Source organism: Paraburkholderia sp. RL17-373-BIF-A, from assembly GCF_046030175.1.
GTDB lineage: Bacteria > Pseudomonadota > Gammaproteobacteria > Burkholderiales > Burkholderiaceae > Paraburkholderia.
The window spans coordinates 1-56,215 of record NZ_JARESO010000005.1; the positions used below are offsets into that span (position 1 = coordinate 1).

The 56,215-nt window shown below is 59.8% G+C and carries 56 protein-coding genes and 1 pseudogene (1 of these 57 cut by a window edge); 16 read left to right on the forward strand and 41 right to left on the reverse strand.

Going from position 1 to position 56,215, the window contains the following annotated elements:
- Positions 1 to 516: NAD(P)H-dependent flavin oxidoreductase (locus P0D80_RS07435; RefSeq protein ID WP_408282515.1), on the forward strand; the 516-nt coding region annotated here is incomplete at its 5' end.
- Between the two features lie 193 nt (positions 517 to 709).
- Here the strand turns inward: P0D80_RS07435 and P0D80_RS07440 are convergent.
- Positions 710 to 1,669 (reverse strand): LysR family transcriptional regulator, encoded by a 960-nt coding sequence (locus tag P0D80_RS07440; protein ID WP_408282518.1) that lies wholly within the window; start codon positions 1,667 to 1,669, stop codon positions 710 to 712.
- A 69-nt stretch (positions 1,670 to 1,738) separates the two neighbouring features.
- Positions 1,739 to 2,716, reverse strand: a complete 978-nt coding sequence (locus P0D80_RS07445) for a LysR family transcriptional regulator (protein ID WP_408176019.1) — start codon at positions 2,714 to 2,716, stop codon at positions 1,739 to 1,741.
- Positions 2,717 to 3,239: 523 nt separating this feature from the next.
- On the opposite strand from P0D80_RS07445, the gene P0D80_RS07450 reads away from it, so the two are divergent.
- The 3 genes from P0D80_RS07450 to P0D80_RS07460 all read left to right on the forward strand — a co-directional run bounded on the left by P0D80_RS07450 (position 3,240) and on the right by P0D80_RS07460 (position 5,937).
- Positions 3,240 to 4,367 (forward strand): HPP family protein, encoded by a 1,128-nt coding sequence (locus tag P0D80_RS07450; RefSeq protein WP_408282522.1) that lies wholly within the window; start codon positions 3,240 to 3,242, stop codon positions 4,365 to 4,367.
- 27 nt (positions 4,368 to 4,394) lie between these two features.
- Positions 4,395 to 4,778, forward strand: a complete 384-nt coding sequence (locus P0D80_RS07455; protein WP_408282525.1) for a nuclear transport factor 2 family protein — start codon at positions 4,395 to 4,397, stop codon at positions 4,776 to 4,778.
- Between the two features lie 397 nt (positions 4,779 to 5,175).
- A complete protein-coding gene (locus tag P0D80_RS07460) occupies positions 5,176 to 5,937 on the forward strand; it encodes a carboxymuconolactone decarboxylase family protein (protein ID WP_408176015.1) in 762 nt (253 codons plus the stop codon).
- 149 nt (positions 5,938 to 6,086) lie between these two features.
- On the opposite strand, the gene P0D80_RS07465 is transcribed toward P0D80_RS07460, so the two are convergent.
- From P0D80_RS07465 to P0D80_RS07495, 7 genes are all read right to left on the reverse strand, one after another.
- Positions 6,087 to 6,989 (reverse strand): enoyl-CoA hydratase-related protein, encoded by a 903-nt coding sequence (locus P0D80_RS07465; RefSeq protein ID WP_408176014.1) that lies wholly within the window; start codon positions 6,987 to 6,989, stop codon positions 6,087 to 6,089.
- A 30-nt stretch (positions 6,990 to 7,019) separates the two neighbouring features.
- On the reverse strand, positions 7,020 to 8,276 hold the full coding sequence (locus P0D80_RS07470; protein WP_408176013.1) for a CaiB/BaiF CoA transferase family protein: 1,257 nt from the start codon (positions 8,274 to 8,276) through the stop codon (positions 7,020 to 7,022).
- Positions 8,277 to 8,299: 23 nt separating this feature from the next.
- Complete coding sequence (locus tag P0D80_RS07475) at positions 8,300 to 9,964, reverse strand: GMC family oxidoreductase (protein WP_408282529.1); 1,665 nt, start codon at positions 9,962 to 9,964, stop codon at positions 8,300 to 8,302.
- Between the two features lie 86 nt (positions 9,965 to 10,050).
- Positions 10,051 to 10,680, reverse strand: coding sequence for an acrylate utilization transcriptional regulator AcuR (gene acuR, locus P0D80_RS07480; protein WP_408282532.1), 630 nt, complete (start codon positions 10,678 to 10,680; stop codon positions 10,051 to 10,053).
- A 202-nt stretch (positions 10,681 to 10,882) separates the two neighbouring features.
- The gene (locus P0D80_RS07485) at positions 10,883 to 11,308 is read right to left on the reverse strand and encodes an organic hydroperoxide resistance protein (protein ID WP_408282535.1); all 426 of its coding nucleotides are present in this window, start codon (positions 11,306 to 11,308) and stop codon (positions 10,883 to 10,885) included.
- A 59-nt stretch (positions 11,309 to 11,367) separates the two neighbouring features.
- The gene (locus P0D80_RS07490) at positions 11,368 to 12,078 is read right to left on the reverse strand and encodes an SDR family NAD(P)-dependent oxidoreductase (RefSeq protein WP_408282539.1); all 711 of its coding nucleotides are present in this window, start codon (positions 12,076 to 12,078) and stop codon (positions 11,368 to 11,370) included.
- A gap of 223 nt (positions 12,079 to 12,301) precedes the next feature.
- Entirely contained in the window at positions 12,302 to 13,153 is an 852-nt protein-coding gene (locus tag P0D80_RS07495) for a LysR substrate-binding domain-containing protein (RefSeq protein ID WP_408282542.1), read from the reverse strand.
- Between the two features lie 114 nt (positions 13,154 to 13,267).
- On the opposite strand from P0D80_RS07495, the gene P0D80_RS07500 reads away from it, so the two are divergent.
- Both P0D80_RS07500 and P0D80_RS07505 read left to right on the forward strand, forming a co-directional pair.
- Entirely contained in the window at positions 13,268 to 13,918 is a 651-nt protein-coding gene (locus P0D80_RS07500) for an FMN-dependent NADH-azoreductase (RefSeq protein ID WP_408282545.1), read from the forward strand.
- Between the two features lie 100 nt (positions 13,919 to 14,018).
- Complete coding sequence (locus P0D80_RS07505) at positions 14,019 to 14,798, forward strand: alpha/beta fold hydrolase (RefSeq protein WP_408282548.1); 780 nt, start codon at positions 14,019 to 14,021, stop codon at positions 14,796 to 14,798.
- Between the two features lie 210 nt (positions 14,799 to 15,008).
- Here the strand turns inward: P0D80_RS07505 and P0D80_RS07510 are convergent.
- Positions 15,009 to 15,478: pseudogene (locus P0D80_RS07510) on the reverse strand (LysR substrate-binding domain-containing protein); the annotation flags it as partial.
- Between the two features lie 110 nt (positions 15,479 to 15,588).
- Between P0D80_RS07510 and P0D80_RS07515 the strand changes: the two are divergent.
- Positions 15,589 to 16,044: a hypothetical protein gene (locus tag P0D80_RS07515; RefSeq protein WP_408282552.1), complete on the forward strand. Its 456-nt coding sequence runs from the start codon at positions 15,589 to 15,591 to the stop codon at positions 16,042 to 16,044.
- Between the two features lie 74 nt (positions 16,045 to 16,118).
- Here P0D80_RS07515 and gtdA read toward each other — a convergent pair whose 3' ends face one another.
- From gtdA to P0D80_RS07530, 3 genes are all read right to left on the reverse strand, one after another.
- Complete coding sequence (gene gtdA / locus P0D80_RS07520; protein WP_408282557.1) at positions 16,119 to 17,183, reverse strand: gentisate 1,2-dioxygenase; 1,065 nt, start codon at positions 17,181 to 17,183, stop codon at positions 16,119 to 16,121.
- A complete protein-coding gene (locus P0D80_RS07525) occupies positions 17,164 to 18,372 on the reverse strand; it encodes an MFS transporter (protein WP_408282560.1) in 1,209 nt (402 codons plus the stop codon). Before P0D80_RS07525 ends, gtdA begins: the two co-directional genes overlap by 20 nt.
- A 98-nt stretch (positions 18,373 to 18,470) precedes the next feature.
- Positions 18,471 to 18,728 carry a hypothetical protein gene (locus P0D80_RS07530; RefSeq protein WP_408282563.1) on the reverse strand — a complete coding sequence of 86 codons (258 nt, stop codon included), beginning with the start codon at positions 18,726 to 18,728 and terminating at the stop codon, positions 18,471 to 18,473.
- Between the two features lie 341 nt (positions 18,729 to 19,069).
- On the opposite strand from P0D80_RS07530, the gene P0D80_RS07535 reads away from it, so the two are divergent.
- Positions 19,070 to 19,372, forward strand: coding sequence for a DUF4148 domain-containing protein (locus P0D80_RS07535; RefSeq protein WP_408282566.1), 303 nt, complete (start codon positions 19,070 to 19,072; stop codon positions 19,370 to 19,372).
- 59 nt (positions 19,373 to 19,431) lie between these two features.
- Here P0D80_RS07535 and P0D80_RS07540 read toward each other — a convergent pair whose 3' ends face one another.
- From P0D80_RS07540 to P0D80_RS07590, 11 genes are all read right to left on the reverse strand, one after another.
- The gene (locus P0D80_RS07540; RefSeq protein WP_408282568.1) at positions 19,432 to 19,848 is read right to left on the reverse strand and encodes a BON domain-containing protein; all 417 of its coding nucleotides are present in this window, start codon (positions 19,846 to 19,848) and stop codon (positions 19,432 to 19,434) included.
- A gap of 110 nt (positions 19,849 to 19,958) precedes the next feature.
- Positions 19,959 to 21,041, reverse strand: a complete 1,083-nt coding sequence (locus tag P0D80_RS07545; protein WP_408282571.1) for a porin — start codon at positions 21,039 to 21,041, stop codon at positions 19,959 to 19,961.
- Between the two features lie 474 nt (positions 21,042 to 21,515).
- On the reverse strand, positions 21,516 to 22,424 hold the full coding sequence (locus P0D80_RS07550) for a LysR family transcriptional regulator (RefSeq protein ID WP_408282574.1): 909 nt from the start codon (positions 22,422 to 22,424) through the stop codon (positions 21,516 to 21,518).
- Between the two features lie 146 nt (positions 22,425 to 22,570).
- Positions 22,571 to 23,455 carry an NADP-dependent oxidoreductase gene (locus tag P0D80_RS07555; protein WP_408282576.1) on the reverse strand — a complete coding sequence of 295 codons (885 nt, stop codon included), beginning with the start codon at positions 23,453 to 23,455 and terminating at the stop codon, positions 22,571 to 22,573.
- A gap of 90 nt (positions 23,456 to 23,545) precedes the next feature.
- Positions 23,546 to 24,316 carry an SDR family oxidoreductase gene (locus P0D80_RS07560; RefSeq protein ID WP_408175988.1) on the reverse strand — a complete coding sequence of 257 codons (771 nt, stop codon included), beginning with the start codon at positions 24,314 to 24,316 and terminating at the stop codon, positions 23,546 to 23,548.
- A 105-nt stretch (positions 24,317 to 24,421) separates the two neighbouring features.
- On the reverse strand, positions 24,422 to 24,865 hold the full coding sequence (locus P0D80_RS07565; RefSeq protein WP_408175986.1) for an ester cyclase: 444 nt from the start codon (positions 24,863 to 24,865) through the stop codon (positions 24,422 to 24,424).
- A gap of 276 nt (positions 24,866 to 25,141) precedes the next feature.
- The gene (gene wrbA, locus P0D80_RS07570) at positions 25,142 to 25,741 is read right to left on the reverse strand and encodes an NAD(P)H:quinone oxidoreductase (protein WP_408282580.1); all 600 of its coding nucleotides are present in this window, start codon (positions 25,739 to 25,741) and stop codon (positions 25,142 to 25,144) included.
- 95 nt (positions 25,742 to 25,836) lie between these two features.
- Positions 25,837 to 26,262 carry a DoxX family protein gene (locus P0D80_RS07575; RefSeq protein WP_408176185.1) on the reverse strand — a complete coding sequence of 142 codons (426 nt, stop codon included), beginning with the start codon at positions 26,260 to 26,262 and terminating at the stop codon, positions 25,837 to 25,839.
- A gap of 57 nt (positions 26,263 to 26,319) precedes the next feature.
- A complete protein-coding gene (locus P0D80_RS07580; protein WP_408282582.1) occupies positions 26,320 to 27,192 on the reverse strand; it encodes a pirin family protein in 873 nt (290 codons plus the stop codon).
- A 324-nt stretch (positions 27,193 to 27,516) separates the two neighbouring features.
- Positions 27,517 to 28,419, reverse strand: coding sequence for a LysR family transcriptional regulator (locus tag P0D80_RS07585; protein WP_132374071.1), 903 nt, complete (start codon positions 28,417 to 28,419; stop codon positions 27,517 to 27,519).
- A gap of 168 nt (positions 28,420 to 28,587) precedes the next feature.
- A complete protein-coding gene (locus P0D80_RS07590; RefSeq protein WP_408175980.1) occupies positions 28,588 to 29,037 on the reverse strand; it encodes a nuclear transport factor 2 family protein in 450 nt (149 codons plus the stop codon).
- A 482-nt stretch (positions 29,038 to 29,519) separates the two neighbouring features.
- On the opposite strand from P0D80_RS07590, the gene P0D80_RS07595 reads away from it, so the two are divergent.
- A complete protein-coding gene (locus P0D80_RS07595) occupies positions 29,520 to 30,179 on the forward strand; it encodes a hypothetical protein (protein ID WP_132374069.1) in 660 nt (219 codons plus the stop codon).
- A gap of 255 nt (positions 30,180 to 30,434) precedes the next feature.
- Here the strand turns inward: P0D80_RS07595 and kce are convergent, their stop codons facing one another.
- From kce to P0D80_RS07615, 4 genes are read right to left on the reverse strand one after another with little or no spacing between them, the layout of a single operon-like run.
- On the reverse strand, positions 30,435 to 31,361 hold the full coding sequence (kce, locus tag P0D80_RS07600) for a 3,5-dioxohexanoate:acetyl-CoA acetone transferase (RefSeq protein ID WP_408175977.1): 927 nt from the start codon (positions 31,359 to 31,361) through the stop codon (positions 30,435 to 30,437).
- Positions 31,358 to 32,308, reverse strand: coding sequence for a VOC family protein (locus P0D80_RS07605; protein ID WP_408282993.1), 951 nt, complete (start codon positions 32,306 to 32,308; stop codon positions 31,358 to 31,360). Before P0D80_RS07605 ends, kce begins: the two co-directional genes overlap by 4 nt.
- 1 nt (position 32,309) lies before the next feature.
- On the reverse strand, positions 32,310 to 34,118 hold the full coding sequence (locus P0D80_RS07610; protein ID WP_408282586.1) for an FAD-dependent oxidoreductase: 1,809 nt from the start codon (positions 34,116 to 34,118) through the stop codon (positions 32,310 to 32,312).
- A gap of 28 nt (positions 34,119 to 34,146) precedes the next feature.
- Positions 34,147 to 34,998 (reverse strand): fumarylacetoacetate hydrolase family protein, encoded by an 852-nt coding sequence (locus P0D80_RS07615; protein ID WP_408282589.1) that lies wholly within the window; start codon positions 34,996 to 34,998, stop codon positions 34,147 to 34,149.
- A 158-nt stretch (positions 34,999 to 35,156) separates the two neighbouring features.
- On the opposite strand from P0D80_RS07615, the gene P0D80_RS07620 reads away from it, so the two are divergent.
- From P0D80_RS07620 to P0D80_RS07635, 4 genes are all read left to right on the forward strand, one after another.
- Positions 35,157 to 35,894: a GntR family transcriptional regulator gene (locus P0D80_RS07620; protein ID WP_408282996.1), complete on the forward strand. Its 738-nt coding sequence runs from the start codon at positions 35,157 to 35,159 to the stop codon at positions 35,892 to 35,894.
- A 595-nt stretch (positions 35,895 to 36,489) separates the two neighbouring features.
- Positions 36,490 to 38,202 carry an FAD-dependent oxidoreductase gene (locus P0D80_RS07625; RefSeq protein WP_408282592.1) on the forward strand — a complete coding sequence of 571 codons (1,713 nt, stop codon included), beginning with the start codon at positions 36,490 to 36,492 and terminating at the stop codon, positions 38,200 to 38,202.
- A gap of 109 nt (positions 38,203 to 38,311) precedes the next feature.
- Entirely contained in the window at positions 38,312 to 38,761 is a 450-nt protein-coding gene (locus P0D80_RS07630) for a nuclear transport factor 2 family protein (RefSeq protein WP_132374064.1), read from the forward strand.
- Positions 38,762 to 38,812: 51 nt separating this feature from the next.
- Complete coding sequence (locus P0D80_RS07635) at positions 38,813 to 39,547, forward strand: SDR family NAD(P)-dependent oxidoreductase (protein ID WP_408282596.1); 735 nt, start codon at positions 38,813 to 38,815, stop codon at positions 39,545 to 39,547.
- Between the two features lie 76 nt (positions 39,548 to 39,623).
- Here P0D80_RS07635 and guaA read toward each other — a convergent pair whose 3' ends face one another.
- From guaA to guaB, 3 genes are all read right to left on the reverse strand, one after another.
- Entirely contained in the window at positions 39,624 to 41,207 is a 1,584-nt protein-coding gene (gene guaA / locus P0D80_RS07640; RefSeq protein WP_408282598.1) for a glutamine-hydrolyzing GMP synthase, read from the reverse strand.
- A gap of 203 nt (positions 41,208 to 41,410) precedes the next feature.
- Positions 41,411 to 42,148, reverse strand: coding sequence for a hypothetical protein (locus tag P0D80_RS07645; RefSeq protein WP_132373944.1), 738 nt, complete (start codon positions 42,146 to 42,148; stop codon positions 41,411 to 41,413).
- Positions 42,149 to 42,154: 6 nt separating this feature from the next.
- Positions 42,155 to 43,615, reverse strand: coding sequence for an IMP dehydrogenase (guaB, locus tag P0D80_RS07650; RefSeq protein WP_012433424.1), 1,461 nt, complete (start codon positions 43,613 to 43,615; stop codon positions 42,155 to 42,157).
- A 370-nt stretch (positions 43,616 to 43,985) separates the two neighbouring features.
- On the opposite strand from guaB, the gene P0D80_RS07655 reads away from it, so the two are divergent.
- A complete protein-coding gene (locus P0D80_RS07655; protein ID WP_132373942.1) occupies positions 43,986 to 44,963 on the forward strand; it encodes a DMT family transporter in 978 nt (325 codons plus the stop codon).
- Positions 44,964 to 45,138: 175 nt separating this feature from the next.
- Here the strand turns inward: P0D80_RS07655 and P0D80_RS07660 are convergent, their stop codons facing one another.
- Positions 45,139 to 45,471 carry an RnfH family protein gene (locus tag P0D80_RS07660; protein ID WP_132373941.1) on the reverse strand — a complete coding sequence of 111 codons (333 nt, stop codon included), beginning with the start codon at positions 45,469 to 45,471 and terminating at the stop codon, positions 45,139 to 45,141.
- Positions 45,468 to 45,905: a type II toxin-antitoxin system RatA family toxin gene (locus P0D80_RS07665; protein ID WP_012433427.1), complete on the reverse strand. Its 438-nt coding sequence runs from the start codon at positions 45,903 to 45,905 to the stop codon at positions 45,468 to 45,470. Before P0D80_RS07665 ends, P0D80_RS07660 begins: the two co-directional genes overlap by 4 nt.
- 100 nt (positions 45,906 to 46,005) lie before the next feature.
- On the opposite strand from P0D80_RS07665, the gene smpB reads away from it, so the two are divergent.
- Complete coding sequence (gene smpB / locus P0D80_RS07670) at positions 46,006 to 46,452, forward strand: SsrA-binding protein SmpB (RefSeq protein WP_042323149.1); 447 nt, start codon at positions 46,006 to 46,008, stop codon at positions 46,450 to 46,452.
- A 191-nt stretch (positions 46,453 to 46,643) separates the two neighbouring features.
- On the opposite strand, the gene P0D80_RS07675 is transcribed toward smpB, so the two are convergent.
- The 3 genes from P0D80_RS07675 to ppsA form a co-directional block, all read right to left on the reverse strand.
- Entirely contained in the window at positions 46,644 to 47,576 is a 933-nt protein-coding gene (locus tag P0D80_RS07675; RefSeq protein WP_168794362.1) for an SPFH domain-containing protein, read from the reverse strand.
- Between the two features lie 59 nt (positions 47,577 to 47,635).
- Positions 47,636 to 48,091 (reverse strand): NfeD family protein, encoded by a 456-nt coding sequence (locus tag P0D80_RS07680; protein ID WP_408175960.1) that lies wholly within the window; start codon positions 48,089 to 48,091, stop codon positions 47,636 to 47,638.
- A 167-nt stretch (positions 48,092 to 48,258) separates the two neighbouring features.
- A complete protein-coding gene (gene ppsA / locus P0D80_RS07685; protein WP_408282603.1) occupies positions 48,259 to 50,664 on the reverse strand; it encodes a phosphoenolpyruvate synthase in 2,406 nt (801 codons plus the stop codon).
- A gap of 532 nt (positions 50,665 to 51,196) precedes the next feature.
- On the opposite strand from ppsA, the gene ppsR reads away from it, so the two are divergent.
- Positions 51,197 to 52,012 (forward strand): posphoenolpyruvate synthetase regulatory kinase/phosphorylase PpsR, encoded by an 816-nt coding sequence (gene ppsR, locus P0D80_RS07690; RefSeq protein ID WP_041725110.1) that lies wholly within the window; start codon positions 51,197 to 51,199, stop codon positions 52,010 to 52,012.
- Between the two features lie 75 nt (positions 52,013 to 52,087).
- Here the strand turns inward: ppsR and P0D80_RS07695 are convergent, their stop codons facing one another.
- The 5 genes from P0D80_RS07695 to fabZ all read right to left on the reverse strand — a co-directional run.
- Positions 52,088 to 52,873, reverse strand: a complete 786-nt coding sequence (locus P0D80_RS07695; RefSeq protein ID WP_408282605.1) for a TrmH family RNA methyltransferase — start codon at positions 52,871 to 52,873, stop codon at positions 52,088 to 52,090.
- 71 nt (positions 52,874 to 52,944) lie between these two features.
- Entirely contained in the window at positions 52,945 to 53,694 is a 750-nt protein-coding gene (gene rnhB, locus P0D80_RS07700; protein ID WP_408175957.1) for a ribonuclease HII, read from the reverse strand.
- Positions 53,691 to 54,860 carry a lipid-A-disaccharide synthase gene (lpxB, locus tag P0D80_RS07705; protein WP_408282608.1) on the reverse strand — a complete coding sequence of 390 codons (1,170 nt, stop codon included), beginning with the start codon at positions 54,858 to 54,860 and terminating at the stop codon, positions 53,691 to 53,693. Before lpxB ends, rnhB begins: the two co-directional genes overlap by 4 nt.
- A 3-nt stretch (positions 54,861 to 54,863) precedes the next feature.
- On the reverse strand, positions 54,864 to 55,652 hold the full coding sequence (lpxA, locus tag P0D80_RS07710) for an acyl-ACP--UDP-N-acetylglucosamine O-acyltransferase (RefSeq protein WP_132373934.1): 789 nt from the start codon (positions 55,650 to 55,652) through the stop codon (positions 54,864 to 54,866).
- Positions 55,653 to 55,761: 109 nt separating this feature from the next.
- Positions 55,762 to 56,215, reverse strand: partial view of a 3-hydroxyacyl-ACP dehydratase FabZ gene (fabZ, locus tag P0D80_RS07715; RefSeq protein WP_020065638.1) — the 3' portion only. The gene runs 11 nt beyond the window's last position; 454 of the gene's 465 nt are visible here — the last part of the coding sequence; the start codon falls outside the window, past its right edge; the stop codon is at positions 55,762 to 55,764.

Consider the following 56,215-nt stretch of genomic DNA (forward strand, 5'->3'; position numbering starts at 1 on the left):
CCGGCGATTTGCAAAATCGCGCAAGGACGGCCGATCCTGGCGGCAGGAGGCATCACCAATCGCGACGACGTCAAGGCCGCAATGGGGCTCGGCGCCGCGGGTGTCCTCGTAGGTACGGCGTTCGTGGCAAGCCATGAGTCGAACGCACATCCGCTCTACAAGCAAAAGATCGTCGAATCCACCGTGGACGATACTGAGTATCGGACGGGCTACTCATTCGGCTGGAAGTACGGCACCCCGCACCGGGTGATTCCAAATAGCGATAAATGGAACTTGCTGCGCTTCATCGGGGGCGGAGCACGCGTGATTGACAAGCCGCGGATGGCACAGAAACTGTCGCTTTACGCTGGACAGGGTGTTGGAAAGATCGACAATGTCGTCTCTGCAGCCGAACGGGTAGCTGAACTCATCGAAGGGCTACCTGTGTTATCCGCAGCCCCGGAAATGCGGGGCGATGATGCAAGCGACCACCACGCATTGGCGCCACTTTGTCATGATGCAGGCAATGCGATCTAACCGCGGCGGCCTTTCAGTCAGCATACTCGCCGCACACGGAATCGCATCAGCAACCACTTCTGAGCGTACCGTCTGTCGGTGAGTATGCGTCTGTATAGCCGACCCCGGACATGCAGAGGCACGCCGTGCTGCCCCCTCGTTATCGCGGCGCTCACCCCTCACACGCCGGGCTGCCGGCGCAATCGCGCGATCCCTAGTGAACGTTGAGATTCGGCGCGTTGGTAGCGGCATGCTTCGCTGGCGCGACTCTTTCCACGACGATTTTCGTATCTTCGTTTACCCGGATGAACTGATCTCGCGCCAGACTAATGAAAGCGGTCAATGCTGGGGTGATCAAGGTGTCACTCCTACGAATGAAAACGGTCTTGACATTTGCGATCTCGGGCGGCAGCCGATGGTAGCGGATCGTCTGCCGGGATACATAGCTTTCGACGACAGTCTTCGGCAACAACGTAACGCCTAGGCCCGCAGCGACACATGACAGGATGCCATCAAGCGTTCCCAGTTCCATCACGTGATTGGGAACCAGCCCGCCCTGATGAAACCAATGCTCGAGTGTAGAGCGGTAAAAGCATCCCGTCCGGAAAACAAGCACCGTTTGTTGAGGCATGACGCGGATAAGCGCTGCCAGCGAGTCAAACTCACAACTGCTCACCAGGACCAGTTCTTCTTCGAACGCCTCCTCCTGGGACAGACCTGTGTTCTCGTGAAACCCGCCCACGAACGCGCCATCGAGACGATAACTTTCGATGGCCTTGATCAATTCGACGGTGGTGCCCGTCAACAGAGATAACTTGACCTGGGGATGCTTTGCCCGGTATTTCGTCAGCACCTGGGGCAGTCGTATCGCAGCCGTCGTTTCCATCGATCCGAGTCGAAGGTGCCCGGCGGGCGTTGCAGTATCCATCAGCGCATTGCGACTCTCCTCCGTGAGCTGCAGAATGCGGCGTGCGTAGCCGAGGAAAGTCTGTCCGGCCGACGTGAGCACCACGCCACTCTTTTGCCGAATGAACAGTTGCTGACTCAACTCAGCCTCGAGCTCTTTCACCCGCATGGTGACATTGGACTGCACGGTGTGCACTTTGTCCGCCGCCGCAGTGAAGCTGCCCTCTTCGGCCACAGCACAGAAGATTCTCAACTGACGCATTTCCATGACGGCATCCTATCGATCACTGAAAATGACGAATGGCGTAACGCAATGCGACGCCCTTTCACCCAGGCTTCAGACCGTTGTTAGCGCATGATCTACGTCACGGTCCAGGCGCTGTGAAATTGCCACCATCGCATTAGGGATAGGTCCGGGAAGCGAGCGGAAGAAATCAATGCAGAAATCGACGAAGGTCCTCAGTCTCACAGGAAGCAATTCCCGGTGCGAGTAGAAAAGACATACCTCCGCGCCGCTTTCTGACGTGGAGCACTGCGGTAAGATGTGCGTGAGATGCCCCGCGGCAATGTCTTCACGAACCATAGCTTCGGATATGGTCGCAATGCCGGTTCCCGTAAGTGCCGCTGCCCGAAGCAGCACCTCGTTACCGTCCATGGACGACATCGGCAGCACACTCATTCGTTTTCCTGTTTCCAGAAGATCGATGAAATTCGTGCCCTTCTGTTTAGACGCAGGGTCCAACAGAAGGAAATGGCTAGCCAGATCCGAAGCGGCTTCGGGTGTCCCGCATCGTTCAAGATATCCTGGTGCGGCGACAAAAATGTGCCGCGACCTGGACAACGTACGGCGAATTACCCCAGACTGCTCCACTAGGTGAGGCGGAAGAATCGCCATATCGAAGTGGCCGTCATACAGGTTCACCGCTTCTTCCCGAACGGAAACCATGAGATTCACGTTGGGAGCGATTGCTTGATAGTCGGACAAAAGTCGCGAGAAGGTTTTGTTCACCAGCATCGGGTGCACAACGAGTCGCAACCTTCCACTATCGATTTCCCGTTCTTGCGCGATCCGACGATTCGCTTCGTCAAGTTCTTCGAGGAGACGGCAGCAACTCAGATAGTACGACTGTGCCGCATCTGTCACTGAAACAGATCGGGTTGTTCTATGCAGGATCAGCGTCTGGATGCTCTCTTCGAGCTTGGCGATAGCTTTGGAGATCGAGCCCGTGGTCACGCCCAACGATGCAGCCGCCTTACTAAAGCTTCTATGCTGTGCGACTGCAACGAATGCTCGCAACATGTATAGCTGATCCATCGCCTACCTCGCTGATAAATTTCACAAAGCAAACATCCCCTGACTGGAACTTTCGTGGCTGTAAAGATCCGAAGGCTGCCATCATTGCCGACAAATCCATCGAAGGTCAGACAAACCATATAGCGACGTTCTTACATTGAGATTGTTGACATATCGCGCAGGAAACAGCTTAGCAACGTTTCCAATACGCATAGGCGGTTTATGGCGATAGGGGTATCACGTAAACAGATAACCGACAGTTCCTGCGGAGTTCCGGCGGAATCGATCGGCAGCTAGCCGCCCGGCGGGACCGCTCACTGCACGCCTAACTTGTTCTCGCCGGGAAAGAGTGTTTGCCTATCGTGGGTATTCAAACTCGAAGGCAACGAGCTTACGATTCGCAAATTATCAGCATCGCAGGTTCGATAGAAGCTGGACCCAACGTGGGCAAAGCGCTCCTCGTCTGTTCGTCACGATCTGCACGCATGAACGGTGACGCGCAGGAATGCAAGCCGCTACGCTCCGGCAGGCCTGGGAATATCGCATGATCCATTGGCTCAGCCGCTTCGTTCCGTCACCCATCTCTGTCAACTGGTCTGAACGCATTCGTTCGTGCGTGGGGGTATCGATCGGCATTACGGTCACCGCGCTAACCATGCGCAGCTTCACTCAGAGCGGCGTATTGGTTCCATTCCTGGTTGCGCCCATGGGGGCATCGGCGGTCTTGCTCTTCGCCGTGCCGGCAAGTCCAATCGCTCAACCATGGTCCTTTATTGGCGGAAATTTGATTTCCGCCACGATTGGCGTCGCATGTTCGCAATCTATTTCTGACCAGGTGCTCGCTGCAGCTGCCGCAGTCCCCATCGCGCTATGTGCGATGTTTTCGCTTAGATGCATGCACCCACCTTCTGGTGCCGTCGCCCTCACCGCCGTGCTGGGAGGGCCCGGCATTCACTCCCTTGGATATGGCTTCGTGTTCGCGCCAGTAGCGGTGCAATCGTTGATCATGCTGGTGTGTGCGATTATCTATCACGCGCTCACTGGTCACCGTTATCCGCATGCTAGCCACAAGGGCACCGTCATCAATGATGTCGATCGGTCGCGCCGAGAGATCTCGCGTGTTGACCTGGAGTCTGCCGTACGTCGACGCGGAGAACTCCTGGATATAGGAACCGATGATCTTGCCTCGTTGCTGGAGGAAGCACAGATGTTGGCTTACGCTCGTAGCTTCGGCGAACTGACATGTGGCGACGTTATGTCACGTCCCGCCGTCTGTATTCCAGCAAAAACCTCGTTGAATGAAGCTCGTGACATTTTACTCAGACATCGCATTAAAGCTCTTCCAGTAACCGATGGATCGAAACAGGTTATTGGCATCGTCACGTGGGCGGATGTCTACGGACGCGTAGAGACTGTCAGCCTTGCCGAGGCCTGCAATTCGTGTCTCGGTCCCTGGACCGTTCCCAGCCAGGAGACGCGGGTCGATAGTTTGATGACAGCAAGACCGGAAACGGTCGAAGCCAAGACGTTACTGATGACCGTTGTTCCGATGTTCGCAAAGCACGGACATCACCACATACCCGTTGTTGACTCTCAAGGCCGGCTAGTTGGGATGATGACCCAAGCGGATGTCATTTCTGGCCTCTATCACCACAGTCAGGCATTCGCTTAATACCTGCAAACCATAAGGAACATCAACATGTCTATCGAGAAAATGCCCGAACTTGCCCAAGCCGTCGAGCTATATTTTCAGGCACTGCACGAATGCGATCTGGACAAGTTTGATCGGGTTTTCCACACGAGTTGCAGCTTGTTCGACACGGACGACGGAAAACTGACTGTCGTCCCCTTTGCCGACTACCGGGAGGTCATCGCTAAACGTGTGTCGCCAATGAGTAAAGGCCAAAGGCGTGACGATGCGTTGATCTCGGTAGACTTTCTGTCGACCGACATTGCAGTCACCAAAGTTCACCTGCGCATTCACGACAAGGTTTTCATCGATCACTTGAACTGGGCGTATGTCAACGGCTCCTTTGTGATCGTGGCCAAGCTGTGGCACGACATATCGACCGTGACCGTCTGATCGTATTTGTCCGTTCCTGATGAAACATTCCATGGTCGCTGGCCAGTTCGCCTCGGCCATCGGGTAATAGGTCTTTTTGCGGCATGAAGGGACGTTCCTCCTACCCTACCCTGCCCTTCTTTTGTCGCGGCGCACATTCTCGGAAGTGCGCTTTTTTTGTGAGCTATCCCGATCACCCATTGACGGTTGCGCCCCACAAACTTTGTGCGGGACCACAGATGGGTCGTCTCGTTCGTTGCCGGCGTAGCGTTATCTATCAATCAGATAGCCGTATATTTTCCCTTCGCTTGTCAATCGCTCCGGACAGTGCGAGCGTATGACGTCAATCATGCTCCTGACTGTATGCGTGATGCTCTAATGGTTAGTTTCCCCTGTACATATCTCTAACGGAGAAGCAATGACACTTACCCACAAACAGCAATCGATCAAGGACGAGTTCATCCGCGTGCGGAGTACGTGGGCTCCGCAATGGGAAAGTATTCTTCGTGTCGACTGTGATTTTCTGCATGCGTACCTTAACCTGTCAGCGGTGCCACTGCGACACAACCACCTGGAGGACAAGGTCAAGGAGTTCATCTATATCGCCGTGAATGCGTCCTCGACCCATCTCTTCGCTCCCGGCATCCAGATGCATCTGAAGGCGGCGGTGGATTTTGGTGCCACACGTGAAGAACTGATGGAAGTGCTCGAGCTGACCAGTACGATCGGTATTCACGCTTTCAATGTTGCCATGCCCATCCTCGCAGAAGTGCTTGAGGAAGATGGTCTCCGCGAGCGGACAGTGTCTGCGGATAGCCGCAGGCAAACATTGAAGCGACGCTTTACCGAAGTACAGGGGCCTTGGGATCGCATCTGGGACGATGCGCTGGAACTCGATCCGGATTTCTTCGAGGCGTACCTCGAATTTTCGTCGGTTCCGTGGCAGAACGGAGTTCTCGAACCGAAAATCAAGGAGCTTGTGCTTTGCGCGCTCGATGTCGCCGCCACCCATCTTTACGAGCCGGGTATCAGGATTCACATGCGCAATGCACTTCGTCACGGTGCAACCGCGGAGGAAATCATGGAGGTCATCGAGATTGCGAGTGTTATCGGAATCCACGGTGCACTGATCGGTACTCAGATGCTGGAAGACGCAATCGCGGCCGCGCAGGATATATAGACAGCAACGAAAGGTACACCGTTTTTTTCCACAACGGGTCCGTCAAACCGGCGGTGATTTCAAAACGACGAATTCGTCGGGCGAGAGCGCATCACTCTAAACGAGGCATTTGCGTCGCGCTCTGCCCATTACTGACGATAAGTCGTGGCTTATCGATGGCGGAAGACAGGAGCGCGCTTGGCCAGGAACGCGTACATGCCTTCCTTTTGACCTTCGGTGGCGAAGGCGGCCTGAAAAAGCCGACGCTCGTGCAGCACACCCTCGCTCAGCGGTGTCTCGAATGCACGATTGACCGCCTCCTTGGCAAGCCGTACGGCAGGCAGGTTATAACCTGCGATGGTATGCGCTGTCTCGAGCGCGGTTTGCAGCAAATCGGCCGACGGAACAACGCGCGCAACGAGGCCGGCTGCAAATGCCTCATTAGCGGCCAAATTCCGGCCAGTAAGAATCAGATCCATCGCAAGCGACTTTCCGACTGCACGTGTCAAGCGCTGCGAACCGCCAATACCAGGCGGAATCCCGAGCTTGATCTCCGGTTGGCCGAATTGGGCATCATGGGCCGCAATGATGAAATCGCAGGCCATCGCCAGTTCGCAACCGCCGCCGAGTGCGTAGCCGCCAACAGCCGCGATGACCGGCTTTGAAATGGTTCGAATGCGATCCCATTCGGCGAACAGGTCTTTGGCGTGCCAGTCGGCGAAGGACTTGTCGACCATTTCCTCGATGTCCGCCCCAGCTGCAAATGCGCGCGCATTGCCTGTTATCACGATCGCGCCGATTCCATCGTCATGATCGAACGCAATAAGCGCCGCGAGCACCTCGCGCGACATCTGAACATTGAGCGCGTTAAGGTTCTTCGGGCGGTAGAGCGTGATCAGGCCGACGCGCTCCCTTCGATCGATCTTGATGGTTTCGTACACACCGTTTTCCGACACCGCTCCCACGGCATCTGCATTCGCGCCTGCGACAGCAGGTCCCACGTTCGGTTCGATCACTTGCATCTTGGTTTGCTTGGCGGATGCTTCCTGCACTGCTGAAACGTCGGTCTTCATATATTCACCTGTCAGTTCAAAATTGCGGCGTCATGCAGCAAGGCTCGTGGAGCGCTTCATTTCATCGACGCCTGATTCGGATTCAGCCTGCGACGCGTAGGCGCCCGACGAAGCCATCAGTTCAGCCAGAATCGCTTCGCGATGCTCGTCAACTGCCGGCGCTCTCCTGACCACCGTGACGTCCTCGTCGGGTGAGGTATTCATCTTGATCGGATTGCCGGCGGTTTTCACTTTCCGCTCGGACTTACCCTGGACGTGGATGAACATATTGCGCGCCTGAAGTTGCGGATGATCGAAGACCTTGTCGATCGTGTTGATCGGAGCACAGGGCACGCCGGCCTCGTTCAGCTTGTCGAGCCAGACACTGACCGGTGCGGAGCGGGTTACCCGCTCAATGGCCTCGATCATGGCGGGCCGGTTTTGCACGCGGAGATCGTTCGTCAGGAACAACGGGGCGAAGGCCACTTCCGGCACGCCCAGGGCGTCTGCCATCAAAAGAAAAAGCTGATCGTTGCCTGCGGCGATGATGAATCGCCCATCCTGGGCAGCAAAGCTTTCGAACGGTGCGAGTGACGGGTGGGCGTCGCCAGTCCTCGTAGGCACCTTCTTTTCGACATCGAACCGGGCAAACGCCGTTTCCATCAACGCGGCCTGGCAATCCAGCATCGCGATGTCCACGTGCGTGCCTTGTGCATCTCTGGAGCGCTTGTAGAGCCCCGCCAGGATGCCTATCACGGCGAATAGTGCTGCACCGAGGTCCCCGAAGGCTGTGCCAACCCGTGCGGGCTGACTGTCGGGCCACCCCGTCAGACTCATGACTCCGCCCATGGCCTGCACGACGGTGTCGTAACCGGGCAGATCCTTGAACGGGCCGGTGTGGCCAAAGCCCGAAATCGATGCGTAGACGATGTGCGGATGCGTCCTCGCCAATTGCTCTGCGCCGTAGCCGAGCCGATCCATCACCCCGGGCCGGAAGTTTTCGACCACCACGTCAGCCTTGTCCAGCAATCGGCCGAGCAGTTCGCGGTCACGCGGAGACTTGAAGTCGAGCGCAATGCTCTCCTTTCCGCGGTTGAAGCACATGAAGTACGCCGATTCGTCGTCGACGAACGGACCGAACGCCCGAGTATCGTCTCCCGTGCCCACACGCTCTATTTTGATGACGCGTGCTCCGAGGTCAGCAAGCGTCATCGCGCAGTACGGTCCTGACAGCACACGCGAGAAATCGATCACCGTGATTCCTTCGAGGGGTAAGCGCTTCTTCACCCCGGTTTTGTTCTCAGTCATAGCCAATTCCTGGTTGAATAGAGTCAAACGCCTTGCTGAATCCAGCGCGAAGCTTTCTCTGCGATCATCATCGTAGGAGCGCTCGTATTGCCGCTGGTGATCGTCGGCATCACGCTCGCGTCCACCACCCGAAGTCCCGCAACGCCGCGCACGCGAAGATGGCTGTCGACGACAACATTCGGATCCGCGAACGTGCCCATCTGCACAGTACCCACGGGGTGGAAGATCGTGGTGGCGATGTCACCGGCCAGTTTCGTGAGTTCAGCATCCGATTCGTACTGCGGACCCGGCTTGTACTCTTGCGGCCTGTATTCCGCGAGGGCCGCCTGGCTCGCGATGCGTCGCGTCAAGCGGAGGCTGTCGACGGCGACTTTGCGATCGTCTTCCGTGCTGAGGTAATTCGGCGCAATGGCCGGCGCATCCTCGAAGTTGCCGCTCCTGATATGCACCGTGCCCCGGCTTGTGGGGTTCACATTGGCCACACTGGCGGTGAACGCCGGGAATGTGTGCAGCGGTTGCCCGAAAGCGTCGAGACTCAGCGGCTGCACGTGATACTCAATGTTGGCGTGCTTCCTTGACGGATCGCTCCGGGTAAATGCCCCGAGCTGAGAGGGTGCCATGCTCATCGGACCCGAGCGGTGCAGCGCATATTCGAGGCCGATCTTCGCCTTGCCGACCATGTTCGACGCAAGAACGTTCAGCGTCTCGCAGTTTTCAACCTGGTAGACCGCGCGAATCTGAAGGTGATCCTGCAAGTTCGCACCGACGCCCGGTGTGTGCTGGACAATATCGATGCCGTGTTTTTTCAACAGAGACGCCGGCCCAATGCCCGAGTGCTGCAGAATATGCGGCGAACCGATCGCACCGGCGCTGAGCACTACTTCGCGCGCGGCGCTCACCGACACGAGTTCGCCATCGCGGACAAGTTCCACACCGGTACAACGCAGCACACCGTTTTTGTCACGGTCGATCCTGAGCTTCTTCACATGGGAGTTGGTCCACGTCGTGAGATTCGGCCGGTGTTTGATCGGACGCAGGAACGCCTTCGAGGTATTCCAGCGCCAGCCGTCTTTCTGCGTGACGTCGAAATAGCTGACGCCGAAATTATCACCAGTGTTGAAATCCTCGATGATAGGAATGCCCGCCTGTTCAGCCGCTTTGGCGAACGCATCGAGGATTTCCCACTTAAGACGCTGCCTTTCGACACGCCACTCGCCACCGCTTCCGTGAGCCTTTGCGATCGCGTCGACACGGCTGTTCAGCAGGTCACGCTGCTTCGGATCGAGTTTGTAGAAGTCTTCGTGAGCCTTGAAGTCCTTCAACGAGTTGCTCCAGTTCCATTCCGGATCGCCCGTCAGGTCCGCCCAATGATCGTAATCGCGAGCCTGGCCACGCATGTAGATCATCCCGTTGATACTGGAGCAACCACCCAACGTTTTGCCACGTGGATAAAGAATCTGCCGGCCGTTGAGGCCTTTGTCCGGCTCAGTGCGGAATTGCCAGTCCGTGCGCGGATTGTCGACGCAATATAGATAGCCGACAGGGATATGGATCCACATGTAGTCATCGGTGCCGCCCGCCTCGACCAGAAGGACATTTCTGGTTTTGTCGGCGCTCAGACGATTCGCGAGCAGGCTGCCCGCGGAGCCGGCGCCAATCACAATAAAGTCAAATGTCGTACTTTGCATGTGCATCCTATTTGTCCACACGAGCGGCTTCCAGCGCTGCCCATCTAAATTAGACCGATCGTCTATAAAAACAGAAAAAAAGCCGCCTAACCGAGCGCAGCGAAAAAAACGTTCGCAAAAGTACGCAACGCTTCAGGCCCGCCTTCGAGCTTCGCCCTCAACACCGCGCCCTCCCAGCCTATCCAAAAAAATGCGGCAAGTTGCGAGCAATCGGCCCCTTCCGCAATCTCACCCGCAGCCTGCGCTTCCATCAGGCACTTCGTTGTGCGGGCTTCCCAATCGGCAAAAACCTCGCGCAGCCGTACACGATGAGCTTCCGGGAGTACGGCCATTTCTTGTCCGAGATTGCCCACGAGACACCCACGCCGAAAGCCGTAACGCCCCATCCCTGCCTCTGCGTCCGAGACGAAATCCTGCAAGCGCTTCAGGGGCGATATAGATTCGTCCGCGAGGAACTGATCGAGCTTTCTCGCGAAATACATCGCGTAGCGGTCGATCAATTCGAGGCCGAACGCTTCCTTGCTCCCGAAGTAGTGATAGAACGATCCCTTTGGCACGTTCACGCTGCGCAAGATTTCGTCGAGTCCGGTTGCAGAGAAGCCTTTTTCCGTGAGCGCAACGACCCCAGCGCGCACGAGAAGCTCTCGGGTTTCGCTATAGCCTGCGAGTTCTTTCGGCGGGCGCCCTCTGCGGCGCGGTGCGGTATGCGTATCCATCCCACTGATATTAGACCGCTCGTCTACGAAATGCAAGGCAATGGCGCGCGTTGCGATACGCTGGGCAACCGCACCCGGCTTTTCTCTCTAAAGACGTCGCACCTCGACTCAAGACTGCCCGGCGCGAGGTACATCGGAATCAACGGTCCTGCAGGCCGTCAATCGCCAGGGCGTTCCGAAGATCATCGAACACAATTGCGGCTTAGACGAGCGTAAGCGTCACGTCTATGTTGTTCCGCGTTGCGTTCGAATAAGGGCACACAATATGGGCCCTGTTGATGAAGTCCTGAGCCGCTTCTCGTGCCATGCCCGGTAACGATATCTTCAACTCGACTTCGATGCCGAAGCCATTGGGGATCGGTCCGATGCCCACTATTCCGTTCACCGACACATCAGTAGGGATAGCAATTTTGTCGCGCGCAGCAACGAATTGCATCGCACCGATAAAGCATGCGCTATAACCGGCCGCAAAAAGCTCTTCGGGGTTTGTGCCCTTCTCGCCCTTTCCGCCCAACCCCTTCGGCCTCGTCAGCTTCAGGTCCAGTCCACTTTCAGGCGCCACGGCGCGCCCTTCGCGGCCTCCAGTAGCCTCTGCGTGAGCACGGTAGAGAACATTTTCGATCGACATTGCCAACTCCTTATCGATAAGTCAGTTAACGGGCGCAACCTGTAGCGCCCGACGATGCTTCAGTGACCAGCGCTCTGACCGCCGTCCACGTGCAGGATTTCGCCCGTCACGAACGGCGCCGCATCCAGATACAGGATCGCGTTCACGATATCGCTCATCTCGCCCATGTGGCCCACCGGGTGGAGTGCGCCGAGTGCCGCGTGCGTTTCGGGCGCATGCATCGGCGACTTCATAATGCCGGGTGCAACCGCGTTCGCGCGGATGCCGCGCTTCGCGTATTCGATTGCAAGCGACTTCGTGGCCGCGTTCAGACCGCCTTTCGTCAGCGATGCCAGCACCGACGGCACACCGTTGATGGCATGATCGACGAGACTGGTCGTGATGCTGACCACATGGCCGCTTTTGTTCTTCTCCATTTCAGCGATCGCCAACTGCGTGATGTAAAAGAAACCGTTCAGATTCACACCCGTCATCGCAGCGTAGTCTTCAGCGGTATAACCCGTGAACGGCTTTGCGATGAAGATACCGGCGTTGTTGATCAGCGTGTCGATGCGGCCGAAGCGCGCCACACCTTCCGTAATGACGCGATGCGCCGTCGCCGGGTCAGCGATGTCACCCGCCACGGTCAGAATGCCGGGGTCGTCCGACGGCTTGATGCTGCGTGCCGTTGCGACGATGCGATAGTCCAGCTTGCGGAATGCTTTGACGGTCTCTGCACCAATACCTTGCGATGCACCCGTCACGACTACGACCTTTTGCGATGCGCTCATTCAAACCTCGAAGTTTGGATTGGGCTCTCTTGCCCACCGGGCCGGCGGCTCCGATGCGTGCCTAATCTAGGTGTATTTATGCTTCGAGCAAATACCCGCCATGGACAAACTATTTTTCGTGCGCGGAACAAATCCGGTCGCGGCCGCATGATTCATGGGTTAGCGTGGACCGAGGAAGTTTCGATTCTCGGTCTTTGACAGATCACCTGGCGCTCGCTACGCGTCATCCCTTATTCGCGAATGCCAGCGCGATGGCGTTTCCCAATTCGTCGGCGAGGGGCGCGGCTGCACCCGCCGCAGTGAAAATCGTGAACTCGACATCAGGCAGTGAAGGCAAGCCTGCATCAGGCGGGACTACGTGCAAGCCGTGTACGAGTTGCGTCTGCACGACCGGCGTCACCGCAAAGCCGGCCTGCGCCGCGGCACATAGACCGGCGCCGCTCGAACACACCAGCGCAATCCGGTAGTCGATGCCCGCGCGGGCGAGCGCGGCCAGTGCAGCCTCCCGATACGGACACGGTTCTGGCAGCACCGCAAGCGGCACCGGAGCGCCAGGCGTAAGCGACGCCCATTCCGCACCGGCCCACACGAGTGGCTCGCGCCAGAGCACGCGTCCAGAACGGGCACCCTCGCAGCGACCGCCAATCACCAAGTCCAGTTCGGCCTGATCCATTGCGTGCAGCAGTTCGCCAGGAATGCCAACCCTGACGCTGAACGCAATGCGCGGGTAGCGCACCGCGAACGTCTGCATGACATTCATCAACCTGACGTTGGCGAGGTCTTCGGAAAGGCCGACACGGATCGCGCCCTCGCTCGGTGCGCGCGAAAGCTGCGCCTGCGCATCATGGTTGAGTGCCAGGATCGCCCGCGCGTAACCCAGCAGCAGTTCGCCGTCGGCCGTGAGCGTGACCGAGCGCGTGGTACGCGCGAGCAGATCGCGGCCGGTCTGTTTTTCCAGACGCCGCAGATGCGCGCTGACGGCAGACTGCGTCAGATTGAGACGGGCAGCGGCGAGCGTGAAGCCGCCCTCCTGGACCACGGCCACGAAGGATCGCAGCAGGACGGTATCGAACATGGGGGTCCTCGCTTATATAGTGCAAACCAAACTGAATATGGCGATGATACTTCGTTTATATTTTGAATCGAAATATGTTGTGATGGCGACTCCCAACCCACATGGAGTAGTCCCATGCCTACCTTGCTGCATATCGAATCGTCGCCACGTAAGAAGCGGTCTGCCTCCCTCGACGTCGCACGCGCGTATCTGGATGCTTATCGCGACGCTCATCCGGGTCATCGGATCGACGTGCTGGATCTGTGGTCGGTGGAGATGCCGGAGTTCGACGGCGACGCGCTCGATGCCAAATATGCGGACCTGAGCGGCACACCGCTCAGCGAAGACCAGCAGCAGGCGTGGACGAACATCCGAGAACTCGCGCAGCGATTGCACGACGCGGATACGTTGCTGTTCTCCGTGCCGCTATGGAATTTTTCCATTCCCTACAAGCTCAAGCATTTCATCGACGTCGTGTCGCAGCGCGGCATCCTGTTCTCGTTCGATGAGCGTGGGCTACAGGGCTTGCTGAAAGACAAGAAGGCGGTGGTCATTTATGCGAGGGGCCTCGACTATTCAGTGGGCTCGAGCACACCCGCTCATTCGTTCGATTTTCAGCGGCCGTTCATGGAAGCGTGGCTGCGATCCGTCGGCGTGAGCGACGTTAAATCGATTGTGGTCGAGAAAACACTCCTTGGTCCTGAAGTCGATTACGCGGCAAGACAGGCTGCACGCGAGCAGGCAATGGCGCTTGCGCGGGCGGCTTCCGTTTCAGTCGGCAAATGAAATATTGCGCGGCGCATGTGGCGCATCACCTCGCCTGAAGAAAGGTGACTCTCGACCACGTAACGCCGCCTACATTCTTACTTTTTAACGAGGCACCATTTTGAATACGCTGATCAAGCAAGGGTTGTCGTTACTCGTCGTCGCCGCTGGTCTGATATCCGCCGCCACTGCGCAGGCCGCGTCCGATCCTGATCTTGCAGGCAAGAACGTTGTCCTGGTACACGGCGCTTTCGCGGATGGCTCGAGCTGGAATAAAGTCATTCCTCTCCTCGAAGCAAAAGGCCTCCACGTGACGTCCGTGCAAAACCCACTGACATCACTGGGCGATGACGTTTCGGCAACGACTCGCGCGATAGACCGGCAAAACGGTCCGGTGGTGCTGGTTGGCCACTCGTGGGCCGGCTCCGTCATCACGCAGGCGGGTAACAACGACAAGGTCAAAGCGCTCGTGTACGTTGCAGCGTTTGCACCCGACAGCGAACAATCCGCCAACGACATTCAGAAAGGGCTGCCGGCGCCTTCGTGGGCGGCCGAGCTGCACCAGGACGCTGCCGGTTTCCTGACGCTGTCCGATAAGGCGATGGTCGAAGACTTCGCGCCCGATGTCTCCCACGCGCAAGCGCTTCTACTCGCTGCGACACAGGGGCCGTGGTATTCGGGCTGTCTCGCCGAAAAGATTGGTCACGCCGCGTGGCATGACAAGCCGTCCTGGTATGTTGTCTCGATGAAGGACCGTATAGTCCCTACCGACTTCCAGATGAAATTGGCGAAACAAATCGGTGCGACTGCCGTCGATGTCGATGCGAGTCACGTACCGATGCTGTCGAAACCTCAAGAGGTCGCTGCTGCAATTATTTCGGCGGCACGCCAGGTAAAGTAGCGGGATGCGCCCGTCGACGGGAAATCAGCCGACAGATCTGTAGAGGGTTCGCGGTGGGCACCGGACATATGACTCCGGCTTTGATATGTTCCGGCCTCCTGTATGTCCGGTGTCGCCTGCCCAACCTCCGGTGCAAGAGTATGGTTGGCACATTTCAACACTGCACGTATCCACGACTCGCTTTGCGCCGGATCGCAATCGTAAGCAAGGTTATGCCCGTCTAACCTTCTTCATCAAAAAGTCGACCAGATCCTGCTGTACAGTGTCGAGCACGTCGCCTGCGCCGACCAGCGCAAGTTCTGTTGGTGGCACTGACGGCATATCAGAGCATATTCGATGCTCGGGTAAAACCGCCGACTTGGGTGACACCGAGATCGCCAAACCTCCGGCAACGGCAGCCTGAATCGCAGTGAGCCTTTGACTGCCGAACGCGACTCGCCACGCGCGCTTTGCCTTGTCGAAGCTGCGAATCGCGCGCTTCCGGTAGATGCATCCTTCTGGGAAAAGCGCCGGCGCAAAAGGCTCCTCCGAATCCAGTTTCTGCAATCAGCGTCGCGACCGCGCACCCACACGAGTGTCTCCGGCCACGATGCGAAGCAGTCGCCACTGTCAGGCTCGCGTTTGACGAGGGCAATATCGATTTCGCCGGCGGAAAGCTTTTGTTGCAAAACCGCGCACATGCGACGCCATTACCGACGGTCACGTCGGTAATGGCAAGAACACCGCGTACGGCACCGATCCGAAATGGAATCAGGTCAACGTGCAAGCCGTCTATTTGTTCTCGAGACGCATGGACATTTATATCGAAGGTATGTATCAGCACGCGATTCATGGAGGCTTAGGGAGGACGGCTGGCGGCCACGCCGAATCATCGCCGAGCAGCCACCGGCTGGCGACCCGGCGTCTCAAGCGGTTTCGTACCGACAAACCGACGCCATGCGAGAATAAGGCTCCGCTTGTCGAAATGACGGATATTGTCATGGACCATCCCGGTACCGCCCTAACCTCACCTATCATTTCCCGCGACGCGGCTATGTGGTTTTACGCCTATGGCTTCGGCTGGGGATATTGTGCCTTTGCCTTGCCTGCCGAAACGGTTCGTGAAAAGCTCGGAGCTGCGAGCGAGACTCCGAGGCAACTGACGCTCGCTTTCGAACTCGGCAGACTGCGAATATTGCAGGCAGTCCAGCAAAAAACGTTGCCGGCGACTGGGGAGCGGGTAGAGCTATCCGCAGCCGATCTTTAGCAGGGCGGGTCTAGCTGCATCGCTAACAAACACCTGGCATTGTCGCGTCGCGACGCACTCTCGCCTGAGGCGATTCAGGCTGCGCCCCTTTCCTCTCTGAACAGATAAAGCGCCTCCTGTATGGGCCGGTCGGAAAAAGAGAACAAGACGCTGTCCTCGCCTGCTTCGTGCCGCACGTGATGCCAGGACGGGACGACAAAGATATCCCGCTTGCTCCACTCCACGGAGATGTCGTTTCCAATCCGACTGCGGCCTCGCCCTTCGATAGGCACAAAGACTGTCGCATCAGTTGAACGGTACGCCTCCGTCGAAAACCCTTTGGGCAGCAACTGCATGAAGGTAGCCATCGTCGCCATCGCATACTTTCCGTTGTTTGGGTTGACGTATCTCATCTTCAACCCATGACAGGGATCCCACGCGTTCGCGCGGCGCATCCGCTCAAGCGCTTCGCGTGTCCGTGTATAAGGATAGTTGAAGATCGGCGAGGTTCCACCGCCAGGACGATGGTCTACCGGAAGCAGATTGGCCCCATAGCGGACGTCACTGTCGCCGACGGGGCGCGTAATTGGTTGCTCGTCCTCCCCGAGATGCTCGGCAAACGACGCGTTCACAAACTTCACCACCGGTATGTCCAGACCATCCAGCCAGAAAATCGGGCTGTCGCTTTCATTGCCATGATCGTGCCACGCCATCGGCGGCGTGATGATGAAATCCCCTTCGTTCATCATTGTGCGTTCGCCATTCACCGATGTGTGAGCGCCACCGCCTTCCATCACAAAACGAAGCGCCGTCTGCGCGTGACGGTGCGCGGGTGCGACCTCACCGGGAAGGACCAGTTGCACCCCCGCATACAGATCGGTTGTGATCTTCGATTCACCACGCAGGCCGGGGTTCTCTAGCACGAGCACGCGCCGTTCGGCTTCTTTTGCGGTGATGATGTCGCCCGCCTCCATCATGGCCGCGCGGACGTCCGCGAAACGCCAGTGAGCCGGCACGCATTTGCTCCGTGGTTCGGGCGTAATCAATTCATTCAGCGACGTCCATAGCGGCGCGAGGTTCTTCTGGCCGATCCGTTCGTAGAAAGCCTCGCGCTCCGGCGTCGCTATCACACTCATCTTTTCAGAGTTGGCGGGCATCATTTCCCTCGTTCTCTTCCGGATCGATTCCACGTTTATTGAAAATCCGCGCAGGAGCTGTTTCCTTCAACGCTGCGACTGCAATGGCTCCAGCGCAGATTGTCCAAAGCGGCATGGTCACCGCATGCTCGATGCCGAAATGCTTGGCCAGATAACCGGCATACGCAGGTGCCACACCACCGCCAAAGACCTCACCAATACCGATGATCATGCCCGATGCCGTGGACATCAACTGGACCGGCACGGCTTCCGCTGCGACCGGACCGACGGTCAGCGTGATCAGGCTGTACAGACAACCCATCGCGATCATCAGGCAGATGAACAACGGAACCGGCGCCGCCCCCGTTCGCAGGAAAATCCACAGCGACAGAAATACGCCCGCCGTTGAAAACAGCATGACGGGCTTGCGGCCGACGCGGTCCGAAAGGGCCGGCAGCACGAGAGCGCCGATCGCCCCGCCGAAGCCTAGCGACGAAAGAATGAAACCCATCTGCTGCATGTCGAGATGCAAATAGTCCACGAGATAATTGGGGAACAGCGCAGCAATGACGATCTGGCAAGCGAGCCAGCACAGCATGCAGATGATGCCAAGCGGTACATTGCGATAGCGAAATACCTCATACCAGCGATGCTGGCCAGTATCGTGCGTCGCCGTGTGCTTCGCAATTTCAGTCGGAGACGGTCGGCGCAATACCCGTTGCGCGAGGAACGCTACAACGAGACCCGGAAATGCTACAAGCAGGAAAATCCAAGGCCAGCTCATCACCTTGAGAAGTTGCGTCACCACGATCGGGGTGAGACCAAGCCCGAGCAGAGCCGGCATCATTTGCTGGATCCCGACGTTGCGTCCGTGCCGGCTCGGTGGCGACGCATCCATCGTTGCAATGATGCTAGCAGGCGTGAAGGCACCTTCGGCTACCCCCATGAAAGCGCGGATGGCAATCAGGCTGCCGACCCCCGTCGCCAGGCCACCGAGACCTGCCAGCAACGAAAATCCGACCATGGCCGGTACGATGACTCTCTTGAAGCCGATCCTGTCCGAGAGATTGCCCGTCAGCAGTGCAGACAAGCCCCATGCGAGCGCCAATGCTCCCGTGATATGCCCAAGGTCCTGGTAGTCGAGCTTCAAATCGCGCATCAGTACCGGCATCAACGGCACAATCAGGAAGCGATCTATGCCGACCAGGCCCATGCCGAGAGCCATCAGCGTGACAGCCTTCCATTCATAGCTTTTCGACGACTCAGCATGAGACTGCGCTACCGTTGAGGGCGCCAGCGGAGGGGTGATGTTCATTGGAAGTCCTTCTGGTTGGACGGCATCGCACGTACGAACGCCGGCATTTGCGCGTGAAGCAACTTGTCGGCAACAACAGCGTCGAATCTGCCCGATGCGCTCCTATAGTCGGGATCGCCTGACGCCGGATCAACAACACGCGACGACTGGCGATCCACTTCGCACAAGATCCCGTCAAAGCGGCTCGCGAATTTGGACGCGCCCTTGTGATATGCGTGAGCGGCTATGCCCGCCGCCGAAAGTACATCGATCATCTTCGTCTCCTACTCGATTTTGTGCTGTTACTAACTATCGACTCGGCCGTGATCACTGTCCAACGATAAAAATCGACCGCCTGATCTCGATAAGTGATTACCAGTCAAACGGGTCGAACTCGCACTCCCTATCCTAATTATGTAATGCGAACTATCTTTAATATCCGTTTGACACGGAGGATCCGGATTGGCCTATCGGGGACGTTCGATTTGCGCCGAAACCGCAACGATCTTTCCCGGCAAGAAATGATGCGCGGTAGTGGTAACCCCTATTACACTACGATCACTGACTGCAGACACGGACGTCTACAGCGCTAAACCAAAACATCCAGACTGCCTCCATGAAACCCTTCATCAATCTGCTAATCGCCGCATCCGCTCTGGCCGTTCCGGTTCTGTCCTTCGCCCAGCAATCTTCGCCGCCTGTCACACGTGCTCAGGTGCGTGCAGAACTCGGTCAACTCGAGGCCGCCGGTTTTAAGGGCGCCTCCACCGGTCCTTACTACCCCGCGAACCTTCAGGCTGCGGAGGCTCAGGTCGCCCGGCAGAAAGTCGCTGTGCAAGCAACATCCAGCAACTATGGTCCGTCGACCAGCGGCTCATCGCAATCTGGCCAGCCGGGAGTTTCGGCGGACGCGCAATAGTCGGACTACGGACATTTAAAGCCAAGGCAGGTGCGCGCCAAGCAACGGCCGGTCTGCGATTACCGCTCTATCGCATATACACTGAGCCGATTGTCGACTGAAGAGACGCCAGGCACGCTCCTGGCGATCTCTCCAGCGCGATCCACCTGATCACTCTTCGGCACAGAACCAGACAACGTTATCGCGCCAGCCTTCGCGTAGACGAACAACTGCGTCATGTCGATCCCCTTTGCCTTCGCCATTGCAGTTCGCACATTTTTGGCGAGCTTGCGATTAGCGGCCCTGATCGATTTTGCGCTCGATGCGCTGCCCGCAGCCGCCGACGCGACCGCTGCACCGTTGTTACCGTCCTGTGCAAATGCCGCCAACGGTGCGATGGCAGCTGACAACGCGGCCACCAATCCAAATCGTACGATTGCTCTCATTTTGCTTTTCACTTTGTTGGAGATGTTTGAGACCTGCCTGGATTCACCCATCAACTCGCGAGTCAAATGGCGATACCGTCCATTAGGGAGGCACCGCCACAGCAACGCCTTCCCGATACAGACCGCCATTCGTCAAGCGGCCGGTCTGACGTCTTTTCGCCTTAGAACGAATGCCGCACGCCGATCTGCACACCGGTCTGACTGCTGTCGGCGGACGCCGTCCGGTAGGCTGCAGACGTGCCGTTGTATGAGTCGAAGTTAAGCGCTGAGTGACGCGAATAACCCACCACGACGTACAAGTCGGTGCGCTTCGATAACAGGTAATCGCCGATGGCCATAATTTGCTGCGGGCTGGCCGGCCTCGTCACCTCGCCATTCGCTCCGGTCGCCGTCTGAATGCGGTCGTAGTAGTACGCAAGGGTCAGTATCTTGTCGACCGCGAACAGGTAGCGCGTAGCCACCCAGAAGTAATCGTCGCGTGCGGCGTACCCGGCGAGCGGATCGTTCTTTCCGTACCGGTATCCCCCCATGAACTTCAGCGCGGCGGTCGAATAGGTAATACCGATAGCCGCCTTTTCGAACCGCGCATAGTTACTGCCAATCCCCTCAGAACGATGAAGGTTGTCATATCCCAAGCTTACGGAGAGTGTGCCGTTATCGTATGCGGCCGCACCGCCGTAACCCGAACCATTCGAGAACTGCCCTGCAAGATTGCTAAAGGAGTAGTGCCCCGTCAGCGTCACTGGTCCGAAAGAGTTTTTGTATTTGACGACATTGCTCTCCCAAAGATTGGAGCCCACTTCCGCAACGACCGGCTCGTAAGTTCCCGAGAGGTCCGTCGGCGACGACGGGTAAAGCGCATCCACGAGCGATGTGTATTGCCGACCAAAGCGAAGTGTGCCAGCCTTCGGCGATGTCAGACCCACCCACGCGCTACGGCCAAAAAATTCCTGCATCAGAGCGCCGTTAGGAACCAGAAACCCGCTTTCCACCTGGAATTCCGCCTTCAGACCGCCTCCAAGGTCCTCATTGCCAGTCAGACCCCAGCGTGAGCCACCCGAGCGAGCCCCATCGGCCATTGACCAGCGATCACCGCTCGTCCCCGACTGGCCGGGATTGACAGGCCAATGGTTGGTGAACTCGATTGCGGTGTCGAGAATGCCATAGAGCGTTACACTCGATTCGGCATGCCCACAAACCGCAAACGTCCCGGCCACCAGGCCGGCGAACATCTGCCTCTTCATCAAAAGTCCCCTCCGTTTAGAATTGCCATTTCGAAACTCTTTGCATCCCCGTGTATTTCGTTTTTTTTAGCGGGAACTCTCCGTCGCGCGGAAGCTGTGGTCAACTTTTTTATTTAGTACCACTACCAATTTAGAAATCCATTTTCCTCAAAAGAAAATTGGATCAGTTACGCTCCTGCTTGATGACTTAGGCACACCATCGCCACATTCTTCAATTTCGGGCGTAAGAATTCCCCCCAACATTGCAAGATGCCGGTATCTAAGGGTTTAGAATCTTTTGTCGCCGATGGTTCAAGCCAGAACCGAAGCGTCAATCGTGGGGAGGCTTCAGAACTTTGTTGCCTCCGTGTTTGCGTTTCGCATTGCTGCAAACTATCGGGGTTGCGGTGATCGCTGTCTAACGATTAAAAATAACTACGCGATCTCGATAGCTAATCACCCGCATTCAAAACTCGGAGAAAGGGCCGATACGATCTATCGGTCCTGTGGTTGGAGAAGCATCTGACCGGCGATTCCGGCTGAGATCTCACGAAAGTTCGCGACCGCCGGATTGTCCGTGTTGGAATTCCATGCGACGATCAGCTCATAAGGCGTGAGCAGTTCGTCAAGAGGGATGTAGACGACGTCGGGTTGCTGGACCCGCGCAACCCACTGAGGCACCAGCGTAACGCCCAGGCCCGCGCTAACGAGCGCGAGCAGAGTGTGGAGCTGTTCGGCCTCCTGGACGATTCGAGGCGCAAACCCGGCCGAAGCGCAGCACGCAACGATGATTTCCAGAATCCTGCTGTTCATTTTGCGGGGAAACAGAACAAACGGCTCGTTCGCTAGTTCGACGATTGAAAGCGTCGGCCGTGCGGCGAGCGGATGACCCTGCGGGATGGCCGCCACCAAAGGGCCCGTGGCAAGTTTTGCAGACTTGAGAGCATGGCCTGGCGACGGCGAGGGCATGATCCCTATATCGATGGCTGACGTCCGAATCGCCTCGATTTGCGCGCTTCGATCGAGCGGATGCAGCGTCAATTCGACCTGTGGCCACCGCTGGCGAAAGTCTCGGAGTATCGGCGGCAGTATGGACCACAGTACGTTATCAACGAAGCCGATCGCCAGCCGCCCGACCGTACCATCGGCCGACTCACGGGCGCGGCGCATCGCTTCATCGGCCCGACGCAGCAGATCGCGTGCTTCAGGTAAAAATATCTCGCCGGGAACCGTGAGCCTGACGTTGTGGCGTGAACGCTCCAGCAGCGAAAATCCGAGCTCTTCTTCAAGCAGTTTCACCTGATGGCTCACCGCTGACTGCACGACGTGCATACGCTGTGCGGCCCGGCCGAAATGCAGCTCTTCGGCAACCGCCGTGAAATACCGAAGTCTACGCAGGTCCATGATGAGAGAGCGACATAAGGTTGCGAAAGTCCCATCGAAGGTCCGCGCTTTCAGGCGCTTTCCCCACGAGATGAACCGTGGCCAATAGACGGCGGCCCGCCGGGCAATTGACGGTAGCCGTGCTTCCGTAGAGCGGCCAAGCGGGATTAGCGAGCCGCGTCGAGCACGAGTTTGCCGCGCGCATGACCGGTCAGGTTCTTTTGCAACGCATCGGCGGCACGCGACAGCGGAAAGACCGTCTCGACGTCGACCATGATTTCGCCGGAGTCAAAGTGTGCTGCGATCGCAGCCAACTGCTTGCCGTCGGATCGGGTGGCGAAATGCTTCCCTACCACACCTCTTGACCTGGCACGCTCGGCGTCTGGCGGGCTGACCGGCGACACCAGGATGCCGCCAGCTTTTAACAACGACCAGGAACGATCCTGCGTTTCGCCGCCAACCAGATCCAGGACGATGTCCACGGCCGACACGCTCTCTTCGAAGCTCTCGCTCCGGTAGTCGATGACCTGCATCGCACCCAGCTGTCTGACGTACTCGAGATTGCCGGACGACGCTGTTCCGATTACCTCCGCGCCGGCGATTCTGGCCAACTGCACCGCCATGCTGCCTACTCCGCCCGCGGCGCCGTGAATCAGCACGCGCTGACCCGGCTTAACACCGGCGTGCTCGTGCAACGCCTGCCATGCCGTCAACGCGGCCGCTGGCACCCCTGCCGCTTCAAGCAACGAGAGCTTTTTCGGCACCGACGCCAGGCGTTCAGCAGAGGCAACCACTCTGGTGGCATAGCCGCCGACGATACCGATGAAACCGAAGACTTCGTCTCCCACGGCGAAGCCCTTGACCCCAGCACCCAGCGCAGAAATCTTTCCCGACACTTCGACGCCCGGTGTATAAGGCAGTGGCAGCGGCAGGAAGGCTTTCATCCTGCCCTCCAGAATTTTCCAATCGACCGGGTTGACGCCGCTCGCCGCGACGTCGATCAACACTTCGCCCTCGCCCGGGACGGGGTCAGGGATATCTTCCAGCGTCAAACGATCGGGCCCGCCATAGGCGTAGGCACGTATAGCTTTCATAGGTAACTCCTGATTAAACGACCGTACATGTACAGCCGCGGTGACGTATCAGATGACCGAGAGCAGGCCGCCATCAACAAGCAACGCAATGCCGGTGACATAGCTCGACATGTCCGAACCGAGCCACGCAACGGCGTCGCCAATTTCTGACGGCTTCCCAAGACGGCGCAGCGGAGTGCGTTGCCGAAAGCCTTCCGAGGCTGCGGCAATGCCGGGATTGGTGCGCAGCAAATGCGTGTCGATCGTGCCGGGGCAAACCGCGTTGACGCGGATAGCGTCAGGCCCGAGTGCATCTGCGAGAGCCTTCGCCATCAGCACGACGCCACCCTTGCTGGTGGAGTAAGCGACCGTCATTCCGGCGCCCGCGATACCGCCCATGCTCGCCATCAACACGATGCTGCCTGGCTTGCCGCGCGCCTTCATCTGACGCGCCGCCGCTTGCGCACCGAAAAGCACGCCGTCGAGATTGACCGCCATTAGCCTCCGGTAGTCGCTCTCGGCGACCTCGGGACCGTCCTCGCGCAGCGTGATGCCGGCGTTGCAAACCATCACGTCGACTCCACCGAACTCAGCCGACGCATCGACCAGCGCGTCGACTTCACCGTGCTGCGTCACGTCGGTGCGCTGAAACCGCGTGCGCACACCCAGTTCTTCAATCTCGGCGGTGGTCGGTCTGCCGCCCTCGTGCGGGATTTCAGTGACGTCTGAGACGATCACTGCCTTCGCTCCATGCCGCGCTGCACTAATCGCAATGGCCCGGCCAATTCCGCTAGCCGCACCGGTGACCAGCACGACCTTGTCCTTAAGAATATCGCTCAATTTGGTATCCTTATAAATACGCTAACTTAGCTGTATGTACTGAACCGACAGTCTAGCGGTGCGTAGCGGGCATCACGACGACGCTACGTAGGCACAGCCGGTTCTTCACGCCTTCGTCTCGCCTGCAGGAAAAGCACCGAGTTGCTGCATCACCGAGAAAAGGTTGGCAACACCCCAGTGCTCCGCGATCTTGCCGTTGCGCACGCGCATCGCGTCGACTGTTTCAAAATGGATCTTTCGACCGGTGGGCGGCACGCCGAGGAACGTGCCTTCGTGTGTGCCGTGATACGTCTTGTAGGTTGTCACCAGATCGCCGTCGGCAACCTGCCAATGGATATTCGCGTGGAAGTCGGGGAACGCGGCACGCAGCGCGTGATAGAGGCCGCGTGCGCCATTCTTATCTGGCGTGCAGTTCGGCTGTGGCGTGTGGTCGACGAAGTCGTCCGCGAACAGTTCTTCGAATACGTCGAAGTTACCGCCGCCTTGTACCTCTTCGGTATTGCGGCGAACTACAGCCTTTGCTTCTTCGCTTGGGTTGCTACGGGTCATGTGATGCTCCAGAACAGTTGAAATGCGAGTGTTTTCAGTCCACAACTCCAGGGGCCGGTCACGGCAACTCGAGGCCACAAATGATCATCCTTCCGTCGACCACCAGCATCTGGCCGATCACGCAACTTGCCACCGGCCAGGCTCAACGCGCTATTCGCGACCACGGTGATTCCTCACACGCAATCCTTGATAGGACTCTTCATTAGCATAACGATATATTGTCGTCTTTCGTCGGGCGACAATGCGTGGCTCACTCAAAGACTTGCCAGGAAATCGTTAGCCGAACAGCTTCGCCGCCGTCTTCGCCACCAGTTCGCCTTGGTGGCGTGCGCCGGCCAGATCGATTTCACTCGGCTGACGCGACCCGTCGCCGGAAGCGACGGTGGTTGCGCCATAAGGCGCGCCGCCGACGATCTCGCTCATGTTCATCTGCCCCTGATGGCTATAAGGCAGGCCAACGATAACCATGCCGAGATGCATCAGGTTCGTGATGATCGAAAAAAGCGTGGTTTCCTGTCCGCCGTGCTGGGTGGCAGTCGACGCGAAGGCGCCACCAACCTTGCCGTTAAGTGCCCCACACATCCACAAACCACCGGTCTGATCGAGGAACGCGGCCATCTGGGACGACATGCGACCATAACGGGTGCCGGTACCCACAACGATTGCGTCGTAGTTCTCGAGGTCGGCGACGGTTGCGATCGGAGCGGCCTGGTCGAGCTTGAAATGCGCGCCTTTGGCGACCTCCTCAGGCACCGTTTCCGGTACGCGCTTGACGTCGACCTGCGCGCCCGCACTGCGGGCGCCTTGCGCGACGGCCTCAGCCATCTGCTCGATATGTCCGTACGACGAATAGTAGAGAACCAGTACCTTGGCCATCGCAATCTCCTTTGGGTGATGAAGCGGACCGTCATGGCGCCGCAGGGGTGCTACAGATGTATTACCGCGACGACCCAGGGCCGCCCCGAGCGTCGTTACTGTGCGGTACCCGCCACCGGCAGTTCGCGACGGTTATCAAAGCTGAATGCGCCTGCACCATAAGCCGCGACCTGAATCAAACCGCCGGCCATCGCGACGTTCTTGAGAAAGTGGAACATCTGGTTCTGGTCGCCAAGCGCGTGGTGGAAGATCAGTGCGGTAATAATCGAATATACGGCCAGCAGCACGGCAACGAGTCTCGTGCGATAGCCGACGATCAGCAGAACGCTGCCAACCAGCTCAAGCGCCATCGAGCCGAGATAACCGAGTAGCGGCACGGGCAATCCCAGCGACCCGATGTAGCCGATGGTCGCTCCCGGCGCCGCGAGTTTGCTAAGGCCGCTCACGAGAAAGATGGCAGCGATGAGGATGCGCCCAATCAGCGGAAGAGTCGGGTAAGAATTTGCAGAGGTTGAGTTCATAACAAGTGCCTTAAGTTTAAGAAAAAGAGAGGAATGCCAAGGGGACTGCTTGGGTGACTACCGGATGCGGCCGCGAAAGCGAAGCTGTTCGCCAATTCGTGCGATCTGGGCTTCTCCCGCTTGCAACGCGGCCTCTGATGTGTGCACCGAGTAGTAGCCGAGCACCAGCTCATGCGGGTGTTTTACCGCGGACGCGAAAATGAATTCGGAGTCGGTGTCCGCGATGAAGTCGAGAGCGTCTTCGGACTCGTTGAAGACCGCGAGCTCGCTACGCAGACGCTCACCGGCGACGCAAAGCGCGCCCCGATGCACATGGGTCCAGGCCACTGTATGTCCTGCGGGCGGCACATAACGCCATTGCTCGCCTGCCCTGAGCCGTACATGCAGATAGTTGATTCCATCAGGAGACAACACCGGGCTGTGCGTGCCCCTGTAGCTGCCGAGAATAACGCGTGCAGGACCGACACGCGGGATGGCCTGCGCGGGAAGATATCGGGTTTGCGGTTCCCCATTCTCGACTTCGCGCGGCAACGCCACCCACATCTGGTAACCATGAAAGCGCTCGAGGTCCGCGGGACTGGCGTCGTGCCAGATGCCGTTGCCCGCGTTCATCCATTCAACGCTGCCCGCGGACAACACGCCCGACGCGCCCGTTGTGTCTTCGTAACTCAGGTTGCCAGAGAGCAGGACCGTGATCGTCGCGATACCCGAATGCGGATGCATTGGAAACAGTGCGTCGCTCGACGGCGTGAAATCGAAGTAGTCCAGGAACACGAACGGCTTGATCAGTTCGCCCAGTTCGGCGGGACTGACGATGCGCGTGACCGGCCCGTGGCGGCGCCCCTGAGTACGCGCCACAATGGCGCGCGGAAGACTAGCCGGCCGGACAACGGGATTGTCCGCTTCCAGTAGATCAGACACATTCGCCATGACAATTTCCTTTTGAGGATGACATGACCGAAGGTTAGATGCTGACCTACCCCAACGGAAGCCTATATATTTTAATGGAACCCATCGTGTTGATTTATGGGTTCCCTGCGACGGACATCTCCGCACGGCGGTTTGCAGATGCGATCGACCACACAATGTCCAGGCGTCAGATGAACTTTCTGAGTTCGAAGTACCGGGCCGTATTGGGTGGTTTGTCAATGGGCGGCTTCATGAGAGGAAGCGCCTGAGATGGTGAACGCGCTGCTTGTGGAGTTCCTGGATGGAATACAACCGTGATAAAGAGGCGTCACCCGGCCGCGACCGTCAGTCTTCGTTTGAGGTTTGCTTTAGTCGACCGAGGAACCAACGGCCTGCAGGGCCCGGCGGTGTATCTCTGCGATAGATCGCATACATGGCGATCGGCGGCGTTCGGGGTTGAAAGTTTTCGATTCGCAGCGGTACCAGATCGCCTGAAGCCAGATCGGGATGCACCATCGCCGTAGGCATGTGTCCCCATCCGAGGCCCGCTCGTAAAAACGCATGCTTTGCGCCCAGATCCGATAACCGCCAGATCTGCGGAGAGAAGACCCCGAACGACTTCCCATCGGTCAGCGGCGTGCGATCCGTCAGTACAAGCTGCACATGCTCTTCTAACTCGCGCGATCGGATCACTCTCTTAAGCGATGCCAGCGGATGTTTCGGAGCGGCAACGGTGACCATCGGCACATCGAGCAGCTTCTCGGCATCAACCGTTTCGGGCACGGCCGGCATGGAACCACTAATGCCGAGCCTGCACGTGCGCTCCAGCACTCGCTGCACTACCGCACCCAAAGCTTCGACATATAACCGCAATGGAGTGTGAGGAAACGCGTCGCGGAATTCTCCAACCGCCACCGTGAGTGAGTCCATCGGATACATGACGTCCACCACGACGGAAAGCTCCGGTTCAAGTCCTTCTGCGATTGCTCGCGCCGTCGACTTGAAACCATCCATGCCGCCGACGACGAGCCGCGCCTGTGACAGCAATACGGCACCTTGCTCCGTCAGTCGCGGATAGCGACCGCTGCGGTCGAACAACGACACATTGATCTGGCTTTCCAGATTGGCGAGCGTCTGGCTCACCACGGACTGTGTCCTGCGAAGCTTGCGTCCTGCCGCAGAGAAGCTTCCTTCGTCCGCGGCAGCGATGAAAGTACGCAGCTGATCCATGGATACGCCGTCGAGCATTTATCGACTTCCCGAATGGTATCTGTCGAGAAATATAGCCTTCCGAGCGTCGTGTCAAGTGCTTAAGGCCAAACCAGCTTGCCTCCGTCTCGGTTGAAAATAGCAAACTGCAGCGCTTGCACCGTCCAGCCTCGATAGCGTGCAGCCCGTGACAAGAGCAAGCACTCTTCAGTATCGGCTCGTGGGCTCGCCATCGAGCCATGGATAGCGTTCCGTGTCGGCCCCCGCGTAGTCGGGATCAAGATAGACGAAGCAGCGCTGAATCCGGAAGTCGCGAATTTCTAATACGTCACACCATCGCCCGGCATGTGTGGTCCCTGCACGCCACCCCGCGCCACTCTTTAGCTTCCCGGACGACGTGGCTTCGACCACCACCCGATCGCCTTGCTGAACAAAATTCGCATAGGCCATGTCGTGCGAAATCTCAGCGAGAATCCCGCTCAGGTCTTCGAGAAACTGGGCAATCTCTCCACGACCATGAGCGACGCCCCATTTCGGAAAATAGAATTCGGCCTTCTCATCAAATAGTTCAAGAACGTCGCCCCCACGATCTACGCGTCTGAAGAACTCTATCGCGATAGCTTTGCGCTGCTCGTCTGTCATTGGTTGAATTTGCATGGCAGTCTCCGGGAATGGTTGCACGTCCAAGTTCCTTGCACGTGGCTTCGACAAACTATCGGAGAGGTCGCGATCACTGTCTAATGATAAAAATTGGGCGCTTGATCTGCGTTGGTGATCGTCGCTCGAAGACCAGACTTTCGCCGCGAGACTCGGGAGGCACTCACTGGCAACGACGCAATATTGAATGTGAGGGTTGCGCTGCACAAAAGCCCGGCAGCCAACCCGGAGTGAGGCGTCGTGATCTGACTTTGAGATCACGATGTCAGTATTCATCGTTGGACGCGGATGCAGCGCGCAACCATACTTCCTATCACTTGAAACGAGTTCAATCACGATCACTGGTCTCTGACAGGCCGACGTAGCCGTTGCGTTCGTGACCTCGACCGATCAGATTCGACGGTACGGCAGAATCCATTGCGCCCTTGTCGCTGTACGACGACGCCGGCCGAAGACCCACGGGCAACCCATAGGAGCTAGTCATGAAATATGCCACCCTGGCGGCGCCAGGCCGAGAAATGCCCACAACGGATGCGCTGACGTTGATGCACGTCCCCGCAAAGTTCGACGTAACCCAATGGCCCCGAGAAGTCGAAGCATTTCTCCACAAGACGACTAATCCGCATCATCGGGCCATGTTAAAGAACTACTTGCGCCATTTGCTGCTGGAAGTGGCGGGATACTGGGATCAAATCATCGTTCCTGAACTCACCGTCGAGGAACCGATGTATCGCGTTGGCGACCGGCGCCAGATGCACGTCCTGACGGGCAAGGTGGCCGTCGAAGGTTTCTATCGCGAAGCCGCTGAAACACGCCAGAACGTGATGGGCGCACGAACCATGAACATGGGCGTCGACGACTACGGCGTCACGACGGAAGCCGTATGGACTCACGTCGTGCCCGGCGTGTGCCTGAAGGACCACGGCATCGACGCCGACCCCGCGGCGCACTACCTGATGACGCATCACCTCTTCCAGATCTTCACGTACACGAACGAGCCGAAGCCGAAGCTCATCGCGGAGCGTATCTACGACGACCCGGAGAGCTACACCTACGAGAAGCTCGCACCCTCCGAGGTCGTGACGCCGGAGATCGCCCGGGAACTCCTCGCCCCATTTCTCGCTCGAGCCACGCTGGACTGAGTGCATTTGAGTCCAGGTTCCGGGAGTGACGACGATCTTTAGAACGACGTCACTCGTCGTGGCCACTAGAGCGCCGGCCGAGTATCTGGCTCTGCGCCCGTCGCAATACCAATCGAATCGATGTGGAAGACGAGACCATCCGCATTCCGAACGATGCGGACTATTGCCTCTGCGGGAATCTCTACTCGCGACACCAGAAATAGCTCCGGCATTGCCCTGGCACAGGCAACGCCGAAGCATCGCAGACACGTCTCTTTAGAAGCCGACGCTATGGCGTCCCTTGAGATTCAGCATGGCGCGAGCCTCATCGGGCGTCGCCACTTGAAGCGACAGGGCTTCAATGATGGTGCGAACGCGCCTTACCTGCGTCGCGTTGCTACTTGCGAGCTTGCCGGGGCCATCCCAAAGAGAATCCTCGAGTCCGACACGCACGTTTCCGCCGACAGAGGCAGAAATCGCCGCGAGCGGCATCTGGCTACGCCCGGCCCCGAGCACAGACCAGACATAATCTTTCCCGAACAATCGATCAGCCGTACGGCGCATATGCATGAGATCCTCGACATGTGCGCCAATGCCACCGCGTAGACCAAATACGGACTGTATGAGAAGGGGTGACTTAACGAGCGCCCTGTCGAGAAAGTGCGCGGCCGTATAAAGATGGCCAATGTCGTAGCACTCAATCTCGAACCGGGTTTCGTTCTCGCTACACGATTGCAGGATGTAGGCGATATCCTTGAATGTATTCTTGAAGATGCGATCGTCGCTTCCTTCCAGATATGGGCGCTCCCAGTCATATTTAAGCTTGTCTTTGAAGCGCCCGAGCATTTCGTACAACCCGAAGTTCATTGAACCCATGTTGAGCGACGCCAATTCGGGCCGCAACTCAAGTGCCGGTTGCAGCCGCTCCTCGACCGTCATCGTAGGCGCCCCGCCCGTGGTGATATTGATGACCGCATCCGAGGCTTCCTTAATGGCGGGCACGAACCGGCGAAACAACTCCGGTGCCTGGGATGGACGGCCATCGAGGGGATCGCGCGCGTGTAAGTGGACGATCGCCGCTCCAGCCTGGGCTGCTTCAATGGCGCTCTGCGCGATCTCGTCCGGCGTAACCGGCAGATAAGGCGACATCGACGGAGTATGGATCGCTCCGGTTATGGCGCAGGTGATAATGACCTTGCTCATGCGCGGACTCCGTCTTCAGTGTTCTCGAAGAAGTAGCCCGGCACGTCGGGCCCCCATAGATAGAGTGAATCATCAGGCGGATGATTGCCGCCGGCCCATTGGCCGCCAGGGGCGATAAAGTCGATATCGGCCGAATACTCCCAGAATGAACCCCACGGGTCGCGCACGTAGTGAAAGTAGTTGGAGCCGAGCACGTGCCGTCCCACGCCCCAACCGTCGCGGTATCCAGCGCGCTGCATCTGCATTTGGCCGAGTCCGACATGGTTGACGTCGGGAACGTCCCATGCGCTGTGATGCCAACCCTTTGCCGCCCCCTGAACAAACGCGATCATATGGTGGTCGCTGCCGTGAGGCGCGTGCATGAAAGCGACGATACCTTCCGAGCCATCGGACAGACGCACCCCAACCGAACGCTCATAGAAACTGACCGTGCGACGAATGTCCGGGGTGAACATCACGACGTGCGCAAGCCGTAACGGCTGAACCGGCTCTGCGTTCTCGCGGGCGACTGCGCCACGTAGCCGAGGCAGCGCGGGTTCAGCGTCACGGGGCGGCTTGAAATTTGGCGACGTCTTGAGCCCTGCCTTGAGCTGTAACAGATTGCCGTCCGGGTCTTCAAACCAGAACCCTTCATGTTTGGCGGACTCAATTCGAGGTGTCGCTTCTTGTCCACCCGCTTCGATGATCTGCGCGCGGATCTTCGAGAAGTCATCGGCGAAGCAGTTCAGAGACAAATAGGCCAATCGCTTACGCGTGCCGGCAAAAATCCGCGCCCACACATGGGCACTGCCGGCGGTGCGCAGCAGCAACTGACCTTCCTCCTCCTGTACCCGGAATCCAAAGGCCGTGAGGAATTCTCTCGCCTCGTCGAGTCGAGGAACTTCGAGCGCGAAGTGATCGACCGAGTGTATGCCGGCTGTTCCTACGCTTACAGTTGAAGCGGTCATGTCATTCTCTCCCGGCAAGAGTCGAAGCTGTAGCGCTATGCGAAGTCGTAGCAGACATGCTTTGCGGCTCCCGGCCGAGTATCTGCGCGAATACCCGCCGCAAGGCTCCTAAAGGGTCGGCGACGAGATCATTGGCCCGATACGCGACAAACCGGTCCGGCCGAACCACCACGCAACCACCGTCCTCGATTTCCCGGAGTTCTCCCCAGCGCCCATAAGCGTCGATGGTCGATGAGCCGTGAGCGATGACCCACCCATTCACGGAAATGCCGAATTCGTTGCCGACCTGTCGGAGTGCTTCGACCCAGGGTTGCCCGCCCATGCCCGTCAAGAGCGCAAAGGAGCCTTGCCCGACGAGGTCAAGCGTAGAGACGCGCCTGCCATCGTGTTGAATCCACGCGTGGGGTGTATACGCGCCGGGTGTGGTGGTCGCGTGATAATACAGTTCCGCGTCCCGGCTCGGCTCGGGAAAGCGGGCGCCGTCTCGCACGACCGCGGCGGAGGTATACCGCTGACCCAATTCGACGCCATGGCAGTTGAATTGGTAGTTTTGCAGATCGATCGCCGAGGCCAACTGCTTCCTGCGCGTGCGGCCCACGGACGTATCGGAAAAAAGCTCGTCCAGTGATGCCCACCCTTCGTCGGCTCCTTGCCCATCGCGGAAGCCCAAAGCCTGTGAGATGGGCAACATATCCGTCATCGACCTGATCGCCCGGTTCACCACTTGCTCGGCCACGGGTTGTCGCTCATCGGAGTACGTCTGCAGCAGCGAAGGAGCCGCTTGTCCCTTGACGATCAAGGCGAGCTTCCAAGCCAGATTGAATGCGTCCTGCACTGATGTATTCGATCCGAGCCCGTTGGCGGGCGGATGGCGGTGCGCCGCATCACCCGCGATTGCGACACGTCCCTTCACCATCTGGCGCGCGACCATGCGGTTAATCGTCCACTTCGATACCGCCTTCACTCGCACCGGAATATCCGGGTCGCCAATCGTCGCGCGAGCCCTCTGGATGATCGCGTCCTCACTGAGATCCGGCTCTCCGTCGGCGGGGTTATACATCGACACCATCACCCATTCGTTCCATGGGCGCACGCAGATCCATACCCCGCTTCCCACCCAATAGTCACAGCCGGGCTGATACATCCAGTACAGCACCCCAGGCCTGTGTGCACAGTATTGACTGAGATCGACCTCAAGCCAGCAATTCAATGCGTAACCGAGCCCCATCTCTCCTTCGAGTTCGAAGCCGATATCTTTGACTACCAGGCTTTGTGCGCCGTCAGCGCCTACCGCGTATTCTGAAATGACCTCTATTTCCTCCCCCGTTAGCCGATCAACCACGCGGGAAAACACAGCCTCCTCGGTCTGACGTATCGACACGAGTTCGGTATTGAAGAGAACCTTCGCGCCGAATTCGCGTGCGGCCGTCAATATTGCCGGTTCCAGCAAATGCTGCGGCGCGTTGCACATCTCGGACGGACTGGCCATCTCATAGTCAGCCTTTCGCTGTTCTCCCGTCCCCCAGGTTTGAAGGCGGCCGAGTTCAGTTCCAGTGAAACTCGTTGCCCAAACGTTGTTGGTCATCAACTTGTTCGACGTGGAAAGCGCGCGCACGCGATCTTCGATGCCAAGGTCGCGAAACACTTCGACGGTACGCTGATTTGTTATGTGTGCGCGCGGCGAGTGTGCGGTGCCAGGGTAGCGGGTAATAGCGAGCACCTCCACGCCGTATTTCGCCAGCAGCGCGGCGGTTGTCAGTCCTGCGGGGCCCGCGCCAACAACGAATACGGGGACGCGAATTTGTCTCATAGTTCCTCCGATCTCTTATGCCGTGCTGTCAGTCCGCCGGCTTTTCGTCTTGCACAGTATTCTTCAGTACACCGAGCCCTTCGATTTCAACCTCGCAGACGTCGCCGTCGCGCATAATCAGTTTCGGCTCTCTTGCCCAACCAACACCGGCCGGCGTGCCAGTGACGATGACATCGCCCGGCGCAAGCGTGATGGCCTCGCTGATGATCGCAATGAGTGTGGCCACGTCGAATACCAGGTCGCTCGTGTTGGCCGCCTGCACGACCTTCCCGTTTAGCCGGGTCTCCAGTTTGAGTCCCGCGCCGCCTGCGGGCAACTCATCGGCGGTCACGAATGTGGGCCCGAAAGCGCCAGTGCCGTCAAAATTCTTTCCCACAGTCCACTGGGGCGCCTTGAACTGGTACTCGCGGATCGAACCGTCGTTGAAGATCGAATATCCCGCCACGCATTCCAAGGCTCGGGCCTTTGGAATATGGCGACCGCCGCCGCCAAGAATCACGGCCATTTCGCCTTCGAAGTCCAACGAATCGGATACGAGGGGACGGATCATGGGTGCCAGATGTCCGATCAAACTGCTATCAAAGCGGGGAAACAACGTTGGGTAGCTCTGCGGCTCGAAATGGCTTTCTTTAGTGTGGTCCGCATAGTTCAGGCCAACGCAAACGATCTTACCCGGACGAGCAAGAGGCGGCAGCCACCTCACGGTGTCAGCAGAATACTCCGTGCCTTTGACAATTCCGGCCTTCGCATATGCCGTCAGGTTCGTTCCCGACGCCAGCAGCTCCTCAAGCGTTGCGTGACCCAAAGAGGTGATCGTCGATCCCTGCAACACGCCCAGCAGACGTTGGTGCCCATCGGGCGAAAAGTGTACGTATCTCATTACGGCTCCACGGTGGCTCAAGAGTTCGTTCGTTGCCGTGCAACGTTCGATACAAATTTAATAAATATATATATTTTCGTCTTTGCATGTTAACCCTGATACTGGATATAATTTCCCAATACCTATAGTGGTGCAGCCGGGAGGATTCTGTGGACGATATGTTTGACATGCCGGGCTCTACTGGCCGAACCATGGCATCTGTGCTGGCCGAAACGATTCTCCAGGACATCGTGACCGGCGTGCTGGCGCCTGGCTCGAAGCTGAAGATCCGTGAACTGGCGGACCGTTACCAGGCTGGCGCGATTCCGCTGCGTGAAGCAGTTTCACGACTGGCAATGAGCGGATTCGTTGAAGCCGAGGACCAGCGCGGATTTCGCGTAACGAAAATTTCTCGCGCGGACCTGGAAGACATTACGGCAGTGCGGCAGCGTATCGAATGCGACGCCCTTCGTGACGCGATCGAGAGTGGAAACCTCGAATGGGAAGGTGCGTTGCTAGCGGCCTATCACCAGGTGAACAGCCTACCGCCCATTATCGGAAATCCAGAACGCGTCAACCCGGCATGGGATCTCGCGCACGACAAGTTTCACTCCACCCTGCTGGAAGGATGCAGATCAAAGTGGCTCAAGCGTTTTGCCGCGACCCTGCGCATCCAGACGACCCGCTACCGGCATCAGTCGATCCAGGCCCCTCATGCGGCTTCACGCAATTTCGCGCAAGAGCACGAGGACATCGTAAAAGCTGTGCTCGCGCGTGACGCCGACCAGGCGTGCGAACTGCTGCGTCAGCACTTCGCCGCCACGACTGAGCTGGTGCTCGAGGACATTGCTAGCGGCAACGCCGCGAAGAGCGAAGGCACAGCGCGAGGTCGGGCGCGCGCGCGGTCTACTGCGTGATGCTGTGAAATAGAACGCGTCGCCTGCGCGGACCGCTCGCTCGGCTTTGCTTGAACAGCGCAGTCTGCCCCAACTCATCCCGGCCGAATGAAACGCATGACATTCGCGCTATCAAGGAGCCGGGTAGCAGGAGCGTTCATCACCATTCGTGACTCGCAGGTGGATTCACCGGCAACGTGTCTCGCCAGCGCTTAAGCCGCTAACCGCTGCGCGCCAATCCGCTTGCAACCAGACTCTCTCCGCATCGCCTCCACCGTTCAAATGTCCCCAACGACAAAGGCATGGCAAGCACCGCGCCCGCGGTGCCGGTAAGGCGTCTTCTCGTTCCACTCTCCTCCTGATTTGCAGATGTCGCCGTCGCTATGCCGGCGACATGCAGCTGCATTGCGCTTCAGCGCGCTGCCGGCGTACGTCGCTCCTGGCGCGCCGCAGCGCTCGCGCCGGACGTGAACAACACGCTCCCATTTGACGCGATTCCTATCATCTCGATAGTTTTTATATTATTGTATATTTTTCTGTTTTATATATATTTGTCTCACGCGAGCCGCCGTACGGGCTTCGACGGAGTAGGCAACGAAAAACAAGGAGGAAGACAATGCAAAAAGCAGAGCGATGGGCATCCCGCGCGAGCGCGGCTCCCGCATCAACACACCGGCTGGCCAGCCATTCAATTGAAGCCTTTGACGCGATATTCGACGTCATTGTCGTCGGAGCCGGCGGAGGCGGATTTCCCGCCGCCCTCTTTTCCCGCTGGCTCGGCAATTCGGTTGCGCTCGTCGAGAAGGACAGAACCGTGGGCGGAACCGCGAAAAAAGCCGCTTTCTGGTACTGGGTGCCCAACAACCGGCCGATGCGTGAAGCGGGCATCGAAGATCGCAAGGAGGACTGCCTGCGTTACATGGCGCGCCTCGCCCGCCCCGAACACTATGATCCGGAGGATGCCAATCTCGGACTCGATGCATGGGAACATGAAGCCTTCAGCGCAATCTATGACAGCGCATCACCTGCTGCTGAGTTGCTCCACGCGCGCGGCGCTCTCGAGTACCGGCATTTGCCCGGTGTCACAGACTACTGGGCCGAGCTTCCCGAGAACACCGCGCCGCAAGGCCGGGTGCTGATACCAGCGGGCGCGTGCGAGTCGATGTCCGACGGCGGCAAGGTGGCAATTCAATCCATGCACGCCGCCGCCCAGCGCGACGGCGTCGACGTTCGCACCGGTCTGCGTGTGCAGCGCGTGATTCTCAACGAGGCTGAAGAAGTAGTCGGTATCGAAGCCACGGATGTCGAAGGCAACGACGTCCGCCTCGGCGCGCGGAAGGCGGTCATCTTCGCGACCGGCGGGTTCACGCACAACAACGACCTGCGGAAAAATTTCCTGCATGCGCCGCTATTCGGTGGCTGTGCCGCGCGCTCGAATGAAGGCGATTTCATTCACATCGCGAGCCCCCTGCGCGCACAGTTGCGCAACATGAACTATGCCTGGATGTGCCCGGTGTCGCTCGATCGCCTGGTCGCTGGCCGCGATGATTTTACGGGCACGTTTTCCGTTGGCGGCGATTCGATGCTGTGGGTGAATAAACAAGGAAAGCGGGTGGTCAACGAGAAACTCGCCTACAACGAACTCGCGCAAAAGTTCTTCGAGTGGGACGCGCAGCTTGCTGAATATCCGAACCTGGTTCTCGTCGCCATCTGGGATCAGCGCAGCCAGGACCATAGCGCAAGTACGGAGTACGGCTGCCTGATCCGGCCCGACGCGGCTCAAGAGGGGCATCTGATCAGTGGCAATACGTTGGAGGAACTCGCCGATGCGCTCGCCCGGCGACTCGAGACCTTCGAACGTCTCACCGGCCATCTATGCCTTGCCGACGATTTTCTGGTGAATCTGCGAGACACCATTCAGCGCTTCAACCGATTCGCCCGCGAAGGGGTGGACACCGATTTTCGCCGCGGTGACCGCCTTGTAGAAAAAATGTTCAACGGCGCTGTCCAAAACGAGTCTGCCTCACCAAACCCGACGATGTTCCCGCTCGCGGACAGTGGGCCCTACTACGCGGCGTTGGTAACCGGCGGCACGCTGGACACGAAAGGCGGTCCTTTGACCAACAGTGACTGCCAGGTTCTCAACGATAGCGGCATGCCAATACCTGGCCTGTACGGCGTGGGGAATTGCGTGGCGTCCGCATCTGCGCGCGCCTACTGGGCGGGCGGCGGAACACTTGGTCCGATCCTCGCGTTTGCCTATCGCGCCGCGAATACCGCCCATCTCGAACCGAGTAAAGCGCTCCTGACGGAAGCGACCCAAGCCTAGCCTTGGAGCCGGCACGGTCCCGGCGCGCCTTCTATCTGCTTTTCAGTACACGTCGAGGCCAGCATGGTCACACGTCGGTCTCGACGCGCCCCTTAACCATGGAGACAAGATGCAAATTCAATCGATGAACGACGAGCAACGCAAAGCGATTGCCCTTGAGTACTTCAAGCGAATGGACCGCGGCGACAATGTTCTCGATCTATTCGACGAACACGCGGAGGTTTATTTCCCGAAGTGGGGCATTGCGCGTGGACGAGAGCAGATCGCTACCCTCTTTGGCGACCTCATGGGCATCATTGCCGAAATCGCGCACGACGTCACCTACGCCAACGTTGTACAGCAGGGCGATACGGTCGTCGTCGAAGCGGCCTCGCGCGGCAAGCTGAAGAACGGCGTTTCGTGGCGAGCCGGCACTTCGCATGCGGGCCGTTGGTGCGATGTATTTGAAATCCGCGACTTCAGGATTCAGCGCTGCTTTATCTACCTCGATCCCGATTACGCGGGCGCTGACACAGAGCGCTATCCATGGCTTAGACATGCTCCGGATGACCGGTACTGAGCCAATCCATTCCATGCAAGGCATGCAGCGCAACAAAGCGGAGATTTGACGATGGCGAGATTCGAAGGAAAAACGGTGGTCGTAACGGGTCCGGCGCGCGGTCAGGGCGCCGCGGAAGCGCAGCGCTTCTTCGACGAAGGTGCCAATGTCGTATTGAACGACCTGTTGTCCGCGGAAGGTGAGGCGCTCGCCGCGAAGATGGGCAAACGAGCCATCTATGTCACGCACGACGTGACGCGCGAAGACTCCTGGCGAGCGCTCTTCAAGGAAGTCGAGCGCGCGTTCGGCCGATGCGACGTGCTGGTGAACAACGCGGGTATCTACGTACCCGCCGCAATCGCCGAAACGACGCCAGAGTTAGCGGAGAAGACATTCAGCGTCAATCAGTTAGGGACGCTGCTTGGCATGAAGCATGCCATCGAGCCGATGAAAAGAAGCGGCGGCGGTTCCATCGTGAACATCTCGTCGAGCGCCGGGCTGCGCGGCTTTGCCAATGCGATTGCCTACGGCGCTACCAAGTGGGCGGTGCGGGGAATGACCAAGGTCGCGGCTGCGGAACTGGCGCCTCATGGCATTCGCGTGAACTCGGTCCACCCCGGGTTTATCGCTACAGATATGCTCAAGGCCAACAGCGACGAGACGAATCGTTTCGGCGCAGACGCGGCGCCGTTAAAGCGGCATGGCACCGCCGAGGAGGTGGCGGCTATCGTTTGCTTCCTGGCTAGCGATGAAAGCGCCTTCATGACAGGCGCCGAGGTGGCAGTCGACGGAGGCTGGGCGATCTGATTGATCCGCTGAAACAGGAAAGCCAGCGCGCATCGAATGGATGCGCGCTGGCTTTGCCTTTGCGTAGCAGTCTAAATCATTCCCACTCGATCGTCGCAGGCGGCTTACCCGAGATGTCATACACAACTCGATTAATCCCGCGCACTTCATTGATGATCCGGTTCGACACATGCCCCAGCAGTTCATGCGGCAGATGCGCCCAATGCGCGGTCATGAAGTCCAGCGTCTGCACGGCACGCAACGCGACCACGTACTCATAAGTCCGCCCGTCGCCCATCACGCCGACACTCTTCACCGGCAGAAACACCGCGAACGCCTGGCTCGTCAGATCGTACCAGGACTTGCCGGTTTCCTTATCGATGAAGGTACGCAGCGTCTCGATGAAAATCGCGTCCGCGCGGCGCAACAGGTCCGCGAAATCGCGCTTCACTTCGCCGAGAATCCGCACGCCCAAACCCGGACCCGGGAACGGGTGGCGGTACACCATGGCCGGCGGCAAACCGAGCTTGACGCCGAGTTCGCGCACTTCGTCCTTGAACAGTTCGCGCAGCGGTTCGAGCAGCTTCAGATTCAGCGTCTCAGGCAGGCCGCCCACGTTGTGGTGGCTCTTGATGGTCTGCGTGGCTTTCTTGCCCTTGCCGGCCGATTCGATCACGTCCGGATAGATCGTGCCTTGCGCCAGCCACTTCGCATCGGTCAGCTTGCCGGCTTCGGTCTGGAACACTTCGACGAATTCCGCGCCGATGATCTTGCGCTTCGCTTCCGGATCGGTCACACCGGCCAGCTTGCGCAGGAACACTTCGCTTGCGTCGACGTGAATCACCTTCACACCAAGGTGGTCAGCGAAGGTCGCCATTACCTGCTCGGCTTCGTTCAGGCGCAACAAGCCATGATCGACGAATACGCAGGTCAGTTGATCGCCGATCGCGCGATGCAGGAGCGCCGCCGCCACCGACGAATCCACGCCGCCCGACAGGCCCAGAATCACGTGCTCTTTACCGACCTGCTCGCGAATCTTCGCGACGGCTTCGTCGATGTAGTGGCCCATTTCCCAATCCGGCTGCGCTTTGCAGATCTGCAGCACGAAGCGCTCGAGCATGGCTCGGCCCTGCACGGTGTGCGTGACTTCCGGGTGCCATTGCAGGCCGTAGAAATGGCGCTTTTCGTCGGCCATCGCCGCGATCGGGCACGATTCCGTGGACGCCATCAGCGCGAAACCCGGCGGCATTTCCAGCACCTTGTCGCCGTGGCTCATCCACACCTTCAGCATGCCGTGACCTTCCGGCGTGGTGAAGTCGCTGATGCCTTCGAGCAGGCTCGTGTGATTGCGCGCGCGCACTTCGGCGTAACCGAACTCACGCAGGTGGCCGATATCGACCTTGCCGCCGAGCTGCTCGGCCATGGCCTGCATGCCGTAGCAGATGCCGAGCACCGGCACGCCGAGTTCGAACACGGCTTGCGGCACGCGCGGCGTATCCGTTTCGGTGACCGAACTCGGGCCGCCGGAGAGGATCACGCCCTTCGGCGCGAAGTCGCCAATGAACGACGCATCCACGTCGTACGGATGAATTTCCGAATACACGTTGGCTTCGCGAACGCGACGTGCAATCAGTTGGGTGACTTGCGAACCGAAGTCGAGGATCAGGATCTTGTCATGCATGGCAGCGAACGGAGTCAAAAGTGAGCGGATACGGAATGCCGCGCGCGGGGCGCGGCGTTGAATTCAAAGCGGTCCACGTGGGGACGATCGAGCATGAAGCGTAACGATGCAGCGTGTTGGCGCGAGCGGCGCCGCAGGCTCTTGCCCGCGGCGCACGCAAACCAGATCCGAATGCTTCGGCGGACGGCGTGGCGCGCAACGCGTCAGCCATGAAACGGCGGCCGGGGCGCGCCAGGCGCGTCGGCCGCGCCGTTGCGGGCTTCGTCTCGCGCGGCCGCGGCTTGCGCCCGCGCTGCGCGTTCGGACGGCGTCAGACTGGCTTCGTCGACTACCGGATGAAGCGGTGCCCCTGCAACAGGACTAGTGGCACTGACGGGCCGCGTAACCGGTACGACGGGCTCGACGACCGGCTCAGCGTGATAGACCGGGAAGCCCGCTGTGACATGGCCCGGCTCGCGCCGGTTGGCCGCGTCTTTCGCGGCGTCTTTGGCCGCCTGCTTGTCGGCACGCTCGGCGGCGACGGCTTCAGCGAGCCGCACTCTTTCACGCCGCCGCACCGCGCCCGACAAACGCACACCACCCAGGCCGATCACCAGCAGCACCACGCCTGTCAGCACCGCGACGATCTGCCCGAAACCAGTCAGCGCCGGCGTATGCAGACCGAGCAGCCAGATCAGCATCAGCACGCCGGTCAGCCAGTTCACATGACCGACCACCTTGGCGACCGTGGAAGTAAGCGCGCCGTCGATCGACGCGTGAAAGGCCAGCCATGCGAGCCCGATCAGCGCCACGCCAAACCCCTGGCCGACCAGAGCCGGCTGGGTTTGCACCAGAAGCAGCGCGTTGTACAGCGAAGTCCAAGGCGTCAGCAGAAACAGCAGGCCGAACGCAAGCAACAGCAAGGCATCGAGGATGAGTACAGCGCGCAGCAATGGCTTCATTGGCGTTTAGTCCACGTGGTAGTTGGGCGCTTCCTTGGTGATTTGCACATCATGCACATGCGACTCGCGCAAGCCCGCGCCCGTGATCTGCACGAACTCGGCCTTGTCGTTCATCTCGGCGATGGTGCGGCAGCCGCAGTAGCCCATGCTGGCGCGCACGCCGCCGATCAGCTGGAACAGGATCGCGTTGACCGAACCCTTGTAGGCGACGCGGCCTTCGATACCTTCCGGCACCAGCTTGTCGATGTTCGCGGAGTTGTCCTGGAAGTAGCGGTCCGCCGCGCCGTCCTTCATCGCGCCGACCGAGCCCATGCCACGGTAAGACTTGTACTGGCGGCCCTGATACAGGAACACGTCGCCCGGCGCTTCTTCGGTGCCGGCGAACATGCTGCCCATCATCACGGCATTCGCGCCGGCTGCCAGCGCCTTGCTGACGTCACCCGAAAAGCGCACGCCGCCGTCGGCGATGACCGGCACGCCCGTGCCCTTCAGCGCTTCGGACACGTTGGAGATCGCGGTGACCTGCGGCACGCCCACGCCGGCGACGATCCGCGTCGTGCAGATCGAGCCCGGGCCGATACCGACCTTCACACCGTCCGCGCCGTATTCGACGAGCGCCTTGGCGGCCGCCGCGGTGGCGATGTTGCCGCCGATCACTTCGACGTGCGGGAAGTTCTGCTTGACCCACTTGACGCGCTCGAGCACGCCCTGGCTATGGCCGTGCGCGGTATCGACGACGATCACGTCGACGCCCGCCTGCACCAGCAGTTCGACGCGCTCTTCATTGTCCGCGCCGACGCCGACCGCCGCGCCCGCGCGCAGCTTGCCATGTTCGTCTTTACACGCGTCCGGGTGTTCGGTCTGCTTGGTGATGTCCTTGACGGTCATCAGGCCGCGCAGTTCGAACGCGTCGTTGATGACCAGCACGCGCTCCAGCCGGTGGCTGTGCATCAGCGCCTTGGCTTCGGCGAGCGGCGTGCCTTCCTTGACGGTAACGAGGCGCTCGCGCGGCGTCATGATGTTGCGCACCGGCTCGTCCAGACGCTCTTCGAAGCGCAGGTCGCGGTTCGTGACGATGCCGATCAGTTGCGCGCCTTCGACGACCGGGAAGCCCGAAATGCCATGCTGCTGCGACAGCGCGATCACGTCGCGCACCTTCATCTGCGGCGGCACCGTGATCGGATCACGCACGACGCCCGATTCGAAGCGCTTGACCTTGGCCACTTCACGCGCCTGTTCGGCCGCGGTGAGATTCTTGTGGATGATGCCCACGCCACCCATTTGCGCCATCGCAATGGCGAGGCGTGCTTCGGTGACGGTATCCATGGCGGCGGACACGAGCGGCATATTCAGGGAGATGTTGCGGGTCAGCCGGGTCTTGAGGCTGGTGTCGCGCGGCAGAACATCGGAGAAAGCCGGGACGAGGAGCACGTCATCGAACGTGAGTGCTGTTTGGATCAGACGCATGGCAAATCCTATAGGCGCAAAAGCGAATTATACGCGATACCTCCCTGGTTTTCACTGCACGAACAGCAGCTTAGCGAATTTCGGGCGGTTTTTTTCGCGCCATCGGGCCCCTGGATTTCGCTTGGCTGTTCGCCTCGGGTTCGATCGGGTTTCGTTTGCGCGTTCGGGCGCAGCGGGGTGTCGGCGGTCCAAAATCCCGCTCATTCGCGTCGGCGCACGGTCCGGCGGCCGAGCGCGCGAACTCCGTTGAGCACATGAAAACGCGTGCTCAAAGCGCACAAAAACCACCGGAATGCAGAATCGAACAAGACGCCCGGCCCGCCAACCGGCTATTCTGCCGACCATTCCAGTTATTTTGCAGGGGCAGTCGATGCAGCGCGGTGTGGCATATGGAGTAATGGCCGGGGCCTTATGGGGCATGGTTTTTCTGGTGCCGCGCGTGCTGCCGGACTTTTCACCGCTGCTTCTGAGCGCGGGCCGCTACACGATGTACGGCATCGTCTCGCTGGCCGCCGCGCTGCCGATGGCGCGCTCGCTCGTCAAACGCCTGACCCGCGAGGATCTCGGCGCGCTGGTGAAACTGGCTTTGGCCGGCAACCTCCTCTATTACCTCCTGCTGACGGCGGCCGTGCACCTGATCGGCATCGCGCCGGCCTCGCTGATCGTCGGCGTGCTGCCCGTCACGGTGACGCTGCTGGGCCGGCGCGATCACGGCGCGGTGCCCCTCGCCCGCCTCGCCTGGCCGCTGACGATGGTGATGGCGGGCATCGCCTGTATCAACATCGATGTGTTTACGGTGGCGGACAGCACGCCGGTGAGCGTCGTCACCAAGCTGATCGGACTGGCCTGCGCGGTCGGCGCGCTCGGATGCTGGACGTGGTTCGCGGTCGAAAACGCCCGCTACCTGCAGCGTCAGACGCATTTCAGCGGCAATGAGTGGTCGGTTCTGTGGGGCGTGGTGACGGGCGCGCTCGGCGCGGCGCTGTGGCTCGTGATCGCCGTGCTGCCGGCGGGCGGCCCGCAAGGCGAACTGGCCGACGGCCGCTGGCACACCTTCTGGATGCTCAATCTCGGGCTCGCGATCGGCGCATCGTGGCTCGGCAACGGGCTGTGGAATGCCGCATCGAAACGGCTGCCGCTGACGCTCTCCGGCCAGATGATCGTGTTCGAGACGCTTTTCGCGCTGCTTTATGCGTTCATTTATGACCAGCGACTGCCGCGTCCGCTGGAACTGGCGGCCATTCTGCTGCTGGTGGCCGGCGTCTGCTGGTCGGTGCGCCAGCATGCGGACGACGACACGTCCGCGGTCGCACGGATCAAGAAAAAGCCGCAAGTGTCGGCGCCATGACGCGGAACGTGGGCTGGGACGTGGCTTGCGTGAGGATTGACGGCGCAGTTCGTGAGCGTGGACGCGGCCCGACTGAGGCTTGACGGAGGCAGTTCGTGGCCAGCAACGCGGCCCGAGCAAGGTTTGATGCCAACAGTTCGTGGCAGCTGCCTTGCCTGGCCACGCAAAGATCCGCCTACCGCGAATCCTTGTTCTGCCAGCGACGCCCTTCGATCGAGCCCGCCTTGCGGGTCTTCTCGACGCGCCGCTGACGCGACACCTTCGGATCGACCAGCAGCGGCCGGTAAATCTCCACCCGATCGTGGTCGGCCAGCACCGTGTCGAGCGGCTTGAGCTTGCCGAACACGCCCACTTTCTGCGTGCCCAGATCGATCTGCGGGAAACGCCGCAAGATGCCGCTCGCGTCCAGCGCCTGCTGCAGCGTGGCGCCTGCGGGCAGTTCCACGCCAATCAACGCCTGCTCGCCAGCCGACGCATAGCAGACTTCAATCGACAAGCGCGCGCTCATGCCTTACCGTAGCGCTGATCGGCGCGCTTCACGAACGATTCGACGAAGGTATTGGCGATGTGGTTGAACACCGGTCCAATGATCTTCTCGAGGATGATGTTGGTGAATTCGTAGTGCAGCGCGAATTCGATCTTGCAGGCGTCGGCGCGCAATGGCGTAAAACGCCAGAAACCGGTGAACTTGCGAAACGGGCCGTCCGCGAACTCCATGTCGATGCGCGTGGGCCGCTCCATGCTGTTGCGCGTGGCGAAGTGCTGCTTGATGCCCTTGAAGTTGATATCGATCTTCGCCTCCATACCGGTTTCGTCCCGGCGGCGGATTTCGACTCCCCCGCACCAAGGCAGGAAGTTGGGGTAATCGGCGACGTCGGTGACGAGGTCGAACATCTGTTCCGCCGAATGGCGGATCAACACGGTTTTCTGGACATCTGCCATAAATTGAACAGCGCGTGGCAAGGGTGGACAAGCGCAGCGGGCTTTCCTCGCCCCGCTTTGCTAAAATCGTGATTTTAAACGAGTTGGGCACTTTCCATTCATGAGCATCATCGACAACAGAAAAGCCTTCTACGACTACTCGGTCGAAGAACGCTATGAAGCAGGGCTCGTGCTCGAAGGATGGGAGGTCAAGGCGCTGCGCGCCGGGCGCGGCCAGATCAAGGAAGGTTACGTCGTTATCAAGAATAACGAACTGTTCCTGATCGGCACGCACATCAGCCCGTTGCCCGAAGCCTCGACCCATATCAACCCCGACCCGGTGCGCACGCGCAAGCTGCTGCTGCATAGCGAAGAGATCAGCAAACTGATCGGCAAGGTCGAGCAGCGCGGCTACACGCTCGTGCCGCTGAATTTTCACTACAAGGGCGGCCGTGTCAAATGCGAGATTGGTCTCGCCAAGGGTAAGAAGCAGCACGACAAGCGCGAGACAGAGAAGAAACGCGATTGGGAACGTGAAAAGGCGCGTTTGATGCGCTCGCCGAGCTGATCGGCGGATTGGCGTGATTGGCGGCGGGGGGTGTGCGGATATGCCACGCTTCGGTTGCCGCTAACGCCCTGACCGGATAGCAAGCGGCGCGCAACCGGGCCCGCCAAGCGTTCAAATGAAAATGGCCCGCACTGTCCGCGGGCCATTTCTCTATTCGGCAGGTCAAAGCGCAGTCGCAGCATTCAGCGCGTTCAACGCACCTCAGTCGCGCCCTTCCCTTTGTTCACGATGGTCAGCGCTGAAGCGATCATCGAACTCATGTCCGCAAGATTGCCCGGCACGATCAGCGTGGTGCCCTGCTTCGCCAGATTGCCGAACGCGTTCACGTATTGTTCGGCCACCTTGAGGTTCACGGCTTCCATCCCGCCGTTCGACTGGATCGCGGCCGCGATCTTCTGAATCGCCTGCGAGTTGGCCTCGGCCACGGCCAGAATCGCCGACGCCTGACCTTGCGCCTGATTGATCGCCGCCTGCCGCTCGCCTTCGGACTTCTGGATCGCCGCCTCACGGCCGCCGGACGCGATATTGATCTGCTCCTGCTTGCGCCCTTCCGACGCGGCGATCAGCGCTCGCTTCTCGCGCTCGGCGGTGATCTGCGCCTGCATGGCGTGGAGGATTTCCTTGGGCGGTGTCAGGTCCTTGATCTCGTAGCGCAGCACCTTCACACCCCAGTTCGTCGCAGCTTGATCGAGCGACGACACGATGCTGTGGTTGATGAAGTCGCGCTCCTCGAACGTTTTGTCGAGTTCGAGCTTGCCGATCACCGAGCGCAGCGTGGTTTGCGACAACTGCGTGATGGCGAACACGAAGTTGCTCGATCCATACGACGCCTTCATGGGATCGGTAACCTGAAAGTACAGCACGCCGTCCACCTGCAATTGCGTGTTGTCGCGCGTGATACAGACCTGGCTCGGCACCTCGAGCGGAATTTCCTTGAGGATGTGCTTATACGCGATGCGGTCGACGAACGGAAACGCGAAGCTCAAACCCGGCGTCAGCGTACGGTGATAGCGCCCGAGCCGCTCCAGGACCCACGCATGCTGCTGCGGCACGATCTTGATGATCTGCGCCGCCAAGACGATCACGATGATCAGAAGCACCGCCCCGACGATGGTCGAATCCATTACTACCCTCCGGTCCGTAGTTCGAATAGTTGTTTGTGATGCGTGTGATGTGCGAACGCTCAGGCCGCGGTGGCCCGGGTGTTTGAATGACGCGCCGCCACCACGACGAGGCAGCTGCCGCGCAGTTCCGTAATTTCGTAGAGCGGCGCGTCTTCCGGCTCGCCCGCGGCCAGTTCGACGTCCCATGCCGCGCCGCGATAGTCGGCGCGCGCCCGGCGCTCGTGCCACACCGGCACGATGAGCGTTTGACCGATGTCGAGATTGACATCCGGGTTACGCGACGCCTCCTTGCGCGTTCTGCGGCCAAACCGCGAACGTCTGAGCAGCAGGACAGCCGCCAGCGCCACCACGGCCGCGACCGCGAACTGCACGTCGGCTCTGGCGCCCGCGAGGTGCGCAATCGCGGCCGCCACGCAGCCCAACGCGATCATCAGCAGATAGAAAGTGCCGCTGAGCAACTCCAGCACGACCAGCACACCCGCCCCGATCCACCAGAACAGTCCACCTGGCGCCACGTCGACCTCCACAAAGCAAAACACCCCGGATCTACCGGGGTGTTTATAGCACGAAGCGAGCGCATTTCAACGGACGATGCAGCACGGATTCACGTGCATTCGACGCGCGCTTGACCTGCCGCATCGCACGTTATGCATGCCGCTTGGAAAGCGGCATGCCGTTCGCCTTACTGCTTCGCCGACTTCGCCAGTTGCTGCCACGTCTCGATGATCGTATCCGGGTTCAGCGAGATCGACTTGATGCCTTCATCGGTGAGCCATTGCGCAAAATCCGGATGATCCGACGGGCCCTGGCCGCAGATACCGACGTACTTGTCCAGTCGCAGACATGTGTCGATCGCGCGCTTCAACAGGAACTTGACCGCTGGGTCGCGTTCGTCGAAATCCACCGCCAGCAGTTCCATGCCGGAATCGCGGTCGAGGCCGAGCGTGAGCTGCGTCAGGTCGTTCGAGCCGATCGAGAAGCCGTCGAAGAATTGCAGGAATTCCTCGGCGAGAATCGCGTTCGACGGCACTTCGCACATCATGATCAGGCGCAGGCCATTTTCGCCGCGCTTCAGGCCGTACTTCGCCAGCAGCCCGACCACGCGCTCCGCCTGCTTCAGCGTACGCACGAACGGCACCATGATCTCGACGTTGTCGAGGCCCATCTCTTCGCGCACCTTTTTCAGCGCGATGCATTCCATCTGGAACGCTTCGGCGAAGTCGTCGGCGATGTAGCGCGACGCGCCACGGAAACCCAGCATCGGGTTTTCTTCATCCGGCTCGTAACGCGAACCGCCGATCAGCTTCTTGTACTCGTTCGACTTGAAGTCCGACAGACGCACGATCACGGGCTTCGGATAGAACGCCGCCGCGATCGTGGCGATGCCTTCGGTCAGCTTGTCGACGTAGAAGGCGCGCGGCGATGCGTGACCGCGAGCGACGCTTTCGACGGCCTTCTTCAGGTCCTGATCGATGTTCGGGTACTCGAGAATCGCCTTCGGGTGAACGCCGATGTTGTTGTTGATGATGAACTCGAGCCGCGCCAGACCCACGCCTGCGTTCGGCAGTTGCGAGAAGTCGAAGGCCAGCTGCGGGTTGCCGACGTTCATCATGATCTTCACCGGAATCTCCGGCAGTTCGCCGCGCTGCACTTCGGTGATTTCGGTTTCGAGCAGGCCGTCGTAGATCTTGCCTTCGTCGCCTTCCGCGCACGACACCGTAACCAGCGCGCCTTCCTTCAGCACGTCGGTCGCGTCGCCGCAGCCGACCACCGCCGGCACGCCCAGTTCACGCGCGATGATCGCCGCGTGGCAGGTGCGCCCGCCACGGTTCGTGACGATCGCCGAAGCGCGCTTCATGACCGGCTCCCAGTTCGGGTCGGTCATGTCGGCGACCAGCACGTCGCCCGGCTGCACACGGTCCATTTCCGACGGATCGTGAATCACGCGCACCGGACCCGCGCCGATCTTCTGACCGATTGCGCGGCCGGTGGCCAGCACGTTCGATTGACCCTTCAGCTTGAAGCGCTGCTCGGCCTTGCCCGCAGCCTGGCTCTTCACCGTTTCCGGACGCGCCTGCAGAATGAAGATCTTGCCGTCGCGGCCGTCTTTGCCCCACTCGATGTCCATCGGACGCTCGTAGTGTTTTTCGATGATGACGGCATATTTGGCCAGCTCGATCACGTCTTCGTCCGTGATCGAGAAGCGGTTGCGCTGCTCGTGCGCCACGTCGACGGTCTTCACGCGGCCGGCTTCCCCCGCCTTGGTGAATTCCATCTTGATCAGCTTCGAGCCGATCGAGCGGCGGATGATCGGGTACTTGCCTTGTTCGAGCGTGGTCTTGTAGACGTAGAACTCGTCCGGATTCACCGCGCCTTGCACCACGGTTTCACCGAGGCCATAGCTCGACGTGATGAAGACGGCGTCCTTGAAGCCCGACTCGGTGTCCAGCGTGAACATCACGCCCGCCGCGCCGACGTCCGAGCGCACCATGCGCTGCACGCCCGCCGACAACGCGACTTCAGCGTGAGTGAAGCCCTTGTGGACGCGATAGGAGATAGCGCGGTCGTTGTACAGCGACGCGAACACGTGCTTCATGCGATCGAGCACGTCTTCGATGCCGACCACGTTGAGGTAGCTTTCCTGCTGACCCGCGAACGATGCGTCCGGCAAGTCTTCCGCCGTCGCCGAGGAGCGCACGGCGAACGACAGCTCTTCAGGCGAGCTGTTTTGCAGGGTGTCGAAACCCGCGCGGATGTCGGCCTCGAGTTGCGGCTGCATCGGCGCGTCGACGATCCATTGACGGATTTCCTTGCCCGCTTCGGCGAGCGCCTTCACGTCGTCGACGTCGAGCGTCTCGAGACGTTTGGCGATGCGTTCGGTCAGGTTGTTGTGATGCAGGAAGTCGCGGAAAGCCAGCGCCGTGGTGGCGAAACCGGTCGGCACGCGCACGCCGGCCTCGGCGAGCTGACTGATCATCTCGCCAAGCGACGCGTTCTTGCCACCGACGATTTCCACGTCGGTCATCCGCAACTGCTCAAACGGAACTACATACGCCTTATCCTTTGCGACGGTAACTGCGTTAGTCATACAAGCCCCTAAGTGTGAAAGAAATTCACGGCTGTGCAAGTGGGCTCGAACGCGAGACGCCCATTGGAAGCGTGACCTCGCGTCTTGCACAACCTGTTGGAGAAGCAATCGCTGCAAATTGCCAGAAACGCCCGATGTGCGACGAAGAAGGCGAATGGACGAATTTACCGAGCGATCCACCACGTTCGCCGCAACTTGGCGACTAAAATACCGGCCAAAAGCGAGGCGTTGAACGACGGTTCGCGGTGAGTTAGACGCCAATCGCCTGCAATTGCTTATCCAACAGGTTGCCGCTATTCTACCGTGCCGACTCTCAAAATGTGACAGTCGGACGAGAATTGCGCCTCGAATCGCGCCCCGGACCGGCCGACGGGCTTTTGCGAGGCCCCGCCGCCATCCGGGCGCAGTTGCGGTGCCCACGGCGCGCTGGTCGAGTGCCGCTGCAGTCTCCGGTTAGCCACCGGGCAGCGTCGTCGACATAGCGATGTTTCTTTCGAGCGCTTTTTTCCGCTCACGTTCCCCAGCCCCACTGATGCCGCCCACCGTATTCATCGTCTCCGACGGTACCGGGATCACTGCCGAAACCTTCGCGCATTCGATCCTCTCCCAGTTCGACCAGAAATTCCGCCTGGTTCGCGTGCCCTTCGTCGACTCGACGGAAAAGGCCTATGCCACGCTAGAAAAGATCAACGAAGCGATCCTGCAGGACGGCCGCCGTCCGATCGTCTTCACGACGCTGGTGGACAGCGCGTCGAATCAGATCGTCAAAGGCTCGAATGCGCTCGTGCTGGACATGTTTCAGACGTTCGTCGAGCCGCTCGAACAGGAACTGGAACTGAAGTCGAGCCACGCGATGGGTCGCGGCCACCAGAACGCGGACACCGAGGAGTACAAGAACCGGATCGAGGCGATCAATTTCTCGCTCGCTCACGACGACGGTCAATCGAACCGCAATCTGGCCGACGCCGACGTGATTCTGGTCGGCGTATCGCGCAGCGGCAAGACGCCAACGAGCCTCTATCTGGCCATGCAGTATGGCGTGAAAGCGGCCAACTATCCGCTGATTCCGGAAGATTTCGAACGCGGCAAATTGCCTACGCCGCTACTCGCGCATCGGCAGAAGATGTTCGGTTTGTCGATCGATCCGCAGCGGCTTTCCGAGATTCGCAACGAGCGCCGGCCCGGCAGCAAGTACGCCGCGCCGGAGAATTGCCGTTATGAAATCAACGAAGCCGAAGCGATGATGCGGCGTGAAGGGATCAAGTGGTTGTCGTCGACGCACAAGTCGATCGAAGAGATCGCGACGACGATTCTGCAGGAAATCAAGCTGGACCGGCCTTCTTATTGAGCCCGCGCGTGAGGCTTGATGTGGGCCCGCCGGCTTGAAGCAGAGACACGCGCGGCAACGCGCGTGTCTTTCGTGTCAACTACGGCCGCGCTGCTGCCGGCACTGCTCGAACACGCACACGGCGGCCGCGGCCGCCACGTTTAACGACTCCATGCCGCCCGGCTGAGGAATCGTCACCCGCAACGAAACCGCATCGCGCCAGATCGGCGAGACGCCCGCCCCTTCGTTTCCGAATACCCACGCGAGCGGTCCGCTCAGATCGCAATCGTAGATCGCCTCGGCGCCGTGCGAATCCGTGATCACGATCGGCACCGCGAGACGCTCGATCAACCCCTGCGCTTCCACATCTTCGTGAATCTGCAGCAGGAAGTGCGCGCCCATGCCCGAGCGCAAGACTTTCGACGACCACGCGTACGCCGTGCCCGGCGCGCAGAACACCTGTTGAATGCCCGCGGCCGCCGCGCTGCGCAGAATCGAGCCGACATTGCCGGCGTCCTGCACGCCGTCAAGCACGAGGCAGGTTTGCGCGACCGTGTCGGGCAGCGGCGAGTCGAGCTTCTCGACCAGCAGCAGAATGCCCACGCCGTGCACGACATTCGACAACTGCCCGAACAACGCGTCCGGCAGCGTCACGAGACGATGATCTTCGATGCGCGAGACGATCGCCTGCGCTTCGTCGTGGCGCAGCGCGCCGTCGGTGACGATGCACATTTCCGGTTGCCCGGCGACGTCGAGATACGCGCTCGCGAGATGAAACCCTTCGAGCAGCGCGTGGCCGCTCTTGCGCTGTTGATGCGTCGAGCCGGCCAATGCCTTCAGGCGCTTGTAGAGCGGATTGTCCCGCGAGGTGATGGCTTTCACAGGCAGCGAAGACAGTGAGAATAAGGAAAGGGTGGGGTATACGCGGCGCTCACGGGGCGCTCGTATGACGTTCAGGCGGCGCTGGCGCGGTGTTCGCCGAAGGCGTCGTCGTCGAACATGACTTCGGACACGACGATCACTTCACCCGACGGTAGCGGCACGCCCGTGCCGAAGCGCAGATGCGCTTCACGCACCGGCGCGAACGAGCGCCGATGATGCTCGCAAGGCCCATGCTCGCGCAGCGCCGCGAGATGCTGCGGCGTGCCGTAACCGGCATGCGCGTTGAAGCCGTAGACGGGATACGTCTGATGCAATTCGAGCAGCATCCGGTCACGCGTGACCTTGGCGAGAATCGACGCCGCCGAGATGCTTTTGATGAGCGCGTCGCCGCCGATCACCGCTTCACTGCGCACGCTCAGCGTCGGACAGCGATTGCCGTCGATCTTCACAAGCGTCGGCACAACGGACAGGCCTTCCACGGCGCGCTTCATGGCCAGCATCGTGGCGTGCAGGATATTGAGCGAATCGATTTCTTCGACCGATGCCGACGCGACGCAGTAAGCCAGCGCCCGGTCGATGATCTTGTCGTACAGTTCGTCGCGCTTTTTCGCGCTCAGCGCTTTGGAGTCGTCGAGGCCGCGAATCATCGGCCTGGACGGGTCGAAGATCACCGCCGCGGCCACGACCGGGCCGGCCAGCGGGCCGCGCCCTGCTTCGTCGACACCGCAGACAACGTCGTCCGGCGTCTCGAAGTTCAGGCCGACCTGTTGCGCCGCCGCTCCCGCGACGGTTTTGCGGCGAGGTGCGCGCGCCATGGTCACGGCCGCGCCTTCCGCTTTTCGATGACGCTCGCCACGACTTCCGCCGCGCGCTGCGCGGTATTCTGCTTCAGCACGTGATGCATCTCCGTGAAGATTTCCGTCAGCGTGCGCCGGTTGGTCTCGTCGCGCAACTGTTTCAGCGTGGCTTCGGCCAGCGCCTGCGGCGTGGCGAAATGCTGCAGGATCTCCGGCACCACGAAGCGCCCCGCCAGGATATTCGGCAGGCCGACGTACGGCAGATAGCCCTGGCGGCGCATGATCTGACCGGTCAGCCAGGGCACCTTGTACGAGATCACCATCGGCTTTTTCAGCAGCGCCGCTTCGAGCGTCACGGTACCGCTCTTCACGAGGATCGCGTCGGCCGCGGTCATGGCGAGCTGCGCCTGGCCGTCGGTAATCGTCAGCACGAGGCCGGGGTGCGAATCGACCAGCGGCCGCAGCATCTCGCGCAACGCCGGCGTGGCCGCCGGCATCACGAAGCGCAGACTCGGCTCCTGGTGCTGCATCATTTCCATCGCGGCGAAGAACGTCGGGCCGATCAGGTCGATCTCGGAGCGCCGGCTGCCCGGCAGCACGGCGATGATCGGACCATCTTCCGCCAGACCCAGCGTCCGGCGCGCGCCGAGCGTGTCCGGTACGAGCGGAATTTCGTCCGCGAGCGGATGGCCCACGTACGATGCCGCGACGCCCGCCTTCTCCAGCAGCGCCGTTTCGAACGGGAACACGCACAGCATGTGGTCGACCGCCTTGGCGATCTTCTTGATACGGCCGCCGCGCCACGCCCAGATGGACGGGCACACGAAGTGAACGGTTGGAATCCCCGCATCGCGCAACGGATGTTCGAGCCCGAAGTTGAAATCGGGCGCATCCACGCCGACGAACACCGACGGCGGCTCGGCCAGCAGTTGCCGTTTCAGTTCGTTGCGAATGCCGAGGATGCCGGGAATGTGCTTCAGTGCCTCGACATAGCCGCGCACCGACAGCTTTTCCATCGGGAAGTGAGCGTCGAAGCCCGTGGCGATCATGCGCGGGCCGCCGATCCCGTAGTACTGGGTGCCGGCAGGCAGACGGCTCGCGAGGCCGTCGAGCAGCGAGGCCGCCAGCAGGTCGCCGGACGGCTCGCCGGCCACCATCGCGACGCGCAATGGACTGGGTTGCAATGCCATCGGTTAGCGGATGATGCCGCGTTGCGACGCTTCGACGAACGCGAGCAGCGTCTGCACCGGCGCATCGCCATCGCCGCCCGCGGACGCGAGTTCGCGCAACTGCACCTTCGCCTCTTCCAGCGACAGGCCGTTCTTGTACAACACGCGATACGCCGCGCGTAGCGCCGAGATCGCGTCCGGCGAGAAACCGCGGCGGCGCAACCCTTCCACATTGATGCCGTGCGGCTCGGCCTTGTTGCCCGCGGCAATCACGAACGGCGGAATGTCCTGCACCAGCGCTGAAGCGCCGCCCAGCATGGAATACGCGCCGATGCGCACGAACTGATGCACGCCCGACATGCCGCCGATGATCGCGTGGTCGCCGATCGTGACGTGGCCGGCCATCTGCGCGTTGCTCGACAGAATGACGTTGTTGCCGACGTGGCAATCGTGCCCGATGTGCACGTAGGCCATGATCCAGTTGTCGTCGCCAAGCGTGGTGACGCCCGCGTCCTGCACCGTGCCGGTGTGGATCGTGGTGAACTCGCGGATCGTGTTGCGGTTGCCGATCACGAGCCGGGTCGGCTCGTCCTTGTACTTCATGTCCTGCGGACGGCCGCCAACCGATGCATAGTGGCCGATCCGGTTGTCTTCGCCGAGTGTGGTGTGACCTTCGATCACGCTGTGCGAACCGACCGTGGTCCGCGCGCCGATCGTCACATGTGCGCCGATCACGGCATACGGTCCGACTTCGACGGATTCGTCGAGTTGTGCGCCCGGTTCGACGATCGCAGTGGGATGAATCCTGCTCATGCGTCCTCGCTTCTGATTCTGTTGCGTTGTCTGGATGGGCATCTGGCGGGCGGGCGGCGCGCGCATGACGCCGCCGACCGCCCGGACGCTGGTTTAAGCGCTAAGCGCGTTAAGCGTCCTTGTCCGTGTGCCGCACCGCGCACATCAGGTCGGCTTCCGCCGCGACCGCGCCATCCACTTCGGCGCGCGCCTTGAACTTCCAGATACCGCGCATGTGACGCTCGAACGTGCAGTTCAGGATCAGCTGATCGCCCGGTTCCACCACGCGCTTGAAGCGCGCGTTGTCGATGCCGACGAACAGATACAGCGTGTTCGACGGGTCGCTCGGCTCTTCCGAAAACGTCAGCAGCGCCGCCGTTTGCGCGAGCGCTTCGAGAATCAACACGCCCGGCATCACCGGACGGGTCGGGAAATGACCCTGGAAATACGGTTCGTTGATCGACACGTTCTTCAACGCTTTGATGCTCTTGTGCGGCTCGAGTTCGAGCACCCGGTCGACCAGCAGGATCGGGTAACGATGTGGCAGCAGCGTGAGAATCTTATGAATGTCGAGATTGATTTTT

Excerpts from the sequence above, each read along its gene's own strand:
- P0D80_RS07440 (WP_408282518.1), bottom strand. The coding sequence starts at position 1,669 with ATGGAAATGCGTCAGTTGAGAATCTTCTGTGCTGTGGCCGAAGAGGGC.
- P0D80_RS07445 (WP_408176019.1), bottom strand. The coding sequence starts at position 2,716 with ATGGATCAGCTATACATGTTGCGAGCATTCGTTGCAGTCGCACAGCAT.
- P0D80_RS07450 (WP_408282522.1), top strand. The coding sequence starts at position 3,240 with ATGATCCATTGGCTCAGCCGCTTCGTTCCGTCACCCATCTCTGTCAAC.
- P0D80_RS07455 (WP_408282525.1), top strand. The coding sequence starts at position 4,395 with ATGTCTATCGAGAAAATGCCCGAACTTGCCCAAGCCGTCGAGCTATAT.
- P0D80_RS07460 (WP_408176015.1), top strand. The coding sequence starts at position 5,176 with ATGACACTTACCCACAAACAGCAATCGATCAAGGACGAGTTCATCCGC.
- P0D80_RS07465 (WP_408176014.1), bottom strand. The coding sequence starts at position 6,989 with ATGAAGACCGACGTTTCAGCAGTGCAGGAAGCATCCGCCAAGCAAACC.
- P0D80_RS07470 (WP_408176013.1), bottom strand. The coding sequence starts at position 8,276 with ATGACTGAGAACAAAACCGGGGTGAAGAAGCGCTTACCCCTCGAAGGA.
- P0D80_RS07475 (WP_408282529.1), bottom strand. The coding sequence starts at position 9,964 with ATGCAAAGTACGACATTTGACTTTATTGTGATTGGCGCCGGCTCCGCG.
- acuR (WP_408282532.1), bottom strand. The coding sequence starts at position 10,680 with ATGGATACGCATACCGCACCGCGCCGCAGAGGGCGCCCGCCGAAAGAA.
- P0D80_RS07485 (WP_408282535.1), bottom strand. The coding sequence starts at position 11,308 with ATGTCGATCGAAAATGTTCTCTACCGTGCTCACGCAGAGGCTACTGGA.
- P0D80_RS07490 (WP_408282539.1), bottom strand. The coding sequence starts at position 12,078 with ATGAGCGCATCGCAAAAGGTCGTAGTCGTGACGGGTGCATCGCAAGGT.
- P0D80_RS07495 (WP_408282542.1), bottom strand. The coding sequence starts at position 13,153 with ATGTTCGATACCGTCCTGCTGCGATCCTTCGTGGCCGTGGTCCAGGAG.
- P0D80_RS07500 (WP_408282545.1), top strand. The coding sequence starts at position 13,268 with ATGCCTACCTTGCTGCATATCGAATCGTCGCCACGTAAGAAGCGGTCT.
- P0D80_RS07515 (WP_408282552.1), top strand. The coding sequence starts at position 15,589 with ATGGACATTTATATCGAAGGTATGTATCAGCACGCGATTCATGGAGGC.
- gtdA (WP_408282557.1), bottom strand. The coding sequence starts at position 17,183 with ATGATGCCCGCCAACTCTGAAAAGATGAGTGTGATAGCGACGCCGGAG.
- P0D80_RS07525 (WP_408282560.1), bottom strand. The coding sequence starts at position 18,372 with ATGGGCCTGGTCGGCATAGATCGCTTCCTGATTGTGCCGTTGATGCCG.
- P0D80_RS07530 (WP_408282563.1), bottom strand. The coding sequence starts at position 18,728 with ATGATCGATGTACTTTCGGCGGCGGGCATAGCCGCTCACGCATATCAC.
- P0D80_RS07535 (WP_408282566.1), top strand. The coding sequence starts at position 19,070 with ATGAAACCCTTCATCAATCTGCTAATCGCCGCATCCGCTCTGGCCGTT.
- P0D80_RS07540 (WP_408282568.1), bottom strand. The coding sequence starts at position 19,848 with ATGGGTGAATCCAGGCAGGTCTCAAACATCTCCAACAAAGTGAAAAGC.
- P0D80_RS07545 (WP_408282571.1), bottom strand. The coding sequence starts at position 21,041 with ATGAAGAGGCAGATGTTCGCCGGCCTGGTGGCCGGGACGTTTGCGGTT.
- P0D80_RS07550 (WP_408282574.1), bottom strand. The coding sequence starts at position 22,424 with ATGGACCTGCGTAGACTTCGGTATTTCACGGCGGTTGCCGAAGAGCTG.
- P0D80_RS07565 (WP_408175986.1), bottom strand. The coding sequence starts at position 24,865 with ATGACCCGTAGCAACCCAAGCGAAGAAGCAAAGGCTGTAGTTCGCCGC.
- wrbA (WP_408282580.1), bottom strand. The coding sequence starts at position 25,741 with ATGGCCAAGGTACTGGTTCTCTACTATTCGTCGTACGGACATATCGAG.
- P0D80_RS07575 (WP_408176185.1), bottom strand. The coding sequence starts at position 26,262 with ATGAACTCAACCTCTGCAAATTCTTACCCGACTCTTCCGCTGATTGGG.
- P0D80_RS07580 (WP_408282582.1), bottom strand. The coding sequence starts at position 27,192 with ATGGCGAATGTGTCTGATCTACTGGAAGCGGACAATCCCGTTGTCCGG.
- P0D80_RS07585 (WP_132374071.1), bottom strand. The coding sequence starts at position 28,419 with ATGCTCGACGGCGTATCCATGGATCAGCTGCGTACTTTCATCGCTGCC.
- P0D80_RS07590 (WP_408175980.1), bottom strand. The coding sequence starts at position 29,037 with ATGCAAATTCAACCAATGACAGACGAGCAGCGCAAAGCTATCGCGATA.
- P0D80_RS07595 (WP_132374069.1), top strand. The coding sequence starts at position 29,520 with ATGAAATATGCCACCCTGGCGGCGCCAGGCCGAGAAATGCCCACAACG.
- kce (WP_408175977.1), bottom strand. The coding sequence starts at position 31,361 with ATGAGCAAGGTCATTATCACCTGCGCCATAACCGGAGCGATCCATACT.
- P0D80_RS07605 (WP_408282993.1), bottom strand. The coding sequence starts at position 32,308 with ATGACCGCTTCAACTGTAAGCGTAGGAACAGCCGGCATACACTCGGTC.
- P0D80_RS07610 (WP_408282586.1), bottom strand. The coding sequence starts at position 34,118 with ATGAGACAAATTCGCGTCCCCGTATTCGTTGTTGGCGCGGGCCCCGCA.
- P0D80_RS07615 (WP_408282589.1), bottom strand. The coding sequence starts at position 34,998 with ATGAGATACGTACACTTTTCGCCCGATGGGCACCAACGTCTGCTGGGC.
- P0D80_RS07620 (WP_408282996.1), top strand. The coding sequence starts at position 35,157 with ATGTTTGACATGCCGGGCTCTACTGGCCGAACCATGGCATCTGTGCTG.
- P0D80_RS07625 (WP_408282592.1), top strand. The coding sequence starts at position 36,490 with ATGCAAAAAGCAGAGCGATGGGCATCCCGCGCGAGCGCGGCTCCCGCA.
- P0D80_RS07630 (WP_132374064.1), top strand. The coding sequence starts at position 38,312 with ATGCAAATTCAATCGATGAACGACGAGCAACGCAAAGCGATTGCCCTT.
- P0D80_RS07635 (WP_408282596.1), top strand. The coding sequence starts at position 38,813 with ATGGCGAGATTCGAAGGAAAAACGGTGGTCGTAACGGGTCCGGCGCGC.
- guaA (WP_408282598.1), bottom strand. The coding sequence starts at position 41,207 with ATGCATGACAAGATCCTGATCCTCGACTTCGGTTCGCAAGTCACCCAA.
- P0D80_RS07645 (WP_132373944.1), bottom strand. The coding sequence starts at position 42,148 with ATGAAGCCATTGCTGCGCGCTGTACTCATCCTCGATGCCTTGCTGTTG.
- guaB (WP_012433424.1), bottom strand. The coding sequence starts at position 43,615 with ATGCGTCTGATCCAAACAGCACTCACGTTCGATGACGTGCTCCTCGTC.
- P0D80_RS07655 (WP_132373942.1), top strand. The coding sequence starts at position 43,986 with ATGCAGCGCGGTGTGGCATATGGAGTAATGGCCGGGGCCTTATGGGGC.
- P0D80_RS07660 (WP_132373941.1), bottom strand. The coding sequence starts at position 45,471 with ATGAGCGCGCGCTTGTCGATTGAAGTCTGCTATGCGTCGGCTGGCGAG.
- P0D80_RS07665 (WP_012433427.1), bottom strand. The coding sequence starts at position 45,905 with ATGGCAGATGTCCAGAAAACCGTGTTGATCCGCCATTCGGCGGAACAG.
- smpB (WP_042323149.1), top strand. The coding sequence starts at position 46,006 with ATGAGCATCATCGACAACAGAAAAGCCTTCTACGACTACTCGGTCGAA.
- P0D80_RS07675 (WP_168794362.1), bottom strand. The coding sequence starts at position 47,576 with ATGGATTCGACCATCGTCGGGGCGGTGCTTCTGATCATCGTGATCGTC.
- ppsA (WP_408282603.1), bottom strand. The coding sequence starts at position 50,664 with ATGACTAACGCAGTTACCGTCGCAAAGGATAAGGCGTATGTAGTTCCG.
- ppsR (WP_041725110.1), top strand. The coding sequence starts at position 51,197 with ATGCCGCCCACCGTATTCATCGTCTCCGACGGTACCGGGATCACTGCC.
- lpxB (WP_408282608.1), bottom strand. The coding sequence starts at position 54,860 with ATGGCATTGCAACCCAGTCCATTGCGCGTCGCGATGGTGGCCGGCGAG.
- lpxA (WP_132373934.1), bottom strand. The coding sequence starts at position 55,652 with ATGAGCAGGATTCATCCCACTGCGATCGTCGAACCGGGCGCACAACTC.